Origin of the sequence: Oceanospirillum linum (assembly GCF_001995095.2) — a bacterium.
Classification (GTDB): domain Bacteria; phylum Pseudomonadota; class Gammaproteobacteria; order Pseudomonadales; family Halomonadaceae; genus Oceanospirillum; species Oceanospirillum linum.
Genome location: NZ_MTSD02000003.1, coordinates 173014 through 230684 on the forward strand (window position 1 = coordinate 173014; position 57671 = coordinate 230684).

Annotated in this window: 51 protein-coding genes and 1 pseudogene (1 of these 52 running past the window's edge); 21 read left to right on the forward strand and 31 right to left on the reverse strand. The window is 50.0% G+C overall.

The genetic code is table 11. The features are described from left to right. A protein-coding gene (locus BTA35_RS08780; RefSeq protein ID WP_078319442.1) for a pseudouridine synthase crosses the window boundary here: on the forward strand, positions 1-217 show its end. 719 nt of this gene lie to the left of the window's left edge; 217 of the gene's 936 nt are visible here — the last part of the coding sequence; its start codon lies beyond the left edge, outside the window; it ends in the stop codon at positions 215-217. Between the two features lie 73 nt (positions 218-290). Further along, on the forward strand, positions 291-602 hold the full coding sequence (locus BTA35_RS08785) for a YqfO family protein (RefSeq protein WP_078319443.1): 312 nt from the start codon (positions 291-293) through the stop codon (positions 600-602). A gap of 39 nt (positions 603-641) precedes the next feature. Here the strand turns inward: BTA35_RS08785 and BTA35_RS08790 are convergent, their stop codons facing one another. Next, positions 642-1220: an NUDIX hydrolase gene (locus tag BTA35_RS08790; protein ID WP_078319444.1), complete on the reverse strand. Its 579-nt coding sequence runs from the start codon at positions 1218-1220 to the stop codon at positions 642-644. Between the two features lie 204 nt (positions 1221-1424). Between BTA35_RS08790 and BTA35_RS08795 the strand changes: the two genes are divergently transcribed. From BTA35_RS08795 to BTA35_RS08820, 6 genes are all read left to right on the forward strand, one after another. Then, a complete protein-coding gene (locus tag BTA35_RS08795) occupies positions 1425-2129 on the forward strand; it encodes a CoA pyrophosphatase (RefSeq protein ID WP_078319445.1) in 705 nt (234 codons plus the stop codon). Between the two features lie 51 nt (positions 2130-2180). Next, on the forward strand, positions 2181-2711 hold the full coding sequence (locus BTA35_RS08800) for a gamma carbonic anhydrase family protein (protein ID WP_078319446.1): 531 nt from the start codon (positions 2181-2183) through the stop codon (positions 2709-2711). Positions 2712-2829: 118 nt separating this feature from the next. Further along, entirely contained in the window at positions 2830-3066 is a 237-nt protein-coding gene (locus BTA35_RS08805) for a DUF1289 domain-containing protein (RefSeq protein WP_238377543.1), read from the forward strand. Between the two features lie 176 nt (positions 3067-3242). Then, entirely contained in the window at positions 3243-4442 is a 1200-nt protein-coding gene (purT, locus tag BTA35_RS08810; protein ID WP_078319447.1) for a formate-dependent phosphoribosylglycinamide formyltransferase, read from the forward strand. Positions 4443-4542: 100 nt separating this feature from the next. After that, positions 4543-5511 (forward strand): Abi family protein, encoded by a 969-nt coding sequence (locus BTA35_RS08815; RefSeq protein WP_078319448.1) that lies wholly within the window; start codon positions 4543-4545, stop codon positions 5509-5511. Positions 5512-5752: 241 nt separating this feature from the next. Then, positions 5753-6766 (forward strand): tryptophan--tRNA ligase, encoded by a 1014-nt coding sequence (locus BTA35_RS08820; RefSeq protein ID WP_078319449.1) that lies wholly within the window; start codon positions 5753-5755, stop codon positions 6764-6766. A gap of 119 nt (positions 6767-6885) precedes the next feature. Here the strand turns inward: BTA35_RS08820 and BTA35_RS08825 are convergent, their stop codons facing one another. The 11 genes from BTA35_RS08825 to BTA35_RS08875 form a co-directional block, all read right to left on the reverse strand. Next, positions 6886-7830: a GGDEF domain-containing protein gene (locus BTA35_RS08825; RefSeq protein WP_078319450.1), complete on the reverse strand. Its 945-nt coding sequence runs from the start codon at positions 7828-7830 to the stop codon at positions 6886-6888. A gap of 26 nt (positions 7831-7856) precedes the next feature. Beyond that, positions 7857-8465 (reverse strand): chemotaxis protein CheC, encoded by a 609-nt coding sequence (locus BTA35_RS08830; protein ID WP_078319451.1) that lies wholly within the window; start codon positions 8463-8465, stop codon positions 7857-7859. Further along, positions 8458-8829, reverse strand: a complete 372-nt coding sequence (locus BTA35_RS08835; protein ID WP_078319452.1) for a response regulator — start codon at positions 8827-8829, stop codon at positions 8458-8460. The genes BTA35_RS08830 and BTA35_RS08835 overlap by 8 nt, the downstream gene beginning before the upstream one ends. Before the next feature lie 282 nt (positions 8830-9111). Next, positions 9112-12177: an efflux RND transporter permease subunit gene (locus BTA35_RS08840; protein WP_078319453.1), complete on the reverse strand. Its 3066-nt coding sequence runs from the start codon at positions 12175-12177 to the stop codon at positions 9112-9114. A 38-nt stretch (positions 12178-12215) separates the two neighbouring features. Further along, positions 12216-13289, reverse strand: a complete 1074-nt coding sequence (locus BTA35_RS08845) for an efflux RND transporter periplasmic adaptor subunit (RefSeq protein ID WP_160054960.1) — start codon at positions 13287-13289, stop codon at positions 12216-12218. A 349-nt stretch (positions 13290-13638) separates the two neighbouring features. Further along, the gene (locus BTA35_RS08850) at positions 13639-14361 is read right to left on the reverse strand and encodes a ZIP family metal transporter (RefSeq protein ID WP_078319455.1); all 723 of its coding nucleotides are present in this window, start codon (positions 14359-14361) and stop codon (positions 13639-13641) included. Between the two features lie 99 nt (positions 14362-14460). Then, positions 14461-15231, reverse strand: a complete 771-nt coding sequence (locus BTA35_RS08855; RefSeq protein WP_238377544.1) for a sulfite exporter TauE/SafE family protein — start codon at positions 15229-15231, stop codon at positions 14461-14463. A gap of 153 nt (positions 15232-15384) precedes the next feature. Next, a complete protein-coding gene (locus BTA35_RS08860) occupies positions 15385-16065 on the reverse strand; it encodes a YitT family protein (RefSeq protein ID WP_160054963.1) in 681 nt (226 codons plus the stop codon). Between the two features lie 528 nt (positions 16066-16593). Beyond that, positions 16594-17682 carry a lipopolysaccharide heptosyltransferase II gene (waaF, locus tag BTA35_RS08865; RefSeq protein ID WP_078319457.1) on the reverse strand — a complete coding sequence of 363 codons (1089 nt, stop codon included), beginning with the start codon at positions 17680-17682 and terminating at the stop codon, positions 16594-16596. Positions 17683-17790: 108 nt separating this feature from the next. Beyond that, positions 17791-19710: a polyprenyl synthetase family protein gene (locus BTA35_RS08870; protein ID WP_078319458.1), complete on the reverse strand. Its 1920-nt coding sequence runs from the start codon at positions 19708-19710 to the stop codon at positions 17791-17793. Then, complete coding sequence (locus BTA35_RS08875) at positions 19707-20096, reverse strand: hypothetical protein (RefSeq protein ID WP_078319459.1); 390 nt, start codon at positions 20094-20096, stop codon at positions 19707-19709. The genes BTA35_RS08870 and BTA35_RS08875 overlap by 4 nt, the downstream gene beginning before the upstream one ends. A gap of 195 nt (positions 20097-20291) precedes the next feature. Here BTA35_RS08875 and BTA35_RS08880 point away from each other — a divergent pair, with 195 nt between their 5' ends. After that, entirely contained in the window at positions 20292-20873 is a 582-nt protein-coding gene (locus BTA35_RS08880; protein ID WP_078319460.1) for a YqaA family protein, read from the forward strand. Between the two features lie 133 nt (positions 20874-21006). Here BTA35_RS08880 and glnE read toward each other — a convergent pair whose 3' ends face one another. After that, positions 21007-23940, reverse strand: a complete 2934-nt coding sequence (gene glnE / locus BTA35_RS08885) for a bifunctional [glutamate--ammonia ligase]-adenylyl-L-tyrosine phosphorylase/[glutamate--ammonia-ligase] adenylyltransferase (protein ID WP_078319461.1) — start codon at positions 23938-23940, stop codon at positions 21007-21009. Positions 23941-24277: 337 nt separating this feature from the next. On the opposite strand from glnE, the gene nhaB reads away from it, so the two are divergent. The 4 genes from nhaB (at position 24278) to BTA35_RS08905 (ending at position 29962) form a co-directional block, all read left to right on the forward strand. Then, on the forward strand, positions 24278-25792 hold the full coding sequence (nhaB, locus tag BTA35_RS08890; RefSeq protein ID WP_078319462.1) for a sodium/proton antiporter NhaB: 1515 nt from the start codon (positions 24278-24280) through the stop codon (positions 25790-25792). A 303-nt stretch (positions 25793-26095) separates the two neighbouring features. Beyond that, entirely contained in the window at positions 26096-27571 is a 1476-nt protein-coding gene (locus BTA35_RS08895; RefSeq protein WP_078319463.1) for a methyl-accepting chemotaxis protein, read from the forward strand. A gap of 112 nt (positions 27572-27683) precedes the next feature. Continuing rightward, positions 27684-29366 (forward strand): S8 family serine peptidase, encoded by a 1683-nt coding sequence (locus BTA35_RS08900; RefSeq protein ID WP_078319464.1) that lies wholly within the window; start codon positions 27684-27686, stop codon positions 29364-29366. 44 nt (positions 29367-29410) lie between these two features. Continuing rightward, on the forward strand, positions 29411-29962 hold the full coding sequence (locus BTA35_RS08905; RefSeq protein WP_078319465.1) for a hypothetical protein: 552 nt from the start codon (positions 29411-29413) through the stop codon (positions 29960-29962). A 21-nt stretch (positions 29963-29983) separates the two neighbouring features. Here BTA35_RS08905 and BTA35_RS08910 read toward each other — a convergent pair whose 3' ends face one another. After that, the gene (locus tag BTA35_RS08910; protein WP_238377545.1) at positions 29984-30715 is read right to left on the reverse strand and encodes a FadR/GntR family transcriptional regulator; all 732 of its coding nucleotides are present in this window, start codon (positions 30713-30715) and stop codon (positions 29984-29986) included. Positions 30716-30930: 215 nt separating this feature from the next. Between BTA35_RS08910 and acuI the strand changes: the two genes are divergently transcribed. Then, positions 30931-31914: an acrylyl-CoA reductase (NADPH) gene (gene acuI, locus BTA35_RS08915; RefSeq protein WP_078319466.1), complete on the forward strand. Its 984-nt coding sequence runs from the start codon at positions 30931-30933 to the stop codon at positions 31912-31914. A gap of 136 nt (positions 31915-32050) precedes the next feature. Here acuI and BTA35_RS18700 read toward each other — a convergent pair whose 3' ends face one another. The 6 genes from BTA35_RS18700 to trxA form a co-directional block, all read right to left on the reverse strand. Beyond that, positions 32051-32179 (reverse strand): hypothetical protein, encoded by a 129-nt coding sequence (locus BTA35_RS18700; protein WP_274378421.1) that lies wholly within the window; start codon positions 32177-32179, stop codon positions 32051-32053. Positions 32180-32408: 229 nt separating this feature from the next. Next, a complete protein-coding gene (gene folM / locus BTA35_RS08920) occupies positions 32409-33164 on the reverse strand; it encodes a dihydromonapterin reductase (protein WP_238377546.1) in 756 nt (251 codons plus the stop codon). A gap of 24 nt (positions 33165-33188) precedes the next feature. Continuing rightward, positions 33189-34214, reverse strand: a complete 1026-nt coding sequence (locus BTA35_RS08925) for a 2Fe-2S iron-sulfur cluster-binding protein (protein WP_078319467.1) — start codon at positions 34212-34214, stop codon at positions 33189-33191. Between the two features lie 92 nt (positions 34215-34306). Further along, positions 34307-35788 carry a 4-hydroxy-3-polyprenylbenzoate decarboxylase gene (gene ubiD / locus BTA35_RS08930; protein ID WP_078319468.1) on the reverse strand — a complete coding sequence of 494 codons (1482 nt, stop codon included), beginning with the start codon at positions 35786-35788 and terminating at the stop codon, positions 34307-34309. A gap of 193 nt (positions 35789-35981) precedes the next feature. Beyond that, positions 35982-37241: a transcription termination factor Rho gene (gene rho / locus BTA35_RS08935; RefSeq protein ID WP_078319469.1), complete on the reverse strand. Its 1260-nt coding sequence runs from the start codon at positions 37239-37241 to the stop codon at positions 35982-35984. A 222-nt stretch (positions 37242-37463) separates the two neighbouring features. Next, positions 37464-37790 (reverse strand): thioredoxin TrxA, encoded by a 327-nt coding sequence (trxA, locus tag BTA35_RS08940; protein WP_078319470.1) that lies wholly within the window; start codon positions 37788-37790, stop codon positions 37464-37466. A 434-nt stretch (positions 37791-38224) separates the two neighbouring features. On the opposite strand from trxA, the gene ppx reads away from it, so the two are divergent. Beyond that, positions 38225-39757, forward strand: a complete 1533-nt coding sequence (ppx, locus tag BTA35_RS08945; protein ID WP_078319471.1) for an exopolyphosphatase — start codon at positions 38225-38227, stop codon at positions 39755-39757. Between the two features lie 55 nt (positions 39758-39812). Here ppx and pssA read toward each other — a convergent pair whose 3' ends face one another. Both pssA and ilvC read right to left on the reverse strand, forming a co-directional pair. Continuing rightward, positions 39813-40679, reverse strand: a complete 867-nt coding sequence (gene pssA / locus BTA35_RS08950; protein WP_078319472.1) for a CDP-diacylglycerol--serine O-phosphatidyltransferase — start codon at positions 40677-40679, stop codon at positions 39813-39815. A 241-nt stretch (positions 40680-40920) separates the two neighbouring features. Then, positions 40921-41937, reverse strand: a complete 1017-nt coding sequence (gene ilvC, locus BTA35_RS08955; RefSeq protein WP_078319473.1) for a ketol-acid reductoisomerase — start codon at positions 41935-41937, stop codon at positions 40921-40923. A 316-nt stretch (positions 41938-42253) separates the two neighbouring features. Here ilvC and ilvY point away from each other — a divergent pair, with 316 nt between their 5' ends. Then, positions 42254-43132: an HTH-type transcriptional activator IlvY gene (ilvY, locus tag BTA35_RS08960; protein WP_078319474.1), complete on the forward strand. Its 879-nt coding sequence runs from the start codon at positions 42254-42256 to the stop codon at positions 43130-43132. 135 nt (positions 43133-43267) lie between these two features. Here ilvY and ilvN read toward each other — a convergent pair whose 3' ends face one another. Continuing rightward, positions 43268-43759, reverse strand: coding sequence for an acetolactate synthase small subunit (gene ilvN / locus BTA35_RS08965; protein ID WP_078319475.1), 492 nt, complete (start codon positions 43757-43759; stop codon positions 43268-43270). A gap of 2 nt (positions 43760-43761) precedes the next feature. Beyond that, on the reverse strand, positions 43762-45483 hold the full coding sequence (locus BTA35_RS08970) for an acetolactate synthase 3 large subunit (protein WP_078319476.1): 1722 nt from the start codon (positions 45481-45483) through the stop codon (positions 43762-43764). Between the two features lie 735 nt (positions 45484-46218). Between BTA35_RS08970 and BTA35_RS08975 the strand changes: the two genes are divergently transcribed. Together BTA35_RS08975 and BTA35_RS08980 are read left to right on the forward strand one after the other, a co-directional pair. Beyond that, on the forward strand, positions 46219-47367 hold the full coding sequence (locus tag BTA35_RS08975; RefSeq protein WP_078319477.1) for a hypothetical protein: 1149 nt from the start codon (positions 46219-46221) through the stop codon (positions 47365-47367). A gap of 57 nt (positions 47368-47424) precedes the next feature. Then, a pseudogene (locus tag BTA35_RS08980) lies at positions 47425-48042 on the forward strand (DUF4143 domain-containing protein); the annotation flags it as partial. 95 nt (positions 48043-48137) lie between these two features. Here BTA35_RS08980 and BTA35_RS08985 read toward each other — a convergent pair. Further along, on the reverse strand, positions 48138-48515 hold the full coding sequence (locus BTA35_RS08985; protein WP_139363641.1) for a hypothetical protein: 378 nt from the start codon (positions 48513-48515) through the stop codon (positions 48138-48140). A 267-nt stretch (positions 48516-48782) separates the two neighbouring features. Here BTA35_RS08985 and BTA35_RS08990 point away from each other — a divergent pair, with 267 nt between their 5' ends. Beyond that, a complete protein-coding gene (locus BTA35_RS08990; RefSeq protein WP_078319479.1) occupies positions 48783-50105 on the forward strand; it encodes an ATP-binding protein in 1323 nt (440 codons plus the stop codon). Between the two features lie 11 nt (positions 50106-50116). On the opposite strand, the gene BTA35_RS08995 is transcribed toward BTA35_RS08990, so the two are convergent. The 6 genes from BTA35_RS08995 to rluD all read right to left on the reverse strand — a co-directional run bounded on the left by BTA35_RS08995 (position 50117) and on the right by rluD (position 56127). Next, positions 50117-50404: a type II toxin-antitoxin system RelE family toxin gene (locus BTA35_RS08995; RefSeq protein ID WP_078319480.1), complete on the reverse strand. Its 288-nt coding sequence runs from the start codon at positions 50402-50404 to the stop codon at positions 50117-50119. Then, positions 50394-50645: a type II toxin-antitoxin system Phd/YefM family antitoxin gene (locus BTA35_RS09000; protein ID WP_078319481.1), complete on the reverse strand. Its 252-nt coding sequence runs from the start codon at positions 50643-50645 to the stop codon at positions 50394-50396. Before BTA35_RS09000 ends, BTA35_RS08995 begins: the two co-directional genes overlap by 11 nt. A 256-nt stretch (positions 50646-50901) precedes the next feature. Further along, complete coding sequence (locus tag BTA35_RS09005) at positions 50902-51315, reverse strand: hypothetical protein (protein WP_139363642.1); 414 nt, start codon at positions 51313-51315, stop codon at positions 50902-50904. 147 nt (positions 51316-51462) lie between these two features. Further along, positions 51463-54036 carry an ATP-dependent chaperone ClpB gene (clpB, locus tag BTA35_RS09010; protein WP_078319483.1) on the reverse strand — a complete coding sequence of 858 codons (2574 nt, stop codon included), beginning with the start codon at positions 54034-54036 and terminating at the stop codon, positions 51463-51465. A 393-nt stretch (positions 54037-54429) separates the two neighbouring features. Then, a complete protein-coding gene (pgeF, locus tag BTA35_RS09015) occupies positions 54430-55101 on the reverse strand; it encodes a peptidoglycan editing factor PgeF (protein WP_338013006.1) in 672 nt (223 codons plus the stop codon). Positions 55102-55173: 72 nt separating this feature from the next. After that, positions 55174-56127: a 23S rRNA pseudouridine(1911/1915/1917) synthase RluD gene (gene rluD / locus BTA35_RS09020; protein ID WP_078319773.1), complete on the reverse strand. Its 954-nt coding sequence runs from the start codon at positions 56125-56127 to the stop codon at positions 55174-55176. Positions 56128-56314: 187 nt separating this feature from the next. On the opposite strand from rluD, the gene BTA35_RS09025 reads away from it, so the two are divergent. Then, positions 56315-57232, forward strand: a complete 918-nt coding sequence (locus tag BTA35_RS09025; protein ID WP_078319484.1) for an outer membrane protein assembly factor BamD — start codon at positions 56315-56317, stop codon at positions 57230-57232. Positions 57233-57310: 78 nt separating this feature from the next. Then, on the forward strand, positions 57311-57580 hold the full coding sequence (locus BTA35_RS09030; protein ID WP_078319485.1) for a PP0621 family protein: 270 nt from the start codon (positions 57311-57313) through the stop codon (positions 57578-57580). Positions 57581-57671: the final 91 nt, after the last annotated feature.

A 57671-nucleotide genomic window follows, 5' to 3' on the forward strand; every position in this document is an offset into this window, starting at 1 on the left:
ACGCCAGCACCAACTGAGGTTACACCTATCCGCAATGGGTATCGGTATAGAGAACGACCCCTGGTATCCCAACGTTCAGCCGGAAGCAGATCACGATGATTACAATACACCACTTCAGTTGCTCGCTTATACATTGGAGTTTACCGACCCAGTTACCGGCGAAGATCGCTTTTTTAAAAGCAACCGGCAACTGACGATTCCACATCCGGCAACCTGATTCATCGGTTTTGAATCAGTGGGATAAATCCCCCTATACTGTAAAAATGCCTGACTAAAGCAAGGAGAGTCTCATGTACAAGCTCGCTTTTTTCGTTCCGGAATCCCATCTTGAACCAGTTAAGAGTGCGGTTTTTGATACGGGTGCCGGCCGTATCGGCCACTATGAACATTGCTGCTGGCAAATTAAAGGGCAAGGGCAGTTCCGGCCCCTGGCGGGCAGCCACCCTCACATCGGAGCACAGGGTAAACTGGAAATGGTGGAAGAGTATCGGGTAGAACTAGTGTGTGAGGACAGTCTGATCCGGCAGGCAGTTGCCGCGATGAAGCTGGCTCATCCATATGAAGAACCAGCCTATGACGTCATTCGACTGGAAGCGCTATAAAGCCATTCAGAGGGCAACCTAAGAAAATAAAAACCCTCATCAACAGGCTTTTTCGGCTTCTATCGCAGCATAAAAGCGATCACGATCTTCCTGATTAACATCACACTGATGCATCGGAAAGCTGCCTTTTCTGCGATCTTCAAAATAGAGGCGCAACGTCTTTTCGATGGTTGGGAATGCTAACTCCCCCCAGGGGATATCTTCTTCCGCAAAGAGCTCAACCTCAAGACTTTCCGGCCCGGCAGCGTACTCAGGTTTTGGCATATCCGCCAGAAACATCATATAAACCTGGCTGATCACCGTCGTGTCGATTAACACATAAAGATGACTGATATCCACCTTCGCCTGAGCTTCTTCCCAAGTCTCACGAGCAGCCGCTTCAACCGTAGTTTCTTCGTTTTCCATAAAGCCCGCGGGAAGCGTCCAATAGCCTATACGCGGCTCAATGGCACGCTTACAGAGCAAAACTTTATCACCATAAACCGGAACAGTACCCGCTACAATCTTAGGGTTGTGATAATGAATCGTATGGCAGGCATCGCAGATGTGGCGGGGACGGTTATCATCATCCGGTATGCCGATCCGAACTTTCTCACCGCATTCACTACAAAAATTCATCCTAAAAACGGTCCTTTATCCGGGGGCTCCCGCTCTTTAACGAGGCCTCAATTATCAGACTGATATCATCAGAGGGCATTGGCCTCTGCCGTATGAATTCACAGAATACGGCAGAAATTACAAATTGACTAGCGTCAAACTTTTCCCTGTGGCGGGTTTCTCCTTTACTATAAACAGTCTCCTAGATAACAGGGATAAAGCGTTGTGACTGCTGAACGACCCAACGATCCGATCCATCAAGAAACAAAGATATCAGCCGGGCAACCGACTGATTATCTGGCACGACTCCGTGAGAAACTCACTCACTTTACGCCCTCCCGTATCAAGGGGCCTCATCCTGATGCTGCAGTACTTATCGCCCTGACCGATGATCCCTTTGACCCGGAGATTATTCTTACCCGGAGAGCTTCCCACCTGTCCAGCCACTCAGGCCAGGTCGCCTTTCCCGGTGGTATGCGTGATAAAACAGACCGGAACCTGAAGCATACAGCATTGCGCGAAAGTGAAGAAGAAGTCGCCATGCCACCTGAACATGTAGAGATCATCGGCAAGTTAAATCAGGTGGTATCCCATATGGGAGTCCGTGTTACGCCTTGGGTTGGTATTGTCCCTGCAAATATAGAGCTGACCGCCAATGAAGATGAGCTAGACGCTATTTTCCGTGTCCCTCTGAGCTTCTTTCTAAGGGATGAGCGCCACCATACCGACGTGATTCCTGTAGAAAAGCGCGCTATCTACGTTCCCTGTTATCATTTTGATGAATTTGTTATCTGGGGACTTTCTGCCATGATGCTGGTGGATCTTCTGGATACCGGTATCGGGGCTGATATATCCCTGACTAAAGCACCGGAGCCCGGCAGTCCACTACGCCACCTTGAGCCCAGCAAGCATCGACGGGTGAGCGAGTAAACAGCCAAAAGAACAAAAAATAAAAAACACAAAAATAAAAAGGAGCCAATCGTGATTTATGACCTTGGAGATAAACGCACCGAATTCGCCTCTGCAGAGCACTTTGTCGCCCCCAGTGCTGATCTGATCGGTGATATCAGAATAGAACACCAGGCCAGTGTGTGGTTTAACGTCACTATTAGAGCAGATAACGACCGAATTACCATCGGTGAACAATCTAACGTACAGGACGGGTCAGTACTGCATGTTGATAACAATATGCCACTAACACTGGGCAAAGGGGTTACAATTGGCCATAAGGTAATGTTGCATGGTTGCGACATTGGTGATTACAGTCTGGTGGGTATGAATGCGGTCGTTTTAAATGGTGCGAAAGTTGGTAAATACTGCATAATTGGCGCAGGTGCTGTCGTCAAAGAAGGCATGGAGATCCCGGATGGATCTCTGGTCGTTGGAGCCCCGGCGGTGATTAAACGTCAGATTACAGAGTCACAATACGCTATGCTGGAGGCCAGTGCTCAACACTATGTGGATAATGCCGCACTTTATCGGGAACAGCTTAAGCCCAGATCGGACTATTAGGCCGGTATAAGCCGGGCTTCATAAACAGCCCTAAAAGCAGTTTGCTTTTGCTATAGCGGCGCTTGCCAGAGGTCTCTTCGGCCTGGCAGACAACAGATGATTTCTATTGGAGTTTTTTGTGAATCATAAAGAATCTCTGTCTCAGGCCATACAACCTAAGGCAAATGAAACCAGAGCCACGCCATCACCTTGCGTCAGCCTTTGTGCGCTCAATGATGAAGGTTTTTGCATAGGTTGTTATCGTGATGGTAATGAAATTCGCCTTTGGAATACCTACAGTGATAACCAGAAGCGCCAGGTATTAAATAGCTGTCAGCGCCGGGCCAGTCTCGACCAGGCATTTATCACCTTGTAAGCGACATTCAGCTCTACCCGGTTGTGAAGAATCGTGCCTACGCCACTAAAAATAATTATCTTCACATCCGGTTTTCGGCACGACCTATCAGCCCCGATCTCTCATTTCGTATTTTCTCTTTTGTTGTCACCGGGAGCCTCTTCCGGTTTGGCAGAATCACCTAAAGGATCTGATTTATGACCCGTATCGGCACTTCACCTTCTATTGGAACCCCGCTCAGCCCTACCGCCACCCGTGTTCTGATGTGCGGCTCAGGTGAACTGGGTAAAGAAGTCGTCATTGAACTTCAACGCCTTGGCTGCGAAGTGATCGCCGTTGATCGCTACAAGAATGCACCAGCCATGCAGGTTGCCCACCGCAGCCATGTGGTTTCTATGCTGGATGGTGACGCCCTACGCCAAGTGATTGAGCAGGAGCAGCCACATCTGATCGTACCGGAAATTGAAGCGATCGCCACCGATACGCTGGCGGAGCTGGAAAAAGAAGGTTTCAACGTGGTGCCGACTGCCCGTGCCACCCAGCTGACCATGAACCGTGAAGGCATCCGCCGTCTGGCGGCAGAAGAACTGGGGCTTTCCACCTCGCCTTACAAGTTCGCTGCGACCAAAGAGGAGTATCTGGCGGCGATTAAAGAAGTGGGCATCCCCTGCGTGGTGAAGCCGATCATGTCCAGCTCCGGTAAAGGCCAGAGCCTGGTGCGCTCTGATGCAGATCTGGATCACGCCTGGGATTACGCTCAGGAAGGTGGTCGTGCCGGTGCCGGTAAAGTGATCGTGGAGGGTTTTGTCGATTTTGATTACGAGATCACTCTGCTGACCGTTCGTCATGAAGGTGGCACTTCCTTCTGTGCACCAATCGGTCATCGCCAGGAGAGAGGCGACTACCGCGAGTCCTGGCAACCCCAGGCGATGTCCGACAAAGCACTGGCGGAGTCCCAACGCATCGGTAAAGCGATCACCGATGCTCTGGGCGGTCGCGGCCTGTTTGGTGTTGAGCTGTTTGTTAAAGGTGATAACGTTTACTTCAGCGAGGTATCCCCACGTCCCCACGATACCGGTATGGTAACCCTGATCTCCCAGGATCTTTCCGAGTTTGCCCTCCACGCCCGCGCTATTCTGGGTCTGCCGATCCCCTCAATCCGCCAGTTTGGTCCGGCCGCCTCTGCGGTGATTCTGGTGGAAGGTCACTCAGAGCAGGCAAGCTTTGGCAATCTGGGTGCCGCATTAGCCGAGCCAGACACCCAGCTGCGCCTGTTCGGTAAGCCAGAGGTGAAAGGTGAGCGCCGTATGGGCGTTGCTCTGGCACTGGAAAACAGCATCGACGCCGCCGTAGAAAAAGCCAAGCGTGCCGCTGCAGCGGTTACCGTTGAGCTGTAAGTGTTGATCTGCAAAGCTTAGATCCAGACAATCAGAAGCTTTCAGCGTCACTCTCAGCAAAATTCAGGAGTGGCGCTGGGTCGAAACAGATGGAGCTGTGATGACAAATAAACTGAAACCCTGGAAGTCCCTCGATGAACAACTAGCTCTACTAGTAAACCGTGGCATGCAGGTTGATAACCCCGCTGCTGCCAAAAGCTATCTCGAACGCCTTGGCTACTACCGACTAAGCGGTTACTGGTATCCATTTAGGGCAATTAACTCTACGTACTCTCCTAATACACCAGAACCACAGCGCACCGACCTCTTTATCGAAGGCAGTCACTTTGCCGATGTCGTAATGCTTTATGTGTTCGATAAAAAACTGCGTTTATTGGCGATGGACGCTCTGGAGCGTATCGAAATGGCTGTTCGTGTCGATATCTCACACTTACTTGGCAAAACTGACCCCTATGCCCATGAAAACCCTAAGTGCCTGCACGGTCATTTCAGTAAAAAGATTCAAAAACGCGGGCCGGCAAAAGGTCGTACAGAACACGAGCTATGGCTTGAAAAGTATCGCAGTCATCTTTGGCGTTCACGCCGTGAGCCTTTTGTTGAGCATTACCAGAGTATCTACAAAAGATTGCCAATATGGGTTGCCGTGGAGGTTTGGGATTTCGGCATGATGTCAAAACTTTACGCTGGAATGAAAATTGCCGACAAGGATATCATTGCACAAAAATATGGAGCACCGGACGGCAATACTTTTACATCATGGTTACGCAGCCTGAACTTCATCAGGAATATATCCGCACATCACAGTCGGCTGTGGAATATCAACGTCTTGGAACGCTCGCCCACCCCTTCAGGCGCCGATTACTGGCAAGAGCTAAACAATGCCCGGCCTTTCTTTTATTTTTGTTTGATGCAACGCATGTTGCAAGTCATCTGTCCAGGTTCCAGCTGGTATCAACGATTAGCGGATCTTATAACAGAGTTTCCCTCACCAAATACAAATGCTATCAGCATCGAAGATTTTGGGGTTAGACAAGGATGGCAGGCATGGAGTTTATGCCCCCAGAAATGAGAACCGACGCGTACACAACAGGGTTGTGAAGAGGCGCCGGGCATATTGACGATAAGTATTAAGCAACAAGTTAAAACTGTCAAATACTTTGCCCACGCTTTACCGCATGCTCGCAAAAGAAGAATACAACCTCAATCGACGACAGCATGCTGAAGCATTAGAATAGAACGTATCATTTTGATGGCCCTCAGTTTTTACAGAGGTCATCACCCATTACACTGAATCAGAAGACAGATCCGATATGGAAAAACGTAGAGTTTTAACCGGCATCACCACCACAGGTACCCCTCACTTGGGTAACTATGTAGGTGCGATCCGCCCCGCTATCGAAGCGAGCCGTGATCCGAATAATGAATCTTTCTACTTCCTGGCTGACCTGCACGCCTTGATCAAATGCCACGATCCGAAACGGGTACAGGAATCCCGTCGTGAGATCGCCGCTACCTGGCTGGCCTTGGGTCTGGATACCGATAACTCTGTCTTCTACCGGCAGTCTGACATCCCTGAAATCACCGAACTGACCTGGCTGCTGACTTGCGTTTGTGCCAAGGGCCTGATGAATCGTGCCCACGCTTATAAAGCCGCAGTACAGGATAACGAAGCCGAGGGCGGAGCCGATCCGGATAAGGGTATTACCATGGGGCTGTTCAGCTATCCGGTACTGATGGCGGCAGATATTCTGATGTTTAACGCCACCGATGTACCGGTAGGCCGTGATCAGATTCAGCATATCGAAATGGCCCGTGACGTTGCCGGTCGTTTCAACCACATCTATAAAGGCCAGTACTTTAAGCTGCCGGAAGCCCGCATCGAAGAGAGTGTTGCGGTTCTGAACGGCCTGGATGGCCGAAAGATGAGCAAGAGCTACAACAACACGATTCCGCTATTTGTTTCTGAGAAGAAGCTACTCAAACTGATCCGCAAGATCAAAACCAACTCACTGGAGCCGGGCGAACCAAAGAACACCGAGGATTGTACTCTGTTCCAGATCTGGCAAGCCTTTGCTAACGAAAGCCAAATTGCCGATATGCGCCAGCAGTACGAAAACGGCATCGGCTGGGGCGATATGAAAAACGCTCTGTTCGAACTGGTAAACGATCACCTGAAAGAGCCTCGCAGCAAGTACGAAGAGCTGATGAATGATATGGGCTATGTCGAAGAGGTGATGCATAAAGGTGCAGAAAAAGCTCGCGCTGAAGCCGGTACCCGTATCGACCTACTGCGTAAAACCGTTGGTTTTGGGTCTTTTGTTTAGGCTCACTTCTTATATTTAGGCTGGGCTCTTAAGCTGCATGCCCTGAACACGAAAGCAAAAATCCCCGATTATGATCGGGGATTTTTTTGCATTCGCCTCTACCGCTCAGAGCAGATAGGTCAGGGCGATTCCTTATCCTGACGCTCAGCCACAACGACCTGATTACGACCTGCCAGTTTAGCGCGATAAAGGGCATTATCCGCCCGAAGAATCAGACCGGTCTGGGTCTCAGGCTGTTTATCGCTTTTCGACGCCACACCAAAGCTTGCAGTCACTACAGGGGCTACGTTACTGCTGGGGTGTTTCAGCTGCAATTCTTCAATCTCTTTCCGGCAGCGCTCAGCAAGATGTTCTGCTACATCTACGGCTTGTCCGGGAAGAATGATACAAAACTCCTCACCACCGTATCGGGCAACCTGATAACCATAGCTTTGCAGCTGAGTTCTCAGGTAATCGGATACAGCAACCAGGCACTTATCTCCAGCCTGATGCCCCAGATGATCATTATATTGCTTGAAAAAATCGATATCAAAAAACACCAGACTCAAGGGCGTTCCCTGGAGCTCTGAGCGGCGCAACTCTCTCTCCAGCATCATATTAAAGTGACGGCGATTAGCAATACCGGTCAGCTCATCGGTCAGTGCCATCTGATTCAGTTTTTCAGCTTGCTTGTTCAGCAAGGCTTCACGTCGCACCATAGAACTGACGTCCTGCACCTCAATCAAACAGAAGCGCTTACCATCTGACAGCATAGGCTGCACACGAATAGATTGGGAAAAACGCTCACGACGTGCGCCTTGCCCCCGAAACAATGGCAACGGAGACCGGTTAAGGCCCGGGGATAAAAGTGACGGCAGACCTGATTTTAACGCCTGCATGACGGCTTGGTGAATGCGAAAATCCACAAGCTCAGGATAATGCTCAAATAGCACCTTACCCTGCAGGTCTTCCGAAGTATCAAAGGCTTTATTGAGCCAATGGTTAATAAAATGAACCCGGTATTCTTCATCCAGAATCATGACGCCAGACTGAAGTACTGACAACGCCCGTTCAAAAAGCTGCATATGTGTTTTAAAGTCCTTAGAACGATCTACTGAACGCCTTCCAGAAAGCCTCTCAGTGCCTGCTGCAAATTTGCTTCAGACCCACTGCCCATAATAAAGGCCAGGTAACCCTCCAGATTCTGACTCTCAAGAGCCAGTTGGATTTGAATAAAGAGTACAGTCTGCTCACTCTCTGGTTTTTGTAAAATTTCATCCACAGAGGCAACAGTTAATTCAGGCAGATCACAGGAAAAAGTATCCTGCAGCATATCCGCAATCGTTGAGAAACAAGCGTTAAGAATAATATTCCCAATCTCATTCAAAGCATCCTGTTCAATCTCACTGAGCTGCTCAATCGGGACCTGACTACCCAGCATCAGGCGAACAATCTCCAGACTGGAGTTCTCCGGAAACATCAGCATCGCTTCACCGGAAAAACTGCCATTAAACATCTGACTGACACAGGTCAGACGCTCGGCACCAATGCCCGGGGACAGGAGTTCAATAACCCGGTGGATGGGCATAACATGCACCACAGGAACGCTCATAGTGACAGGCTCCTGAGTCAGTTCACTGAGAGCAGAAGCCGAACGCCCCACACTGATATTAAAGATTTCAGCCAGTGCATCTAACTCCAGTACAGTCAGATCATTCATTTTCCCGGCTCCAGATCGCCAGTGCCTTTTCAGCTACCGCCGGAGTAATCGGCTTGGCAATAAAGTGAACCCCAAGCTCTTCTGCCCGGGCCTGACTGGAGGACTGAATATTGGCAGACAAAAGAATCATGGTCGTATCCGGTAGTTGAGGACGCAAAACTTCAACAGCCTCAAAACCATCCATCACCGGCATATTAATATCCATAACAATCAGATCCGGCGTGTCAGCGGTGGCCTTTTCAACGGCCTGCTGGCCATCTTCTGCCTCAACTATCAGCCAGTCGCTGGCGACCATATTGATCATTTTACTTAGCATCATGCGGGAAACACGACTGTCGTCCACCACCAAAACCGTTTTGCTCATAAATCTACCTTAAAATTAAAATCTGAAAACAGAGCTGCTGTCTGAAATTGTGTTTAACAGCTCAGAAGCTTTATGGGGCGATTAAATAAGCTGTTCTTAGGCTAATCTATCGTATATTCGCTTAAAAAGCAGTATCCAGCCGGATTGTTTATTGCGACACAGCATAGAAAAATTACAAGAAGTTACACCTTTAATTTATAACCAACTGATATAAAAGAAAAAAACCGATTGGATATTCCAATCGGTTTTTTCAGTAGATACGAGACTAAACAGTACTGATGACTATTCGTAATCTGGCTCAGGCATATGTGGCAGCTTCTGCACAATGTAAGTGTAAACCGTTGGTACCACATAAAGTGTTAGTAACGTACCAAAAGTCAGACCGCCTACAATCACCCAACCAATAGCCTGGCGACTTTCTGCACCGGCACCGGTAGCCAGGGCCAACGGCAGGTTACCCAGCACCATTGCACCGGTCGTCATCAGAATCGGACGCAGACGCAGAACACTCGCTTCGACAATCGCTTCAAACTTCTCTTTGCCCTCTTCCCTGAGCTGGTTGGCAAATTCCGTCATCAGAATACCGTGCTTGGTGATCAGACCAATCAGTGTAATCAGGCCGATCTGACTATATACATTCAAGGTACCACCGGTCATCTTCATGGTGAGCAGCGCCCCCAAAATAGCCAATGGAACCGTCAGCATAATCACCATTGGAGAGCGGAAGCTCTCAAACTGTGCTGCCAGAACCAGATAGATGAAGCCCAGCGCCAAAATAAAGGTAATCATCAGAGAGTCGCCAGATTCCACATATTCCCGGGCCTGGCCACTGTAATCAAACTGGATTCCCTGAATACCCATCTCTTCCGCTGTTTGCTCAATCGTATCCCGTAGCCAAACCAGAGCATCCCCCTGAGTCAGCCCCGGAGTCAGACTGGCTTTAATGGTTGCTGCGCGCAGTTTATTGAAGTGGTTTAGTTCCTTAGGTGCAACCGTCTCAACCAAGGTTACCAGGTTTGATAACTGGATCATCTGGCCCGAAGAAGAACGCACATAAATAGACGACAATGAAGATGGTGTAGCGCGATCCACATCCGCTACTTTAGCAATAACATCATATTGCTCATTACCATCTTTATAGCGGGTAATCGTCCGACCACCCAGCAGAGTTTCCAACGTGCTGGTCACATCGGAAATAGAAACCCCTATCGCTGCAGCCTTATCACGATTAATCTTCAGGTTGATCTGCGGTTTGTTCAGTTTCAGATCAACATCCGGGTTAACCAGCTTTCCACTGGCGTAAACCTTGCCCATAACCGCGCCAATCAGCTTCTGCAAATCTTCGAAGTTGGCCGTGGACTGAACAACCATTTCAACCGGGCGGGCAGTCGGGCTTTGTCCCAGGGATGCCGGTGTAATCGGGAATGACATGATACCCGGAATACCGGCATACATAGGGCCACCCAGAGTTCCTGCAATTTCCTGAGCACTCCGTTCGCGCTCTTCCCAATCTTTAAGACCGGCAAAAGAAATCACATTACTTTCCGTTGGGAACAGACCGGTAATCACGAAATAGCGCTCAATCTCCGGTACACCAGAGAATACACCTTCAATCTGACGGCTGTACTTGTCCAGAAATTCTGTAGTAGATCCTTCAGGGCCGATACCAAAGCCGATAATCGTTCCCCGGTCTTCAACCGGTGACAATTCGCTGTTCAGACTGCTAAAGGTAATATACAAACCACCCAAACAGGCCACACCAACCAACAGCACAACCGGACGAGCTTTCATGGTCCATTTCAGAGAGCGACGATAAAGGTCACCCAGGCCGTTCAGAACTTTCTCACCCCAAAGGTAGAACTTACCATGATTCTCATGCTTAAGAATGCGGGAACACATCATGGGTGATAAGGTTAAAGCAACAAAGCCCGATACAAGTACAGCTCCGGCCAGTGTCAGTGCAAATTCTGCAAACAGCTTACCTGTCCGTCCTTCGGTAAAGGCCAAAGGCGTAAACACCGCCGCCAGAGTAATGGTCATAGCGATAACCGCAAAACCGATCTCTTTGGAGCCTTTAAATGCCGCCTGAACCGGGTGCATCCCCTCTTCAATGTGACGATAGATATTCTCCAGCATCACAATAGCATCATCCACCACCAGACCAATGGCCATCACCATCGCCAACAGCGTCAGAGTGTTGATGGAGTAGCCCAATATGTACATAAAGACAAAGGCACCAATCAGAGAAACCGGAATGGTGACCAGAGGAATTAAAGTCGCACGCAGGGAGCGCAGGAAGATAAAGATCACCAGAATAACCAGGATCACAGCTTCTGCGATGGTGGAATACACTGCTTTAATAGAGCGATCAATAAAAATAGAGGAATCGTAAGCGACATTCACTTTCATTCCTTCCGGCAGAATCGCTTCAATTTCCGGAATCATCTCACGCACACTACTGGAAACATCCAGCGGGTTAGCCACCGACTGTTTGACAACCCCCATAGCAACAGCCGTCTTACCTTTAAAACGTACCGTGCCCCGATCATTTTCAGCATCAATACGAACACGGGCAACATCTTTTACCCGAACAAGATAACCGTCGTTGTCACGGAGGATCACCTGCTCGAACTCTTCCGGGGTCTGCAGATCCGTTTGAGCTAACAGGGTAAATTCACGATTCTCAGACTTGATTGTACCCGATGGGACCTCAAGGTTCTGACTACGTATCGCATTGGATATATCGGTAGTTGTGACACCAAAGGCCGCCATACGCGCCTTATCCAGCCAAATGCGCATAGCATATCGGCGCTCACCAAAGATACGGACTTCAGCCACACCTGGCGCAGTCTGCAGACGGTCTTTCACCAGTCGATCGGCAAAATCGGTCATCTCTAACGGCGTATGGTTCGGGCTGGAAAAGGCCAGATACATAATAGGCTGAGCATTTGCCTCTACCTTCGCAACGATCGGCTCATCAATATCATCCGGCAAGCGACCCCGTACACGGCCCACACGGTCACGCACATCAGAAGCTGCGTTGTCGGCATTACGCTCCAACTTAAAGTTAATAGTGATCTGACTCTCTCCGGTACTGGAAGAAGAGGTCATATAATCGATACCTTCAATACCAGAGAGTGAATCTTCCAGTACATTCGTTACCTGAGATTCGATAATACTGGCGTTAGCACCAGTATACGTGGTGACAACAGAAACCGTCGGCACATCAATATTCGGGTACTCCCGAACCGAAAGACGGTCGTAGGCGATCACGCCCACCAGCATCAGCAACAGACTCATCACTGTTGCAAATACCGGTCGTTTAATGGAAATTTCTGACAATACCATGCCGAAGATGCTCCTTAATTAGCCATTAGCAGATGGGCTTACTGGCTTTGTTCAGCCTGAGGTTTTGCGGATTGCAGATTTACCGGCATGGCTGCTGCACCAGGACGGAGTTTCATTTGTCCTGCTGTAACAACAATATCACCTGCTTTAACCCCCTGAAGAACCTGTACACGGCCACGTTCCCGAATACCTGTCACCACAGGGCGAATAGCAACTTTACCTTCTTCCAGCACATAGACCAGTTGAACATTCCCCTGGGGAACTAACGCCTCTTCCTGCAGAAGCAGTGCATCTTCAATCGTTTCCAGATTCAGGTTAACACGGGCAAACAGACCCGGACGCAACTTACCACTATCATTAGGCAAGCTGGCGACCACCTTCACACTTCGGCCATTCACATCCACTTCCGGAGACACGGCGAATACGGTGCCTTTAAACTGCTCACCTGGAATCGCATCTATAGAAACAGCAACACTTTGCCCCACCGCAAGGCCTGTCAGATAAACCTCAGGAACACGGAATTCAATACGCAGCGGGTTAACAGATACCAGACTGACCAACGACTGCCCTGGTGTCACATACTCACCAACACTGACCTCACGCAAACCCACCAGGCCATCAAAAGGTGCGTTCAGCGTCATTTTGCCCAATCGCTCTTTAGCCAGTGCAACACCTGCCTGGTCAATACGCAGTTTTGCCAAAGCACTATCCCGGGTATTAACACTACCTGCGTTAGAGCTTACCAATTGATTAGCACGCTTATATTCAACCTCGCTAAGTCCCCGACTGGCTTCAGCCTGTTTCAGTTCAGCGCTCGGAATAGAGTCATCCAGCTTAATCAGAGGCATACCTGCCTTAACCATCTGGCCTTCACGGAATAAAATTTTTGCAACCCGGCCCGCCACTTCAGGACTGATGACAACAGACTCATCCGCTGAAAGGGAACCAACCACCTCCACCGTGCGTTCAAGAGTTTCTGCCTGTACAACCTGTGCCTCCACCGGCATCGGAGGCATTTCTGCTGCATTGGCCTTAATGGCGCTGAAAGTAAGGGCACTGATGAAAGGTAACAAAGCACCGAATGTCAGTGTCCGGGAAAGGGAGTGTTTCATGTAATTGAGCCTCTGCTTATCCTTGAGCATGTTGTGTTGCTGAGCTGCTTGCTTTATACAGTCTTGTTGAACAACGTATGCTGCCGTTGTCGGCGACATGTAGCGTTCGTACTCGAACTATCAGCGAGTCATACACGAGCTACGTCGCACAGGACAAATGGATTGATATGTAAAATAACGGACTATGATACTCAGCTTTAAGGCGCATCATAGAGGAACAATTAATCGTCAATCATCCTGTGAGTAATAACCCGGAGAATCGAGTATCTCAGATATTTTTTCAATGAGAAATCCAAATGATTTTACCTGAAACCGGCCACGCTCTGTACCGCACCCGGAAAGCTGCATCTCAGCCATGAACCAGTATTTGCTGCCCCAAAAGCCCGGTAAGAAAACCTGCAACCGCCGCCATTGGTGGCCACCAGTCCTTATCAAGACGAACCTGGGGTGCAATATCCTGGAACGTCAGATAAAGAATGCCGCCAGTCGCCCAAAGCATAATGAAGCCGAGCGCCATTTCCATTTCTGAAAGCCAGACAAAACCTACCCAGGCAGAGAACGGGCCAATAGGTACCAGCAGAATAAAGAAGATCAGGATTTTCCGACACTGCCCCGGACGAACAGCGATCATTTCACGGTACGCATTAAAGCCTTCCGGCAGATTCTGCAGCGCCATCAGTAGCGCCAACAGCAAACCACTCTCACTCCCCAGGGCCAGAGAAGCGCCCAGGGCCATCGCCTCTGGCATAAAATCCAGCAACATCGCCAGTAACTGGGCCGTTGAACCGCCCTGACGACTCAGAATGATATCCGCAACCATGAACATCAGGCCGCCACTTAGCACCGCAACTGCAACCCATACCGTTGATAGTGATTTCTGGCCTTCCGGCACCAGAACCAGCGCAACGGCGGCCAACAGGACACCCGCTCCATAGGCAATCACCGAGTGCTTCAGCTCCTGCTCAAGCCACTGATTCTGAAAGCGCTCAATTCGGGCCAGAAAACCGCCCAAAGGTATGGTTATCGCTGCAAGCGTCGAATAAAGCAACGCCAGCTTCAGGGCTTCAGACATGATGCATCCCTTCTTATATATTCTGATCAGAAAAAAGCTCGTTAAAGCATTCAGAAGGCTACAGTAAAGCCCTTGTGACTGCACTTTTATCCTACTGAATCAGGCTATAAAACTCTGCCAGAGAAGGCGCAAAGCCAGTAGCGTGACAATCAGTGCAAAACCCCGACGAAACAGATGCCCCGGAATCCGGTTCAGCAGCTTAAGTCCCAACCAGGTCCCGAAAGCACCGGCAGCAATCATTAATACAATCGGTACCAACCATGCAGAAAAGTGGAAGCCCAATGCCCCAAAGACAACCGCCTTGGTCACATGCTGAAATGACATACATGCAGAGAAGGTTGCGGTTGTGGATAATTTATCCTGACCCAACCGGTGCACAAAGGCCGCCACTAAAGGACCTGTCGCCCCAACGAACATAGAGATCAGGGTTGTCAGTCCTCCGGCAAAAACGGTTTTAGCACCACTTACAGCCAGTTTTTTCGGCTTTGGCCCCCAAACCATATAGAGAATAAAAAACGCTACAGCCCCCTGAATCCAGTCAACCGGTAGCTGAACAAGCACCTGAGACGCGATCAAAGCTCCCAGCATAGCGCCCAGAGTAAACCTCAACACCATTGGCCAGTGAATATGTCGGCGGGTCATCAGTGCCCGATTCGCATTGGAACCAAACTGTACTAAACCATGCACCGGGATCAGAGCCAGAGGAGGCAGCAGCGTTGCCATCACCGCCAGCAGCAGTACACCTCCGCCAATGCCCATGGCTGCGGTGATAAAAGAGGTCACTCCGCTGGTAAGCACCAGCCAAAAGAGATGAAGATTAGAAAGCCCTTCCGCTAAAGGCATTATCCAAAACGCCTGCAGATCCGTCATATTGCCTACCACCTATTCAGATAAAACCCGATTAAAAGCCGCTCAGAAAAGCTGATACCCGATGACATGACAAATGCTGGGCACCCAGCTCTTAAGGATCACGTTATATCACGAAGTGCTCTGTTTTTACCTATCTGAACGACTCATCAGAAATCAGCTTTGCGCAGGCTGCACAACGGCTGAGACCTGATCCGATGACCCGGACGCATCCTTCTCTGGTTTTTTCTCTGACTTAACGCCATTCTGAAGCTTAGGTTGAGTATTCTGTTGACGGTATCGACCAATAATCGAGCCCATCACCACAGTGACAAGCAGTGAAGCAAACCACAACTCCGCGCCAAACAGCCACAAGCCGATACCTATGGTAATCGCATCAATTACTAACAGTGCCCAGCCACGATTTACTCCCCAGGCCCGCTCCATATAAAGCGCCAGCACAGTAAATCCGCCGGTTGAAGCATTGTGCTGAAACAGCGTCACAATACCGAAAGCCATCAGAGCGCCCGCCGCCAAAGCTCCCAAAACGGCAGAGCCAAGATCCAGTACCACATACTGTCCAATCAGGTCGGTCAAGACACCAGTCAATGTCACCGCCAGGGCTGTACGCAAGGTAAATGCCCAGCCTTTTTCGTAGTAAGCCAACAGATAAAATGGCAGATTGATCACCAGAAAAACCTGACCAAAAGAGAGATCAGCCAATAAGCGATCACCGATCAGACCGACACCTGTAATGCCTCCGACAGCAACCTGACTAGACTGCAAAAACAGAATACCCAGCGCCATCAGAAAACTACCTTCAAGAATACCTAACCCGTTATGTGCATGACGTTTCATAACGCTCTCACTTTTCATATTACGCATTTTATTGCAGAAATAGTGAAACGCTCGGCTTTCCCGGACAGCATATGCTCATCAGGAAAAACAGCGTTCATGGAACGGAGATCAAACTCCGCAAAGCGAAAAAGGAGCGTTAGCTCTGGAAAACACGCTGCTGCAGCTGAGCTTCAGAGAAAAGAAATTCGTTCGGTTTACTTTTGGCGGTTTTGATCGCCCGAACCGGTGACAAACGCAGCATAGAGCAACAGCCGCTTAATACAGACGCGTAGGAACACTGGCGTGCCATGCACCAGTTCAGACACATCAGTAAATTAATGGAAGCTCTTGTGATCAATGCTGACTTTGTCCTGCTAAGAGGTAGGTAAATACAGCGCGTATTGTACGAGGTTTAATAACAGGCGCAAGAGGTGTCCCACTGAAACGTTATCATCGCTCGGCAAAGTGATTTTACAGCTGGCAAGCCACAGTTACAGTCGCGATATTGTACCTGCGCATTCAAAATCAAAGGCATCAACTGACAGAGAGTCAATCTACCGCCTGCATCGGCACCATGCTCAACAAAGCTGACCGAACCCGCTCAACACTCAGGTCATGAATACAGGGGTCAGTAGCTTTGTTTTTATGCTGACGACACACCAGATCATGACAGGGCTGGCAGGTTCGGTCGCTGCTGACCGTTTTCACCTGAGCTCGCTGGGGTGTGGATTGATTGCCCTGCAGGTCATGATCTTCCGGAATAACAACATCCAGCTCACCGCTACCTCTTAACATGACCAGAGGGTGATTCAGAGCCCGGCATAGCTGGCTGTACAGTGTCTCCTGAGCCAGAACCGCACGGCTTTGCGCCAGAAGATCCAGTTTATCATCCCAGGCCAGCCGCCCACTCAGATTACTGACATCCATCTGACGTTCATGATCTAAACCTGCACAGATCTGTTCACAGAAAGCCCGTTCGGTTCTTGGAGCGATCAACCAAACCTGCCAGCCCTGATCGATCAGCTGTTCTGCCAGTTTGGTCCAGCGCTCGATCGGCCAGCGTTGCCCGGATCTCAGATCACCACCGGGGCAAAACACCATCGCCGGACGCTCCGGGTCCAGATGGTGTTCTTTACTCAGCGCCCAGGCGTTATCCCGGTCAGAAAACAGCTCAGGCTCCAGCGGCTCATCACTCATCTCCCCATGATCATCCGCTAACGCCAGATAGCGGCTGCGACGGGTTGGAAATTTTCCCACGGGCATCCAGCGGGCATCGTTAATCAGCATAAACCGGAATCGCCCTAACGTGCCGCTGCGACGGTCAATACCAGCCATCCAGGGAACCAGAGATGGTTTCCATCGAGAGGTAAAAACCAGCGCCTGATCAAAGGGTTCAAACGCCTTCTGCCACTCTTCCAGCTGACGACCAGCGATCCAAAATAACTTTCCGGCAGCCTTGGTATCAGGCAAGGTCAGTAAATCATCCAACCCAACCAGACGACGGGCCAGCGAGTGCAGATGGGCAGGTGCCATCAAGCTGATACGACACTCCCTGTGCTTACGGATCAGGCGCTGAATAACGCACTGTACATCCAGCAAAGCATCTGGGGTTTCATCGGCAATCAACAAAATTTTCATGGCAGGCTCGTTCGCTACAGGTCTGAGAGAATCACAGCATATTACTGCCCAAGGCAGCTTTTACAAGGGGAGCAGCGGTGATTGCAGGGTAAAGCTATGACAGGGCCATTAACTCCGCCGTTCAAGCAACCAGGTTGCCATCTGGGTTAATGCCTGTGAGTTATCGATGTCGCTGATCGCTTCAATCGCCCGATAGTAGTGCCGATACAGATGTTCAGTCGCACCCTGGCGCCCCAGGCAACGGACAAAGGTGGAAGCCTGATTCCGTGCATCCAGTTGCGCGGGCTTACCCAGTGTCGCCTCATCGGACTCCACATCCAGCAGATCATCTTTAATCTGAAATGCGATACCCAGATGGTATGCATACTGCTGTAAACACGCGATATGCTGCTCCGGCTGTCCGGTGAGAAGCGCGGGCAACACCAGTGCACTCTCTATAGCGTAAGCGGTTTTCTTCAGACTGATCTCTTCCAGTGCCTCAATGGTTAAACTTTTGCCCTGGGCTTCCAGGTCCAACCATTGGCCGTGGCAGATCTTTTGGCTGAGCTGGCTGGCGTACTCCAGAGATTTCAGCAGATGCTCTGCCTTAAATCGTCCCATACCGGCATGGGTTTCCACCGCCTTCAGGATCAGGTTCACTGCAGAGATCTCAGCCTTAGCTTCACTCTTCAGATGTTGATGCAGGGTTGGCTTACCCCGGCGCAGATCAGAGTTATCCTGACTGGGCTTATCATCCAGAATCAGTGACGCGGTGTGCATATATTCGATAAACCGCACCACAGGTGCGATCTCATCAAATGTCAGGTTCAGGCAATCCTGGCCGTAGAGAACACACAGCACGCCCCGAAAGTATTTACCACCGGCTGACAGCGAGTAGTTCGCAGCCTCTTCCAGAGGGTTACCGGCACTCAGTGGCAGCTGTTTTCTGATCTCTGCCTGAATCGCTTTAATGCGCTGCGTCAGTGCACCTGCATCTTTCTGCTCGCTCTGTTTTTCCTGAAGCTGCTGTTGCAGCTGTGTACTGAAAAGCTTATCCAACCAGCCCATTTCCAGCGGCAGATCAAGGGCTGACAATACCGCCTGCTGAATCGGCTGTAGTTCGGGACAACCCTGAGTTAACCGCCCCATTCGCTCAGAAAAACCCGCCTTACCCAGTGTTTCCAGCAGGGATTTATGACTGTTAATACAGCGCTTTATCAGGAGACTTTTGGTCTGAGGTTCATTGCGATAACAGCGATAAATCAGATGGTGCAGTAATGCCCAGTACAGACGATAAGGGTGAACCCCATCATAAAGGCTGTTCTGATGGATCAGGGCAACAAAAGGAGTGATATTGCCCTCCGGATAATCCAGATCTACATCTTTCAGGTCATCATGCAGCTGGTTAAACAGCCCAAAGTACTGATAGTTACCTAAGGTAACCCGATTGGAGACCAGTGCATCCGCCAGAATTCTGGAACGGCTCGACTTGTTAATCATCCCCAGCCATACCGGACCAGCATCCGCCTGCTGGGATTTCAGAAAGATATAGGCCTGATCCAGAAATGCCTCAAAGTGGCCTGATTGCTGCTGCTGAATAAAGCTGAAAGCCTCTGCCAACTCATCAAAAACATAGTTTAACCACCGGGTTTGTATGCCAGCACTGCACGGATCGGGTGCCAAATCCGTTTTTTCCAAAGCCGGTCTGTGAACGACCCCCTGCAGAATGGAGTGTTCAAGGGCCAGATTAAAACATCTTTGCTGATCCGCTGTGAGTAGCTGGGAATCCTGCAGATCATCAATCAGCGGATAGGTCAGCCCATAGTAGTACCCCAGCCGGATCGACTGTTCAAAGTCAGCAAGCGCACCTTTGCTTTGCCACTCGTTCATCAAAACACCGGCGATAACTTTCAGTAGCTTACGCATCCCCTGGTGGGCCGCCAGTGCTTCCGGCAGCTCCTGCTTTAAACGATAGATTTTGGCCGACAGCCAGATAAAAGCACGCTCAGCCTGATGCTTTTTTGCCCAGCGCAAGCCTTGCAGCATCATATCAGGGTGTCCATCGAGATATTATCTGCCGTAGCGTCAGTAAGCCTCTTTGCCAGGTCATCAGCCAGATCATTGATACTATCCGCGACATCGGCCTGGTTCAGATCCAAATCAAGATCCCGGACATACAGATAGGCAAGGGATTCCCGCAGATAACGCTTTAGTTTTTTCTCACTGGCCAGTTTTTTAATAAAAGCCGGGCTGTTAAAAAAACTCAGTTTGTGCGCCAATGAAACTTTGGGTGCACTCTGGCTCCATTGGTGGATATCTTCTGCAAGGCTGGGGAAGGTGCCGGGATTCTGACTCTCAGCCAACAGGGTGTCCAGAAAGCATTGCGCCTGTTCCTGAGCATGGGCAAAGCCCTGTATCCTACGTGGATTTGTCATGTTACTGGCTCAGAGTCCTGTTCGCTGGCGTTGGGGTGATGATATTGATTAAGGTTATGGTTCATTATGCGGATCACAGTAATGACATCAATGTAGAATAGCAACTTATATGCAGGAGGCTGCGAACATGAAGCCAGAGGCTGGTCGGGACTCGATATTCATTCAGCAGAAACTGCCTGAGACTCCGGTAAAAAAATGAAAAAACACCTCATTAACTACTTTAACGGCATTGCCGATCAGAAATGGCTCTACCCGGCGCTGTTTGTCTTTTCCTTTCTGGAATCCATCATTATTCCGATTCCCCTGGAGCTTGTACTGGTGCCGTTAATGCTGCAAGCCTCATCCCGACGGATCTGGTTGCTGGCCGGTATCGCTCTGCTCGGCTTTCTGGCCGGAGCCACGCTTGGCTATTTCAGTGCCATACATCTTCTTGACCAGCTGGAGCCAAGGTTGCTGCAGTCTCAGGAGAGCCAGCAGTATTATCAGGCCGCACTAACCGAAATGCAGGAAAACGGCTTCTGGTATCTGCTGACCGTTGGTATTACACCCTTGCCCACACAGATCGCCATGCTGGCTGCCGGTAGCACTGCATTTCCGTTCGGCCTGTTTCTGCTGGCAATGCTGGTGACACGCTCAATTCGCTACTTTTCCATCGCCTGGGTGATGAGCTTATGGGGGAAACCGGGTTATCGCTGGCTGAAAAGCCATAAATCGAGAGCCAAGAAACTAGCAGTGCTGTTGCTTGTTATTTTAGCTCTGTATGAGCTGGCGTTCTGAAAACAGCACCTCTGTTCCCTGAGAGTCGTCTGAGAACAGCGCTAAAAACACATAAAAATACCCGCTGAGTCACCGCAGCGGGTATCGTTTTTTGGGCACGTTAACATGGTTTAAACGTTACAGACGCCAGAAACTATCGGCTTTCCAGTAAGCTCTGCCAAATGCGGGTCACATTCGCTCTGTGCTCGGTAAACTGGTCGGCAGGCACGACACTCGGCACCATCTGCATAGAAGCATCATGGGCTGCCTGCCGGTATACCAGATAAGCCTCACTCAGCTGTGCCACCTGATCAGGCGTTAACAGCCCTACCTGTTCAACCGTCTCCAGAATACGCATATTATCGGTCCACTGCAGCAGCTCTGGGTGCTGATCACCAAAGCGCAGCACGCAGTACTGAGCGATAAACTCGATATCCACCATACCACCGGCATCCTGCTTCAGGTGAAAGCTGGTGTGCTCACCGGTCGCATCGGGCTTGGAGCCCAGGTTATCCCGCATCTTAATCCGCATGGAGACAACATCATCCCTCAGTTGATTCAGGTCGCGCCGCTCCGTCAGGATTTCGGCCCTTACCTGGGCGAACTTTTCTGCTACTTCAGGGCTGCCCGCTACAACCCGTGCCCGCACCAGGGCCTGTTTCTCCCAGGTCCAGGCCTCCTTCAGCTGGTAGTCCCGAAAAGCTTTCACCGAACTGACCAGTAAGCCTGAGTTGCCCGACGGGCGTAAGCGCATATCCACTTCATACAGCTGACCGGATGGCGTCAGGGTATTCAGAATATGGATAATTCTCTGCCCTAAACGGGTGAAGAAAACACCATTGTCGATGCTCTTTTTACCTTTGCTGTCGCCGTCGGTAACGCCCTGGGGAGCCGCATCATGCAGGAACACCAGATCCAGGTCAGAGCCATAACCCAGCTCAATGCCTCCCATTTTGCCATAGCCGACAATAACAAAAGCAGGATCGCACAAGACACCATCTGCTTTTGCCGGAACACCGTATTTATCCGTCAGGGTTTTCCAGGCCATCTGCAACACATATTCCAAAACGGCTTCGGCGATAAACGTGAGGTAATCACTCACCTTCATCAGGTGACGGGTCTGATTGATATCTGAGGCCGCAACCCGCAACACATGGGCACGCTTAAAGTAGCGCAGGGCTTCCATCTGGGCTTCTTCATCCTCTTCCGGCAGGCGCAGCATCTGCTGACGAAGATCGTCCCTCAGCAGTTCAATATCCGCAGGCGTATAAAGCGTGGCCGGGTTGAGCAGTTCGTCCAGCAGAATCGGTGTTTTCGCCAGGTGTTCGGCAATCCAGGGGCTGGCGGAACACAGCTTTACCAGCTGCCTCAACGCACTTGGATTCTCCATTAACAGTACAAAGTAAGCGCTTCTTCGCAGTACCGCTTCGACCAATAGTAACGTTCGTTCCAGGGTTTGTGACGGCGCATGACTCTCCGTCACGGCCTGCAGTAGCATCGGCATAAAGGCTTCCAGGCGCTCACGGCCTTCCCGCTGTAAGCCCTGAACCACACGGCTGCAACGCAGGCTGTCCAGGCGGCGATAGGTAGACTCCGAATCTTCGAAGCCCTGCTCCTGCAGCAGACGAGCCCCGCCTTCAGGATCATACTCCCCCTTCCAGAGTGCACCCAGCTCTGCGCTTTGGCTGTCATCCTGCTCCTCTTCATCTTCCGGAGCCGCAATAACATTTGCGAAGTGCTTACTGACTTTCGCCCTTTCCAGCTCAAGACGGGCTTCAAAATCCTGCCAGTTGTCAAAATTCATGATATAGGCCATACGCAGGCGCGGGAAATCATCTTCCGGCAGTGTCTGGGTCTGCTGATCGGCAACACCCTGAAGAGCATGCTCGGCATTGCGTAGGAAGAGATAGCCTTCCAGCAGCTCATCGGTCACCCCCTGAGGAATCAAACCAAGATCACTGATGATCGGCAGCACTTTACGGATTGAACGCTCCTGTAGCTCAGTATCACGGCCACCACGAATCAGCTGGAACACCTGTGTAATAAACTCCACCTCGCGAATACCACCTGGGCCGAGTTTCACATTAGTGAATAATCCCTTACGTCGAACCTCACGGTTTATCATGCTTTTCATATCCCGCAGGGATTCAATGGCACTAAAATCCACATACTTGCGGTAAACAAAGGAGTTAAGTTCTTCCAGCAGCGCGTTACCACCGTCAAGATCACCGGCAATAATACGGGCCTTAATCATGGCGTAACGCTCCCATTCACGCCCCTGGTCGTGGTAATACTCCACCATGGCATTGTGACTGAGAGCCAGTGAGCCGCTCTGGCCGTATGGACGCAGGCGCATATCCACACGGAAGACAAAGCCATCAACGGTGTTAACATCCAGCGCGGCAATCAGTTTCTGACCCAGGCGGATAAAAAAGTCCTGATTATCCAGTGAACGACTGCCGCCCTGTGTCTGGCCGTGTTTCGGGAAACAGAACATCAGATCGATATCAGAGGAGAGATTCAGTTCGCAGGCACCCAGTTTCCCCATGCCGATAACCGACATACGCTGCGGTTGTGGTGCGCTGCCCTCTTCCTCTTTGGAGTACGGTGTGCCCCACTTGGGAGTGTAAAAATCGTACAGCCAGTTCAGGGCCTCATCAACACAGATATCGGCCAGATCACTTAGCTCTGCTGTGGTCTGCCACATATTGGCGGTGAAGGAGAAATCGCGCCAGATAATACGCATCATCATCTGACGGCGGAACTGACGCAAAGCACGGTGCAGGTCATTTTCAGTGCTGCAGCCTGCCAGCTTAGCCTGCAGGATCGCCCGCATCCGGGCAGCATTTAGCGGGGCAGTGAACCACTCCTGTTCCAGCATCTCCGCCAGCAAATAGGGAAAGCGCAGCATACTATCGACAACATATTCACTGCAGACGATAATTTTTTCCGCATGGGGCAGTGCTTTCAGCCCTTCAAAAAGCTCAGCGTCCAACCCTTCCTGCAGTTTCTGCCACTGCTGATCCGATGTTGTTTGCAGGTTTTCCGGCAGCTGTTGGGCAGGTTGTTGCAGGATTGATGACGACATGATGCTTCCTTATCTATTCTAATCTTCTGGTAACAATACGATGCCAGCGATAAAAACCACAATAATTGCAGCAGAATATCGGTCAGTACAAACCTGACAGAAGAGATAACCTGATACAGATCCCTGGCAGCACAACCAAAGCAAGCTTATCCAAAAGACACGGCCAATGCGAAATTTTATACCCAAAGCCCATGAGAACAGGGACTGGCGCTCATTTCATACCTCCGTTTTGCCCTGCACAATGTATAATGCCAACGCTCCTAAAGGGATTCGGGTGCAATAAAAAGCATAAAAAACCAAAAAATAACATATCACTCCAATTGCAAAGGACCATCCCATGGCCCAAACCATCCCCCAAGGCTTTTTGCGTAATTTTCTTGGCAACTCTCCTGTGTGGTACAAGCAAGTTATTCTCGCCTTTCTGATTATCAACCCTATTCTCTATATGACTCCCGGACTCGGCCCTTTCGTGACAGGCTGGCTTCTGATTGTCGAATTCATATTCACTCTGGCAATGGCCCTCAAATGCTATCCGCTGCAACCTGGCGGTTTGTTGGCAATTGAGGCGATTGTCATTGGACTGGCATCCCCTGAAACAGTGATGCATGAGATTGAAGGAAACCTTGAGGTTATTCTCTTGCTGGTCTTTATGGTGGCAGGCATTTACTTTATGAAGCAGCTGCTGCTCTTTGCCTTCACTAAGATCCTGCTGGGAGTACGCTCAAAACCCATACTTTCTTTGCTCTTCAGTATCACCGCAGCGCTCCTGTCGGCATTCCTCGATGCACTGACCGTGACCGCGGTCGTTATCAGCATTGGCGTTGGCTTCTACTCTGTTTATCACAAGGTTGCCTCAGGTAAACAGTTTCAGCATGACAGCCATGACCACGGCAATGATGGTTCTCTGGCAGAACAACACCATAATGATCTTGAGCAGTTCCGGGCTTTCCTGCGCAGCCTGCTGATGCATGCCGCCGTTGGTACCGCACTCGGCGGTGTTTGCACTCTGGTGGGTGAGCCACAAAACCTGTTGATCGCTAAGGTAGCAGGTTGGAACTTTGTCGAATTTTTTATCCGAATGGCCCCGGTTACCATGCCTGTTCTGGTTGTTGGTCTGGTCACTTGCCTGCTTCTGGAGAAGACTAAGGCTTTTGGTTATGGCGAACTACTCCCTGAGTCCGTACGTCAGATTCTGGAGAATTTTGATAAGCACCAAACTGAAAAGCGCACAGGCAAGGATAAGGCCGCTCTGATTGTTCAGGCCATTACCGCCGTATTTCTGATATTGGCTCTGGCATTTCATATTGCAGAGGTGGGCCTGATAGGCCTGGCTATTATCGTGCTGCAAACAGCGCTTAATGGCATCACCGAAGAGCACCAGATCGGCCATGCTTTTGAGGAAGCTCTGCCATTCACCGCATTATTAGTGGTCTTTTTCTCTGTGGTGGCTGTAATCCATGAGCAGCACCTTTTCCAGCCATTTATCCATATGGTTTTAAGCTTGGAAACCAGCCAGCAACCCGCAATGCTTTTTATTGCTAACGGTGTGCTATCCGCCATCAGTGATAACGTGTTTGTCGCAACGGTTTATATCTCTGAGATTAAAGCCGCACTGGATGCCGGAGAGATTACCCGTGAGCACTTCGATACGCTGGCTGTTGCCGTTAATACAGGTACAAACCTGCCCAGTGTCGCAACACCAAATGGCCAGGCAGCTTTCCTTTTTCTGTTAACGTCTGCCATTGCGCCTCTGGTCCGGCTATCCTACGGCCGAATGGTGATAATGGCGCTGCCTTACACCATTGTTATGTCTGCCACGGGCCTGTATGCCGTAATCTACTGGGTGCACTAACCCGGAGCTACGCCTTACTTCTCCATGGGGCGCTATAAAAGAAGCCGCTGTAATTTATTTTTCAGGCTCCTCATAAAACTGCCGTGCTTTATGTAAACGCGGCAGTTTCTTTTTTCTGCTTATAAATCAAAGCACACCACCTTATCTTCTTCGAAAACGATGTTACCGGCATAAAAGCTGTTTACATTTCTCCTCCAGCACCATCCTTGCTTCATTCAAACGTATGTTTTAAATTCGATCACCTTTGACTCGGGTCAAAAGCAATCATCCAATAAAGAAAACAAAAATAAAATCGGAGCCGCTATGACACTTTCGCAACTTACAGAGAGTTTTATACCAGACAGCCTTCGGCAGGATCAGGACCGGCTTATCCATGCCCGAACTGTTGTCACCGTTGCCCTTCTGGCTGGCGTCATCGCACCTGTCTTTGCAGTCAGCTACTTCAAGAACCAGCATCCCGCCATGGGCTGGGGGATTCTGCTGGGTAGTGCAGGACTTCTGATCGGGCCTGTCCTGTTGCGCATTACCGCGCAGGAGCGCTGGGTAGCCGAAGGTGTGATCAGTTGTATGTATGCGATGATCGTTTGGATGCTTTATGTTAATGGAGGCATCATGTCGAGCAGTGCACTCTGGATGGCATCCATTCCTTTTGCTGCTATTTTTATCGCCGGGCGGGGCTCAGGCTATTTCTGGTCATTGGTAAGTCTGTGCACCATTGCTACGTTTCTCTATATTGATCAAAACAACATTCCTCTACCGGAGTCCCCGATTCCGGAAAGCATGATTCCCTCTCAGCAAGCAAAATCCCTGATCGGGATGAGCCTGATTGTTATGGTTCTGGCTTTGGCCTTTGATAAAGCCAAGTCCAAGGGTTTTGAGCAACTGGAAACAGCCCGTAAAGCCAGTGAACAGAATGAGCAACGTATTGCTGAAATTCTGGCTAAAGTCACCTCCTCAGTGCATCAGGCAGAAAACGTCAGCCGGGATGTCACCTCCAGTGCTCAGCGCATCACCCAAACCATGCAACAGCAAAACCAGGCTCTGGGAAGTATGGTTGAAGAGGCCGATAAGATCGTCATGGACGTTTGCCAGCAAGCCTGTGATGCCGACCTTGCGGTGACTACCGCCAAGAAAGCCGGCTCGGAAGCCAATGAGGGCGGAACGGTCATGAATAATGCAGTAAATAAGCTTAACCGGGCCACAGAGGTCATTATGAATGCAGCAGAGCGGCTGGAAACCCTGGAGCAAAGCAGTCATGAGGTGAACTCTATCGTGGTCATGATTCACGATATTGCGGAGCAAACCAACCTGCTGGCGCTAAACGCAGCCATTGAAGCAGCCCGGGCCGGGGAGCAAGGCCGGGGCTTCGCTGTCGTTGCCGATGAAGTTCGGGGGCTGGCAGAGCGCACCCGTAACGCCACCCAGGATATCAGCGATAAGATCCGCCTGATTGTTGATGGTACAGAGTCTGCTGTTGCAGCCATGCAGGAAGGCAGTCAGGAGGTTCAGCTGGGGCAGAGTCATGCCCAGGCTGCCCAGGAACAGATTCAGGCAATTATCCAGGATACCTGCCAACTGGGTCAGCAAATGGAGCAACTCTCCACCACGGGACAACAGCAACAAACAACCTTTACCCACTATGCGGAAGAGATCCGCAATATTGGCCAGCAAGTTGTACAGTTAGCGGACGAGACGCAGCAAATTCAAAGCAATATTGAGCAACTGGATCAAATTATGGGAGAGCTGAGCCGATCGGTAAGAGCATTCGAGAGAGCCTAAATATTTTGCAGGCCATTTTCTCGCCAAGGAAGGCAAAATATAGCACTATTACCCGCATGCGATGATCGTTGACCTCCCGTGACCAGCTGACTCCCAAGAGGTAATCTCCACCATGCAAAAACTGGCTACTCTCACCTGCCTGTTAGCACTTTATGCTTGCGGTGAAGGCTCCGGTGAAATAAACACCTCCAGCAACAGTGGTTCAGGTAATGCGTCGACATGCAGTGGCATTCATTATTCAACTCAAGCGGCTAACACCTCTGGCTTAGATCCTCTGCTGACCTCCCAATGGCACCTTCTTAATAACAGAAACAATCCAGGGACAGCCGGTCAGGATATCAATCTTCCACAGACATTGTGGAGCGAAGCCACCGGAGCCGGAGTCAAAATCGCAGTAATTGATGGCAGCATCGACTACAACCACCCGGACCTGCAGCCCAACCTTGACCTGGATAACTCTTGTCAGTTTGGCACCTCTCTATCCGGCGGGCATGCAACATCCGTCACAGGCCTTATCAGCGCGGTCAGAAATAATGCATTAGGTGGTTCAGGGGTTGCCCCCGAAAGCAAAATCCAGGGTTTTAATACACTTGATGCAGACCCCACCGTAACCGTTTGGGAAACATCACTATCGGCAACCAGTGAACGTAATCGCGATGTTGATATTTTCAATATGAGCCTGGGCTATGGCATTGAAACAACGCCCATTGATTACGATACTAATATTGCGTCCATGGTTAAGTCCGGTACAGAGTCCGGCCGTAACGGTCTGGGTGCACTTTATTTTAAAGCGGCAGGTAATAACTTCAGCGACCCGGTCTGCTCAACTAAGAACTACCACTCAGAATTTCTGCCCTGCCAGGGATCAGCCTTAGATCCGGATAATAATATCCCCTATCTGATGGTGGTATCGTCCCTGAATGCAAACGGCACTAAAGCCAGTTATTCCTCCTCAGGCGCGAATATACTCTTTTCATCTCCCGGAGGTGACAGCGGGACGGGGCTTGTCACCACAAATGATATCAGTCTGGCAACCGACCTTACTGATATCAGAGGAGTGAAAGGCTATACCAGCGCTTTTTCAGGAACATCTGCAGCAACACCACTGGTATCAGGGGTGGCCGCCTTAGTTCTTGAAGCAAACCCGAATTTAGGCTGGCGGGATGTACGGGATATTCTGATCAGAACTGCGGATAAAGTTGATACAGGTGACAACTCAGGCGAGGATAACTACATCGTCATCGGTAATGATGGCTCGATATTAAAAACCCGCACACCATCCAGCAACCTGATTATTGAGCATACCTGGCAAACAAACGCAGCAGGGCTTTCGTATCATAACCACTATGGCTTTGGGCGAATTAATGCGGTTAGTGCGGTAGATAGGGCCAAATCCTATAGCACTAACTTACCTGAGCTTATAAGTGTCAGCACGGAAGATGGAAGCGGCGGAGCTATACCCAATAGCAGCAATAATCCCTTATCATCCTCGCTCTCCATTTCAGGCGAACTGAGCACTGTAGAGTCTGTCCAGCTAAAGCTCGAGCTAAGTCATCCCTACGCTTCCGATCTGATGGTTAAACTGATTGCACCGTCCGGTACAGAGAGTATCGTGATGACACCCAGAAATGCACTTAATGCTGAGATTAACCGTTATGAGTTCACGTTACTGAGTCAAATGTTCTATGGAGAAACAGCCTCAGGTTCCTGGCAACTTAAGGTGTACGATACACAGGCAGACACTTTGGGCACAGGCACCCTTCACAGCTGGTCATTGACCATTTTAGGACACTAAGCAAATATAAGCCGACCAGCTTTAACAAACACAGGATAATAAAAATGCGTTTATTGACCCTGATATTCTCTGGTTTACTGACACTGCTACCGCTATCAGCCTGTGCTTATGATGGTAAAAAACCGATGGTGGCCCAGGATCAGCTTCCTGCACACCTGAAAACCGGTAAACAGATCCGTATCGAAAACAGTCACTACCTGATTCTCGACCAGGTCAGAGCCTATAATACTGAAAGCCAAACGAGTCAGAGAGCCCTGCAAAGCAGTGACACTGAAATTGGCCGGAAAGGGAGCTATAGCATCAGGGCAAAAGCCGCCGCCAATGATGACGGACGCCCGGTGATCTGGAATCAAACCACTCAACGTTATGCTGTTTTACTGGATGAACTGGGCCTTGTTCTCACGGAAAACGGTGAGGCTGAAGCGATTGCCCAACAATACGGGATGTCCCTGTCCGTTCAAATCAAGCGCCTGAACAGAGCCTACTTCCAAATTGATGCGAACAAAATTCCAGACCTGATGCGCCAGCTACAACAGGATAGTCGGGTCAAATCCATCATCCCGAGTCTACTGGAAAACCCTCGTCAGCCTATGTAGCCCTGAAAGCGACAGAAATCCTCAGGACTGAGAGGCTTTCCAGTCCTGAGCGGCCCGAAAGCGCGCCTTCAGATAAACCATTAGCTCATCAAGAGCTGACTCAGCCGCTGACGCATCACTTTGCTCAATAGCCTGATACAGGCGCTGGTGAACAGCGACAACATCCACACGATCCCGAAAACGATACACCACCATATTGGTAACCGGCTGCATCGCCTCAATAACCGCGTACATCAGAAACTGCAGCATCGAGTTCTGACAAGCATCCACCAAAGCACGATGAAAGCGTACATCAGAAGCGCAAAACTCCTCATCCGACAGAGACTCAGACTGTTGCTGCTCTAGCTCCTGCTGCAGCTGCTTCAGTACTGATTTATCAGGGTTCAGTGCAGCCAGACGGACACAGGTTCTCTCCAGCTCGTGACGGGCATCAGCGATCTCAGTCAGACTGAACTGATCCATACTTGCCAAGAGAGTAGCCGAAGCGGTCAGGCTCTGGCTGGCATCCTCCAGGGACGGACGGTTAACAAATGTGCCACCTGTAGGACCACGGCGGGAGCGGATCAGGTTCTGCGCGGCCAGCCGCTTCAGAGCTTCACGAATGGTCGGACGAGACACCTGATAACGGGCAGCCAACTCATCCTCCGTTGGCAGACGATCATCGGCCTTTAGCTCGCCAGACATAATGGCATCACGCAGTTGCTCAGAGATCTGCTTGGCCAGACTTTGAGTCATCAGGGGTTGGATTTTCACAACAAACCTCGGGATAGAAACAGACCGGATGTCCGAACAACCAGTATTAAAAAAGCCGTGCAATTCGGGGTTAATAATACCAAAACTTATTATACCTTGCACCAATCTTCTATTTGTTTGACAAATAGAAGAATAACCCATTAACCTTAGCAAAAAGCGATCCCGGAAATGAGAAAAGAAGCGATTCATTCCGATAACTAACAAGGTATAGCAACATGAATAAAGCATTGGTACTGGAACAAGAAGACAAGAAAACCCTAGCAGGTGTTCGCAATCTGGATACGGCAGAGCTGCCAGAGGGCGATATTCTGGTCAATATCGATTATAGCTCTATGAACTATAAAGATGCCCTTGCGGTGACCGGCACCGGAAAAATTGTTCATCAGTTCCCTATGGTTCCGGGTATCGATCTGGCCGGAACCGTTGCTGAATCCGACAACCCCAATTACAAAGCCGGTGATACTGTTGTTCTGACCGGCTGGAGTGTTGGAGAGAAATACTGGGGAGGCTATGCTCAGCAGATGCGCCTGCAATCCAAGTGGCTGGTACCTCTTGCTGAAGGACTGACAGCCAAGCAAGCGATGACAATCGGTACAGCGGGTCTGACCTCTATGCTCTGCGTTATGCGCCTGCAGGAAAGCGGCCTGAAACCGGAAGACGGCCCTGTGCTGGTCACCGGTGCAACCGGCGGTGTAGGAAGTCTCGCGGTCGCCCTACTGGCTAAAAATGGCTTTGATGTTGTCGCCGTCAGCGGTAAAACGGACAGCACGGATTACCTGAAAAAATTGGGTGCCTCAGACGTGCTGCCACGGAGTGAGTTTGAGGACAAAGCCCGGCCACTGGATAAATCCCGCTGGGCCGGAGCCGTGGATACCGTCGGTGGAGACATTCTGGCTAAGGTATTATCCCAGATGAACTATGATGGCCGCGTGGCAACCGTTGGCCTTGCATCCAGTTTCGCCCTGAACACTACCGTTATGCCGTTTATTCTTCGCGGCGTAGATCTGTTGGGCGTTGATAGCGTCATGATCCCTTACGAACGTCGCGTTCAGGCCTGGACCCGCTTAGCAAAAGAGTTACCACAGGAAATTATAGATCAGGTGTCAGAAGAGATTTCTCTGGAGCAGCTACCGGAGCAGGCTCAAAAAATGGTCGAAGGAAAAGTAAAAGGCCGTGTACTGGTAAACCCTAACCTTTAGTGTCAGGCCGATTTTTTTCTTAACAGGCAGACAATAAAAAGGCCGCCCGACCCCGGGTTACCGGAGTTGTAGCGGCCTTTTTGGCGAATCCCTCCGCAGCTGAACAGGTTCAGCTTACAGCGATAATCCCCCGGAATTAGCCCAGGAAATAGCGCGACCAGAAAATAGTCGCCGGCAGACAGTTCATACCGATAAGTATCGCCAGGCCTGGAATAAAGTAGATTAAACCAGCTTCGTCACGGAATTCTTCGTCATGATGGGACATTTCAGATCCTCACAGATTGATTTAAAGGGTGCTGAGACTTGTTTCTTATGAGTCGTTCTTATAGATAAAAGCTTTTGACTTAAATCAAATTATGACGGGCATTTTACGGAGATATGACAAGCTGTCCAGTCCGACTTTAGACCTTATTCAGCTCCGATGCTGCAAGAAAGAGTATGGGAGGTACGAAGTGGTGTGGGTCGGGAAATGGTAAGGCCTGCACAAAATCGCATTAAATAACAGAACGCCCGCCTTCTACAGGCAAGACCACCCCGGTCAGATAGGGGTTATTAAGAATATAATGAATCGTCTGGGTAATAACATCGGCACCGGGCTCGATCTGCAAGGCTGATTTTTTCAACGCTTTCTTCCGGTACTCAGCATCATCATCCGGCTGAAACATAATCAGGGCAGGTGCGATAGCATTCACTTTAATATCCGGCGCAAAGCCAGCAGCAAAGGATTGCGTCAAGCTTTCTAATCCGGCTTTGGTCGCAACATAAGCACCATGTTTTTTCGACCCCTTACACACCACCGCATCGCTCAAGTGAACGATATCCCTGGGGCCATTATGGGCAAGTAGTAGAGGCTGACACGCCTGATTGATCAGAAACGGTGCCAACATATGAACACTGAACAGATGGTGAAAATTATCGGCAGCCTGACTAAGACTGGCGTTATCCACACCCTTTTGATCCGGCAACCAATCGGAGGCGTTGTGGATAATAGCCCTGAGGCAGGAGGTTTCTCTTTTCAGGCAAGCAATAAAGTCGAGAATACCTGCCTGATCACTGAAGTCTGCCTTTAACGTTGTAACTCCCTTCGCTCTGAGCTGCTCCAGATCAGAGCGCTCAGTGCGATACGTAATAATCACAGACTGCCCCTGATCTGCCAGAGCTTCTGCTGCGTGACGACCCAGACGCCGGCCTCCACCGGTAATCAAAACCGGTGCTCTCATATCCGCACTGTTTTTAACGTCGGCATTCATCAGCCTGATACCTCAATCAGAACATTACTTACGCGGAGCGTAAGCAAAAACATCGGAAAAAACACACTCGTCCGATAAGCCATACTGGATCAGGGTATCTGTTACGGAGTAGACCATATTGGGCGAGCCACTGGCATAAACCGTCGCATCATCAAATTTACCATGATCCTGAATCATCGCATCATGCAGCATCCCGACATGGCCGTCCCACTCCTGGTCCGGCAACAGATCGCCCACAACAGGTACAAAATGGAAGTTTTCATATTCCCGCTGCCACTTCTCTGGCAGCTCTGCCATGTAGAGGTCCTGTGGTCGGCGCGCACCCCAGTATAGATAAAGCTGCTGATCAGCCCCTTGCTCAAACGCTTCTTCCAGTAGTGCTTTCATCTGGGTGAAACCCGTACCTGCAGCGACAAAAAACGCTTTATCGGTTCCTGTTTGCTTCAGTGTACATTCACCTTTTGGCAGCTCAACCTGAATGCTCTTGCCTTCCTGTAAGGCCTGCAGTAACAGGCGAGAGTTATCGCGATCCGGTAAGTGTTGAATATGCAGTTCTAACCGACGGCCATCAGGACGATTCGCTATAGAGAATGCGTTGCGCTCACCATTAGGCAAAATCACCTCAAGATATTGCCCTGCAACATAGTCCGGCACATTGCCAGCAGGCGTTTGCAGCACAACCCGATAAACATCGGTATTGTCCAGTAGTTCGATACTTTCAATCTGACAAGCCATAGCCTTCACTATAAATTCTCCTGGTGCCAGTACCCGGCGAAGCAGAATCTCCGCCGGGCCCTGTGCAAATGCAGTACAAAATAAAAAAGATTCTCCCGGTGCGGCTTTTCTGATACCTGTGGAGGCCCGATAGAAGACAGCCCCATGAATTAAAGTGCTTTCACACACTTCACAGACACCATTTTTACACCCTCTCAGCAGACGGAACCCCTGCTGTTTTGCAGCCTCTAAAAAATTCTCATCACAGGCCGTATTAAAGCTTGCGGCCTTGTTACGACACTCGATTCTGAAGGGGCGTTTATTCTTTATCGTCATCCCGATTTACCGCCCCTGGCTTCAATCGTTTTTTTATTCGCCGCCATCAGGAAGTTCTGCTGGAATACAGGACACATATCCTGAACATCATCTCAGGATGAAGCTTTATCAAAAATACCCAGTTCGTCCCAGAGATCATCCACACGCTGCTTAACAGCTGCATCCATCTCTATAGGCTCTCCCCACTCACGGTCAGTCTCACCCGGCATCTTATTAGTCGCATCCATCCCCATTTTAGAACCCAGGCGAGGAATCGGTGAGGCAAAATCCAGATAATCGATCGGTGTATTTTCGATCATAGTCGTATCCCTTGCCGGGTCCATACGGGTAGTGATTGCCCAGATCACATCCTTCCAGTCCCGCACATTAATATCATCGTCGGTGACGATAACAAATTTGGTGTACATAAACTGGCGCAGGAATGACCAAACCCCCATCATCACCCGCTTGGCGTGGCCGGGATACTGCTTCTTCATACTGACCACCGCCATGCGATAAGAGCAGCCTTCCGGTGGCAGATAGAAATCAACGATCTCCGGAAATTGCTTCTGCAGAATCGGTACAAATACCTCATTCAGTGCAACACCTAACACAGCAGGCTCATCCGGTGGCCGACCTGTATAGGTGCTGTGATAGATGGGATCTTTACGATGAGTGATTCGCTCCACCGTAAACACGGGGAAGCTTTCCACTTCGTTGTAATATCCGGTGTGATCGCCAAAGGGACCTTCCGGGGCCAGCTCACCGGGATAGATATGACCTTCCAGAATAATCTCGGCATTAGCCGGAACCTGCAGATCATTGCCGATACACTTGCCCAGCTCGGTTTTAGAACCCCGTAGTAAACCGGCAAAAGCATACTCAGACAGCGTATCCGGCACCGGTGTAACCGCACCTAAAATGGTGGCGGGGTCAGCACCCAGAGCGACCGAAATCGGGAAAGGTTTGCCGGGATGTACCTGCTGCCACTCGCGAAAATCCAGTGCCCCTCCCCGATGGGAAAGCCAACGCATAATAAGTTTATTTTTACCGATCAGCTGCTGACGATAGATACCCAGATTCTGACGCTCTTTGTGTGGGCCTTTGGTAATCACCAGGGGCCAGGTCACCAGAGGCCCCGCATCACCGGGCCAGCAGGTCTGAACGGGAATGCTATAGAGGTCAACAGCATCACCTTCGATCACGACTTCCTGGCAGGCCGGGTTACGCACCTTTTTTGGCCCCATACTGAGCACTTTCTTAAAAACAGGCAGCTTTTCAATGGCATCTTTAAAGCCTTTCGGTGGCTCAGGCTCTTTCAGATAAGCCAGTAGTTTGCCGACATCCCGCAGAGCCGTAACGTTATCTTCACCCATCCCCAGAGCCACACGACGAGGAGTACCAAACAGGTTACCCAGAACCGGCATATCGTGACCGACAGGGTTTTCAAACAGTAAAGCAGGGCCTTCAGCCCGAAGTGTCCGATCGCAGATTTCGGTCATTTCAAGATAGAGATCGACGGGTTTCGAGATGCGCTTTAACTCGCCCATCGCTTCTAACTGATCAATAAATTCACGCAGGTCTTTATAACGCATAGATATTCCTGATCTTCCTCTGACAACCGCTGCCAACGGATTTAGACGATATAAGTCATATAGCTCAACGAAAGCTCACACGAGAATACAGGTCGCGCAAGTTGCTTTCGCCAGATGCGAAAAAGGGTAAGCGTTGCTTACCCTCTTATTCAGGCTTTCAAAAATATTAAACCGCTCTCTGAGCTTAAAGCACTTACTTACGCTTCATGGCTTCAAAGAATTCATCATTGGTTTTCGTATCTTTCAAGCGATCAATCATAAACTCTATAGCACCGGTATCTTCCATTGGATTGAGCAGTTTACGCAAAATCCACACACGCTGCAGGCCATCTTCAGTGGTCAGAAGATCCTCGCGACGGGTGCCGGAGCGGCGGATATTGATTGCCGGATAAACACGTTTCTCAGCTATTTTGCGATCCAGGTGCAGCTCCATATTACCGGTACCTTTAAACTCCTCGAAGATCACTTCGTCCATTTTGGAGCCAGTGTCAACAAGAGCGGTCGCGATAATCGTCAGACTGCCACCATGCTCAATATTACGGGCAGCACCAAAGAAGCGCTTTGGCTTTTCCAGGGCATGAGCATCAACACCACCGGTCAGAACTTTACCGGAGGATGGAATAACGGTGTTGTAAGCACGAGCCAGACGGGTAATCGAGTCCAACAGAATCACAACATCTTTTTTGTGTTCTACGAGACGTTTAGCCCGCTCGATCACCATTTCTGCAACCTGAACGTGACGGGCAGGCGGCTCATCAAATGTCGAAGCGACAACTTCACCCCGAACAGAACGGGTCATCTCAGTAACTTCCTCAGGGCGCTCATCGATCAACAAAACGATCATATGGCACTCAGGGTTATTACGGGTGATGGAAGAAGCGATGTTCTGCAACATCAGGGTTTTACCGGCCTTAGGAGGCGATACAATCAGACCACGCTGACCTTTACCCACCGGGGCCACCAGGTCGATAACCCGGGCCGTAAGATCTTCAGTGGAGCCGTTACCGATCTCCATAATCAGACGTTCATCCGGGAACAGAGGTGTCAGGTTTTCAAACAGGATTTTGTGTTTGGAGTTTTCCGGCTTGTCAAAGTTAATCTCATTAACTTTCAGCAGGGCGAAATAGCGTTCGCCATCCTTTGGAGGGCGAATTTTACCCGCAATGTGGTCGCCCTTGCGCATATTGAAGCGACGAATCTGGCTTGGCGAGACATAGATATCATCCGGGCCGGCCAGGTAAGAGCTATCCGCTGAACGCAGGAAACCAAAGCCGTCCTGAAGGATTTCCAGAACACCATCGCCATAGATATCTTCACCGCTCTTAGCGTGTCTTTTCAGGATGGCAAAAATAATATCTTGCTTGCGTGAGCGAGCAACGTTGTCAATACCCATCTGCTGGGCAAGGTCGATCAATTCTGGGACAGATTTTTGCTTTAATTCGGTAAGATTCATGGGTCGTTAGGAGCTTTGGTTTAGGGGCTAGGTTTACGAAAATTCTGGCGAATGGTTTCGTTCAGACTGGGGCTGACCAGCGACTTAATGCCGGTAGCATTATAAGGAGAAGGCATGCGGAACGCATACAACGAAAAGAAACATACCACTAATAGAGCCAGTATGCCAGTCTTTACTGGCATATATTGCGCAGACCCATGAGCCTGCGCAATATCTGATCACTTAAAGGTTGCCGTCAAGGAAGGCAGCCAGTTGTGATTTAGACAGGGCACCTACTTTTGTCGCTTCAACGTTACCGTTCTTAAAAAGCATCAGTGTAGGGATACCGCGAATACCAAATTTAGGCGGTACATCTGTGTTTTCATCGATATTCAGCTTGCAAACCTTAACCTTGCCTGCATATTCCTGAGCAATTTCTTCCAGAACAGGGGCGATCATTTTGCAAGGACCACACCACTCAGCCCAGTAATCAACCAGTACAGGAAGATCTGCTTTCAGAACATCATCGTCAAAAGACGTATCACTAACATTTACAATATTTTCGCTCATTTAAATGCCTCCGGGGCAATTTTAGTCGGCTCGAAAGATCCCTGCATAGTGTTAAAACTGCATCAACAGCTTATCCAAAAACAAGAACGAGCCTAAGACGGTATAGAGTACAGAAGCCAATCTATCCCTGAGACAGAAACAGTAATGGCATCGGTATCTGAATGAATAGCACTATAATAGCACCGGAATGCCTGACGGTAAAAGTTGGAATTAAGCATAAGCTAATAAATAACAGGTCTTGCTAATACACAAACAGAGAGACAATGTCCCCTTGTTTGCAGGTAGCTACAAAGCAATCAGAAGAGCCGTTCCAACAGCTGAATCCGCGACGAAACCCTCCGTAAAACAACAGAATGTCATAGATTCGTCATGTGACACTTTTATGATCGTGCCATAATAAGAGAACTTTCAGCGTGACAGTAAGGCTAGGAATAATGAGCGATACGGATAAGCCAGCAACAGCTTCTTCAGACACCAGCTACGATAACGATCTGCTTGCCGCTATCGATCTTGGCTCCAATAGCTTCCATCTGATGGTTGCCCGCTCCGTTCAGGAAGAGATACGGACGCTTGAACGCCTCGGCGAAAAAGTCCAGCTGGCAGCAGGCCTTGATCAGGAGAACAACCTGACCGAGGAAGCACAGCAAAGAGCTCTCAGCTGCCTGAAGCGGTTTGCCCCTTTTCTCACAGGTATTCATCCAGATAACATTCGTATTGTTGGTACAAATGCTCTTCGCGCCGCACGGAATACACCCTGTTTTCTCAACCGGGCGCAGAAAGTACTGGGGCACCCTCTGGAGATCATCAGTGGCCGGGAAGAAGCCCGCCTGATTTACATGGGCGCCGCACACTCTCTGGCAACCCCTCAGGGCAGGCGCCTGGTAGCGGATATTGGTGGTGGTAGTACCGAGTTTATTATTGGCGAAGGCTTTGAACCCAAAGCACTGGAAAGCCTGCACATGGGCTGCGTTGCCTACAGCAAACGGTTCTTCCCGGATGGGCAGATAACCACTAAACGGTACCAACAAGCGGTACTGGCGGCCAAAAATGAGCTTTTGAATATCGTCAAGCCATTCAAAAAGCTCAGCTGGCAACAAACTGTTGGCACCTCCGGCACGATCAAAGCCTGTGCGGCAGTGTTACAGCAAAATGGCTGGAGCGAAGGCCCGATTACCCGGGAAGCATTAACGAAACTTAGCAGAGCCTTACTCAAGTTCAAAGATCTTGATAGCGTTCAGCTAACCGGGCTCCGGTCTGACCGGGCAAGAGTCTTTCCAGCCGGGATTGCTATTCTGCAAGCGATTTTCGAGCTTCTGGACATCCAGGAGATGACGTTCACAGATGGCGCTCTGAGGGAAGGGATCCTGTTTGATCTTCTTGGCCGCTTTTCTGACCATGATATCCGTGAAAAAACCGTAACCGCCCTGAGCGAGCGCTACCATTCAGACCTGTCTCAGGCAGATGCCGTCACAAAAACAGCACTTCACCTTTTTGATCAGGTAAAAAATAACTGGAAGCTACAACATGACGAGCTGAGACAGGTACTGCGTTGGGCAGCCCAACTGCATGAGATCGGTCTGGGCATCTCCCATAGTCAGTTCCACAAACATGGTGCTTACCTGTTGCATCACTCTGATTTGCCGGGCTTCTCGCACCAACACCAGTCAATGCTTGCTGTCCTGGTGCGTAGCCATCGCCGTAAATTCCCCATGGCCGAGTTCCGGTCTCAGCCGGACATTCTGGTACAACCTCTCATCTGCCTGGCCATACTTCTGCGCCTTGCCGTCCACCTGAACCATAGCCGTCCGGATGAAGCAAACCTCAGTGCAGACGTTAAGGTAGATGGCAAACAGATCTGGCTTAGTTTTCCGAATGGCTGGTTTGAGAGCAATCCTCTCACTCTGGCAGACTTAGAGACAGAGCAGGCTTATCTGCAGGCTTACGGCTATAAGCTAACCTTCGAGTAGCCTACATCTGATCAGGAGCCGCCCCCAAGGGTAACGGCTCTTATATCTGCTTTGATCACGATACCTTGTTTTTATCCTGATCCTTGCTTCTCAATACGGCGCGCAGTGGGCCGGAACAGCCATAACCCAAAAAAGCCACTAACAAGACAGTAGCCGGGTCATAGGCAACCACCACAAAGGCAAGGGCAATCACAAACATAGTCAGAAATGGCACCCGACCTTTCAGATCGATCTCTTTAAAACTGCTATAGCGCACATTACTGACCATCAAGACACCAACCGCAGCCACAATAAAGGCTAATGCGTACTTATAGGATGTATCGATTAAGTTCAGATCACTGAAAGTCCAGACGATCCCGGCAATAATCGCCGCCGCAGCGGGGCTTGGTAAGCCGATAAACCAGCGCTTATCCACTGAGCCAATCTGCGTATTAAAGCGTGCCAGGCGTAGTGCCGCACCTGCGACATAAATAAAAGCAGCAAACCAACCAATTTTACCGATATCCCCCAACATCCAGCTAAAAGACACCAGTGCCGGAGCAACACCAAAAGAGACCATATCCGCAAGGCTGTCATACTCTGCGCCAAACTCACTCTGAGTATTGGTCATACGGGCAACACGGCCATCAAGACCATCGAGAATCATGGAAACAAAAATTGCAATTGCGGCATTATCAAATACGCCATTCATTGCAGAAACGACAGCATAAAAACCGGAAAAAAGAGCACCAGTGGTAAACAGGTTTGGCAACAGGTAGATCCCTTTACGGCGAACCTTTTTGCCTTCCTCTACGGTCTCTTCTTCTATCTCATCCTCGCCCATCGACAACATGCGGGTCTCTTCCACAAAATCGTCATCGTGAGCTGATTTACTCTCAGCTTGAGCATTATCGGGCTGAGATTGCTTCTCTTGATCAGTCATTGAAAAACCTATCACTAAAGATTGAAGCAGACATTCTACACCCTGAGTGCCCTCTGTCTCTATCGCTGTCAGGTGTTAAATAGTTACCAAAAGCGCTGAAAACACCGCTTTCACGATAAAACCTGTTTTAACGCAAAAAGAGCAGTGAACTCCCCCCTTACCAGAGCAATCAGCGTCACAGAAACAACAGGCACAAAAAAGGGCCAGCATAAGCCGGCCCTTTTCAGATCAGAAAAGAAACTTAGTTCTTTTCTTTGTCTACGATCTTGCTTGCTGCAATCCAAGGCATCATAGCGCGCAGTTTCTCACCAGTTTGCTCGATTGGGTGTGCAGCATTGTTACGACGACGAGCGGTCATTGAAGGGTAGTTCGTCTGACCTTCAGCGATAAACATTTTCGCATATTCGCCATCCTGAATGCGTTTCAGTGCGTTGCGCATCGCTTCACGGGACTGCTCGTTGATCACCTCTGGGCCGGTTACGTATTCACCGTACTCAGCGTTGTTAGAGATGGAGTAGTTCATGTTAGCGATGCCGCCTTCATACATCAGGTCAACAATCAGTTTCAGCTCGTGCAGACACTCGAAGTATGCCATTTCAGGAGCGTAACCCGCTTCTGTCAGGGTTTCGAAGCCCATTTTAACCAGCTCAACCGCACCGCCACACAGTACAGCCTGCTCACCAAACAGATCCGTTTCAGTCTCATCTTTAAAGGTTGTTTCGATGATACCGGAACGACCACCACCAACGCCCATAGCGTAAGACAGTGCCAGCTCTTTAGCAGAACCGGATGCATCACGGTAGATAGCGATCAGATCAGGAATACCACCGCCTTTAACGAATTCAGAACGAACCGTGTGACCTGGCGCTTTAGGTGCAACCATGATGACATCCAGATCAGCACGCGGCTCAACCTGGTTGTAATGGATGGAGAAGCCGTGAGCAAAAGCCAGAGTAGCACCCTGTTTGATGTTAGGAGCGATCTCTTCTTTGTACAGCTGACCCTGGAACTCGTCAGGAGTCAGAATCATAACCACATCAGCAGATGCTACAGCATCAGCAACGTCAGCTACTTTCAGACCATGAGCTTCCGCTTTAGCACGGGAAGAAGAACCCGCACGCAGACCAACGGTTACATCAACGCCAGAATCTTTCAGGTTGCACGCATGGGCATGGCCCTGAGAACCGTAACCGATGATGGAAACCTTCTTGCCCTGGATGATGGACAGATCACAATCTTTATCGTAGTAAACTTGCATGTTGGCACGTCCTATAAATTGGGTGTCTCAGTGCTATATGCCCTGAGATGCAGTTCTTGGTATCTGTTACTGAGATCTGCAGGCCGGGTAAGCCGTCAGATTCTTCATGTTTGTTAGGGTCAGCAGTAAAGTTCTGTCAGCTCTTGCGCTGTTCTTTATCTGGGGCGTTAACCTCTTTGGGTTGTTTATCGCCCTGCCTGTTCCTGTTGAAGCTAAGATAAACCAGCGCAATCATTGCGTAAAATGATATATATGCAACAATATATCCCGATTTATGCAACACAAGATTATCACCTGCTTCCTGAGGAGATTGCCGTTGGATACCCGACTGCTGAAACACTTTCTGGCCCTGTCTGAAACACTGCACTTTGGCCGCGCCAGCGAGGCTTGCCATATCAGCTCTTCAGCCCTGAGCCGTAGCATCAAACAACTGGAAGATTCCTTGGGCGTCAGCCTGTTTGAACGGGACAACCGCACCGTGAGCCTGACTCAGCAGGGCTTGAAGTTCCAGGTTTATGCTCGGGAAGCACTCAGCCAGTGGGATATGATCCGTAATGCACTACTGGAGGATGCGCAGGAGTTGCAGGGTGAGCTCAGCATGTACTGCTCCGTGACCGCCAGTTACAGTTTTCTGCACGATATTTTACGGCGCTTCCGAAGCCGCTACCCCAGGATTGAGATCAAATTGCATACCGGAGCCCCTGAACCTGCCGTTCATCGGGTATTAAATGGTGATGAAGATATCGCTATTGCCGCCCGACCCGATAACCTCTCCGGTGCCCTCGCATTTAAATCCACCGGCTTATCCCCACTTCTGTTTATCGCGCCTACAGATGATGCTGTTATCGCGCCCCAGTTTGCCGGTGATATTGAGCACGTAAACTGGTCCGACGTACCGATGATTCTCTCAGAACAAGGCTTAGCCCGTACACGGGTTGACCGTTGGTTCAGCAATAAAGCCCTGAAACCCAATATTTACGCCCAGGTTGCCGGTAATGAAGCGATTGTCAGCATGGTAAGCCTGGGGTTCGGTGTTGGTGTCGTGCCCAAAATCGTGCTGGAAAACAGCCCGTTGGCCAATACTGTTCAGGTCCTGCCTGTAACGCCAACGCTACCTGCTTTTGACGTAGGTGTCTGCGTGTTGAAAAAGAAACTGAAGAATCCTCTGATCGAAGCATTTTGGGCCCAGCTGTAGCCAGGCCATGACAACGGCAGCAAGGAAATAAAAAGACAGAAGCAAAAAAACCGCCGAGCCCTCACTTCAGAGTCAGCGGTTTTTCTTGTGGCGTAACCTGCATACGCTCCGGCAGCAGGTTAAATTTCCGGTAACTTAAAGACTAAGCACTTTCTCACCACGGGAGATACCGGATACACCGGTACGCACTACTTCCAGAACCGTATTCAGCCCCAGAGCCTGAATAAAGGCATCCAGCTTATCACCTTCACCGGTCATCTGGATCGTGTAGGTCGTACTGGTCATATCTACGATCTGACCCCGGAAGACATCCGTTGTGCGTTTAATTTCTGCACGCTGGGCACCCACGGCCTTCACTTTAATCAGCATCAGCTCACGCTCAATATGCTGACCTTCGGTCAGGTCAACCAGCTTCACCACATCAAGCAATTTGTTCAGCTGCTTGGTGATCTGCTCAATCACCTGATCTGAACCAACAGTAGTCAGAGTCAGGCGAGACAGCGTCGGGTCTTCCGTTGGTGCCACGTTCAGCGATTCAATGTTGAAATTACGCTGAGAGAACAGGCCCACAACACGGGACAGCGCACCAGCCTCGTTTTCCATTAAGATGGAGATAATGTGTCTCATGATCAGGTACGCTCCGTCTTACTCAGCAACATGTCACGCATTGATCCTTGCGGGATCTGCATTGGGTAAACGTGCTCTTTCGGATCGACCATTACGTTTACAAACACCAGCTCATCTTTCATAGCAAAGGCTTTTTCAAGCGTTGGCTCAAGGTCTTCAATACGATTAACCGTCATGGCAACGTGACCATAAGCTTCAATCAGCTTCTCAAAGTCCGGCAGGGATTCCATATAAGAGTGTGAGTGACGCTCTTTATAGTTCAGATCCTGCCACTGGCGCACCATACCCAACGACTGGTTGTTCAGGTTGATGATCTTCACCGGAATGTTGTACTGCTTACAGGTCGACAGTTCCTGCAGCATCATCTGGAAACTACCCTCACCTGTGACCAGTGCCACGTCGTTATCCGGATAGTTCAGTTTGATGCCCATCGCCGCCGGGAAACCAAAGCCCATGGTGCCAAGACCGCCGGAAGTGATCCAACGATTAGGCTTATCGAACTTATAGTACTGAGCCGCAAACATCTGGTGCTGACCAACATCGGTCACCACATAAGCATCACCCTTGGTCACACGCCATAACGCTTCGACCGCCTGCTGAGGCTTGATCGGACGATCTTCCTCCGCCTGATACAGTTCGGTATGCGCCGCACGCCACTCATTGATCTGCTTCCACCACTCCGCCAGAGCATCAGCATCAGGAGAGGTCTTCGACTGATCCAGTAGAGCCAACATCTCATTCAGAACCGAATCAACCGGGCCAACAATCGGTACATCGGCACGAACAGTCTTGGAGATAGAGGTTGGATCGATATCCACATGAACAATTTTTGCCGTTGGGCAAAACTTACTGACATTATTGGTTGCACGATCATCGAAACGAGCACCAATGCAAACAATCAGGTCAGAACTGTGCATCGCCATGCTAGCCTCATAGCTACCATGCATCCCCAGCCAGCCGACACTTTGCTCATCAGTTTGAGGAAAAGAGCCAATCCCCATCAGAGATGTTGTAACCGGGAAACCCAGCTTCTTCGCCAATTCAGTGAACTGCGCAGACGATTTACCCAGGATAACACCGCCACCGCCATAGATAATCGGGCGCTTGGCTTTCTGCATCAGCTCAACCGCTTTCTTGATCTGGCCGGTGTGACCGCGGGTCACAGGGTTATAGGAGCGAAGCTTCACTTTTTTCGGATATTCGTATTCAAAGCGATCCGTCGGGGCGGTCATATCCTTAGGGATATCTACAACCACAGGGCCCGGACGACCGGTTGAAGCGATATAGAAAGCTTTCTTGATGATCTCAGGAATTTCCGATGCGTGCTTCACGCTGAAACTGTGCTTTACCACAGGGCGGGAAACACCAATTATATCGGTCTCCTGGAAGGCGTCTTCGCCTATCAGATGACTCATTACCTGACCACAGATAACAACCATAGGAATCGAATCCATATACGCGGTTGCAATACCCGTTACTGTGTTGGTCGCGCCGGGACCCGAGGTAACAAGAACCACACCTGGCTTACCCGCTGCACGGGCGTAACCGTCGGCCATGTGGGTAGCACCCTGCTCATGACGTACCAGAATGTGTTTAACCTTATCTTGGCGGAATATGGCATCGTAAATGTGAAGTGCCGATCCGCCGGGATAACCGTAGATATACTCAACGCCCTCATCCTGAAGAGAACGAACGAGCATGTCGGCGCCAGAAAGTAATTCCACCGTAGTGAACCCCCAAATTTGAGTTCCCCGTCATCTTTGGACTGTCGGGAACATCGAGCTAAAAGAATGCTTTCCAATAGGTGCGGACTATGTGACTGATAGATTAAGGGCAGCCACGCGCGCGCTCCTGATCATGCAGGCTCATGACTAGGCTGCCTTACCTGGCACATAGAACCGGATAGGTTCTGCACTCTTCTTCGCACGGGTAGATGCGGATCGGGGCGTCAGCCAGGCCTGGCGGGTAAACCTGGGCCTGCTATTCCTTCGGTGGGTAAATAAAGCCTGTTTACCCTTTCGCGTAGACGGTCGGGGTTCGCCCTGTATCTACGCCCGGAAAATAAGGACAATTAGGTTCTAACAGCAGGTTAAAGATGTCAATAGAACAATAGGGCGAGTTAGGGGGTTAAGACTGCTTTTTGGTGCAATGCAAAATAAAAACCGGCTTTTTTAGTAAAATCATTCCACTAGCCGCACTGAATCCACAAATTTTACATGGGATTTTCAGAGAACTGTTCCCTCAACGTCAACCTTTAGATAAGTGAAAAGCGCCCCCTCTTAGGCTGTTTTTTTCCAGGTGTTCTCTGCTCGAGAAACGGAGCTTTAACGTCAAAAGATGCAATTGAATTATTGTAGAAGCTGGGGGCTCTGGTCGTTACAATCTTTGGTAATTCTGTTCGCTGCTAAGGGTTTACTAAAAAGTCGGAGCACACAGAACCAGACTAAGGAAAGTTCATTATGAGCTTTGCAAATAAAAATGGAATACAGGGATTAATTGTGAATAACCGAAAGCTTTTAAAAATTACAGCCTTAAGCCTAATCATGACAGGCTGTGCGTCCTCAAAGCCGGTAGAGGATACAACACCTCTAGCAGAAACCAGCATTCTGGAGGCAAAGTACTCTATTGGGGGCTTCATACTACCTGATAGCAAGGGAAGCGTGACTATTTATACGCAACCTGAACGCCGGGCAATCAAGGATACGGTTAAATATGACTCTTGGTTTGCCCGTCAGATGATAGGCAATGCTGATAAAACAATGATTGCGCGTGTTGATAAAAATCTGCAATGGCACCTTGATCACGATGAAAAAGCTTTTTACGAGTGCCCTCTGTCTGGCTGTAGTGACACAAGTATTTGGGATCAGCTTGAGAAGCAGCAAGATAACGAAGAAGAGAATGACTACTATGACCCATCCGGCGGGGACTCCTGCAAGCTGACTTCGTCAGACTTTAAATTTAACATCACCCCTAAGGATAAACAGCGCACAGTGAACGGCTTTAAGGCTGATCAGTATGTGGCCCAGTGGACCATGACCACCCAGGATGAACAAGGGCTGGAAGATAAGCATGTGGTAAAAATGGACTTCTGGATGACCAAGCCTGACGAAACAACTAAAGAGGTGTGGGACATTAATGGTCAGTACAACAGAAACTACTTAAGCAAAGTTTCAGATCAGACAAACCCATTATCTAACTTCTTTAATAATCAGGTTTTTGGTGCAATTTCTATGATCTCGGGTGATATCGAGAAAAAAGAGATGGACAACGATTCTGAAGTGGTTAAAAAGCTGAAAGCAATACCGGGCTACCCTGTATCCATTAAACTTGAGTGGTTCGCTGACAGTCAGGCCTGCCAGCAAGTAACGAAAAAAGCAGAGAAAAAAGAAACTGCGTTCAGTATAAAAGACCCCCTGGGCTCTTTGACAAAGATGGCCGAAGATATTGCAGAAAAACGAGTTAATAAAGAAGTTGAAAAACGCACAACTCGTGATACCAGCAAACCTATGCTGTCTTATATCTACGATGTCACTAACGTTAAGGTACAACAGGAGCGTGGCAGCCGCTTTGACGTCCCCAAAGGATACAAACTAACAGATCGTCAGTAACGCCTGCACCTCGGCCTGGCTATAAGCTGGGCTGAGGTTTATGTCCTACTTGATGCTTTGATTGAGTCCGTGTTTAACAGTATTCCGGCGCAACTGTCACTGGTAATGGATGAATCGGTAAAACGCTTTAAGTTTAAAAACGTGCATGAGCGTAAATCCCGCTACAACGATTTTGAGAACGCCATTCACTGGCTGCAGAACTGCCGTCTTGCCTTAGCCAACTACCCGATTGAAGGCACGCCCAAGTCGCCGCTGGCGGCTTACAAAAAGGACAACAAGGTAAAGCTGTTCCTGTTTGATACCGGCCTGCTCAATCATATGCTGGGCAGCGGCTATCGGGAGATCAAACAACAGAGCTACGAGTACAAAGGCTATATCGCGGAGAACTTTGTTCAACAGGAGCTGGCGGCTATCGGTGTTGATCCTACGTTTTCATGGAACGATGCTAGGGCGGAGATTGAGTTTATTGTCAGTAATGACGAAGGCAAGATTATCCCGATAGAAGTGAAAAGCGGCAAAAGGACACGGGCAAAATCCCTGCAGTCCTATATTCAGAAATGCTCACCGGAGAAAACCATCAAACTCACCGGAACACAGGGTTCCCCTATTACCGGGCAGACGCATATCGTGATGCCGCTTTATTATGCGCAGTTTCTGCCGGAGCGGTGGGGGTGAATTATGGGTGTCCCGGCTTTACGGCCCATAAGCGCAGGTTCAGCTTGGCCTGATCCGGCCCTGCAGTGTAGGCAAAGAAGTCCTTATCATTGCTGTTATCCAGATTCCCCCTGAATCACGGCATTAGTTGATAACGGCGTACGTTGTTCAAACCTATCATTGGCTTCCTGACTGTCAATCTGGGTATAACCTTGCCAACCAAAAACAACCGGGTCTGCCGAGGCTCCTTGTGTCGCTTGCGCGACCAGTACGTAGGCTCCCGGCTGCACCTTAGCAAAGGTTTTTTCTACGGCTGCATTAGCCTGAAAAGACGCATCCAGTTGTGTTAGGCCGTTCTCGTCATGCTTGAAGAGGAACAGATCATAATTAACCTCTGCTGGAATATTCAGCAGCAGACCTTTAATTTTGGTTTCTGTTTCGACAAGGGTACTGACGCAGGCAAACTGCCCCTGAGCCGAAAACGTCAAAGACAAGCCGCTGCCAAAATCAAGATTGGGGCAACCGGTCTGCTCAGCAACGCTGCTACCTGTTGCGGCAAGTGTCTGGGATAAATTATGGGTGCCCCGGTTTCTTTCATTAAGAGCACATCTCGCCTACCACACTTTTAGGCGCATAAAAGTGTGAATTTCCGCATTTTTATGCGCATAAAAATGTAAAAAAATTCACTTTTCAGCGCGTAAAAGTGTAAGACTTGCTACAATGGGCTCTGTGAACCCTTTGATTTGCAGGAGCAAACCCGTATGCAGCGCGCCCTACTTGATGCTTTGATCGCATGGAAAAACCAAGCCAGCCGTAAACCTCTGCTGATTGATGGCGCCCGCCAGACCGGTAAGACCTTTCTGCTGCAGGAGCTATTTGGCAAAACCTTTGCCAATACCCTGCGTATCGACTTTCTGGAAACGCCCGCCTACAAAGAGGCCTTTGAGAGTTCGCTGAGCCCGGATGATATTTTATTCAATCTGGAGCTGATCAGTGGTCAGAGCTTTAACCCGCAAACCGATCTGCTGATTCTGGATGAGATCGGCGAGTGCGAGCGGGCCGTCACCTCCCTCAAGTATTTTGCCGAGAAAGCCGCCACATATTTTGTGGCTGCCAGTGGTTCCAATATCGGCCTTCTGAACACCTTTCCGGTGGGCAAGGTGCAGCAATACAACCTGCGACCGCTGAGCTTCGGTGAGTTTCTGCAGGCCGCTGATGAACCGGCCTTGCTGAAAGCTTTTAATCAACAGATGAGTTCACCTGCTGTACACAGCAAACTGATGGATAAACTTACCGATTACTTCTTTACCGGCGGTATGCCGGAAGCAGTGTCGGTTTGGTTTCAACATAAAGAGCTGGGCATTTTAGAACGGGTTGAACGGGTTAATCAGATCCACGCTGATCTGGTGGCGGGTTATCAAAGGGATTTCGGTAAGTACGCCGGAAAAGTCGATGCTACTCTGATTGAGTCGGTGTTTAACAGCATTCCGGCACAGCTGTCGCTGGTAATGGATGAATCGGTAAAACGCTTTAAGTTTAAAAACGTGCATGAGCGTAAATCCCGTTACAACGATTTTGAGAACGCCATTCACTGGCTGCAGAACTGCCGCCTTGCCTTAGCCAACTACCCGATTGAAGGCACGCCCAAGTTGCCGCTGGCGGCTTACAAAAAGGACAACAAGGTAAAGCTGTTTCTGTTTGATACCGGCCTGCTCAATCATATGCTGGGCAGCGGCTATCGGGAGATCAAACAACAGAGCTACGAGTACAAGGGCTATATCGCGGAGAACTTTGTTCAACAGGAGCTGGCGGCTATCGGTGTTGATCCTACGTTTTCATGGAACGATGCACGGGCGGAGATTGAGTTTATTGTCAGTAATGACGAAGGCAAGATTATCCCGATAGAAGTGAAAAGCGGCAAAAGGACACGGGCAAAATCCCTGCAGTCCTATATTCAGAAATGCTCACCGGAGAAAACCATCAAACTCACCGGAACACAGGGTTCCCCTATTACCGGGCAGACGCATATCGTCATGCCGCTTTATTATGCGCAGTTTCTGCCGGAGAGATGGGGAGATTTCTGAAGCGTATCGGGTTAAGGGACTCTGGATGCCAGCTTTTTATACACCGCATCTTTATCACGTTTTCCGATTGCCAGAACGTAGACAACGATCTCATCATCAATAACTTCATACGCCAAACGGTATCCTGCCGTACGCAGCTTAATTTTGTAAACCGCATCAAAGCCCCATAATTTGGCTGAGGGTACATGAGGGTTCGTCAGCCGCTCTTTCAGCTTCTTTTTAAACTGACTCTGAATCGGCGGTGCAAGCTTATCCCACTCCTTTTTAGCAGCCGGAAGAAACTTAAGCCTATAGGTCATCGATATTGACGTCCACCGCCTCAGATAAATCACCACGGCGGCTTTCAACCAGCTTGGTCAGTTCATAATCATCCAGCTGCTCCATAAGAAGCTCATACATATCTGCAGGCACCAGATAAGCGGTTGGCTTGTTGTGGTTTAAAATAGCGATGGCCGCGCCGTCTGCTTCGTTAAGCAACGCGGTCGGGTTTTTCTTCAGCTCAGAGATACTTGCCGAGCAATTCGCCAAAACCTGTCTCATAACACACCTCAAAAAGCATCAAATTAAGTGCTTATTATAGGTCTATTTTTTCGATTTGCGATAAAAGTGAAAAGCGGCAAAAGGACGCGGGCGAAATCCCTGTAGTCCTATATTCAGAAATGCACACCGGAGAAAACCATCAAACTCACCGGAACACAGAGTTCTCCCATCACCGAGCAGACGCATATCGTGATGCCGCTTTACTATGCGCAGTTTTTGCCGGAGCGGTGGGGGGTGAATTATGGGTGCCCCGGTTTTACGGCCCATTGCGAAGTGCCAAAATAGCCACGATTAGGCTACCAACCGAAACAATAGCTGCTGCCAGAGCCAAAGCCCCAGGATTGCGATTAAGAGCATCGAGGAACCGCTGGCATTTGCTAGCCGATACGGCTTCATAGCCCTCTTTTGTGAAATGAAATTTAAGGCCGTTTTCGGCGAAACGAAGAAGACCTTTGGCTTCAAGCTCCTTCGCATATTCAAGAACGTGCGACCTAGCCATACCGTTGTTTATTTCGTAAAACTCTTCTGGCAGGTTTTCGACGCTGTAGGTGGTGTAAAAATCACATTTATCAATATTTCGGACACCGTACCCGAACCGCCGGGTATAGTCTTTATGCAACCAAAGCAAAAACTGCTTTTCGACACTAGGCTCGATCATAGATTTACTCACAAAAAAATCCGGGACACCCATGATTATATCTGGGAAAAATCGCTGCTAAGTTTTATCAACAAACCGGCAGTCCTTTCAAAAATCCCCGCTGTTCACTTTTGCAAACAGCGGGGATATTCAGGTTTTAATATTTAGCTGACAGGCTGATCAAACAAACACCAGTTCGCCATCCTGCACTTCCACTTTGATAGTGTGTCCCGGTGCGAATTTGCCGGAGAGAATCTCCTGCGCCAGTGGGTTTTCGATCCAGCGTTGCAGGGCGCGTTTCAGCGGGCGGGCACCGTAAACGGGGTCGAAGCCGACTTCCACTAGCTGTTCCAGCGCCTCTTCCGACAGTTCGATGGTCAGTTCACGCTCATCCAGTCGCTGCTGTAAACGCTGCAGTTGAATCCGCGCGATGCCTTTCACCGCTTCACGGGCGAGGCTATGGAACACGACAACTTCATCAATACGGTTGATCAACTCAGGGCGGAAGTGGTTGCCTACCACCTCCATCACTTTGTTTTTCATCTCATCGTACTGCTCGTCTTTACCGCCATAGGCCTGAATCACATCGGAGCCCAGGTTAGAGGTCATCACGATAACCGTGTTGCGGAAGTCCACGGTACGACCCTGACCATCGGTCAGGCGGCCATCTTCCAGCACCTGCAGCAGAATGTTGAACACGTCCGGGTGGGCTTTTTCCACCTCATCCAGCAGCACAACAGAGTACGGCTTGCGACGTACGGTTTCGGTCAGATAACCACCCTCTTCATAACCGACATAACCCGGAGGTGCACCGATCAGGCGGGCTACGGAGTGTTTCTCCATAAACTCAGACATATCGATCCGCACCATCGCCTCTTCGGTATCGAACAGGAACTTCGCCAGTGATTTACACAGCTCGGTTTTACCGACACCGGTAGGGCCTAAGAAGAGGAAGGAACCGTTAGGACGGTTCGGATCTGCCAGACCCGCACGGGAGCGACGCACCGCATTGGAAACCGCTTCTACGGCTTCTTCCTGTCCGATCACACGCTCATGCAGCGCACCTTCCATCTTGAGCAGTTTGTCCCGCTCGGATTCCAGCATCTTGCTGACCGGAATACCGGTCCATTTAGAGATCACTTCGGCAATCTCTTCCTCGGTCACGCGATTACGCAGCAACTGATGATCGGTTTCCTCCACCTGGGAGGCCATCTCCATACTGCGTTCCAGATCCGGGATAATGCCATACTGAATCTCAGACATACGTGCCAGATCACCGTTACGGCGGGCGGACTCCATATCCAGACGGGCCTGTTCCAACTGCTCTTTCAGTTGCTGCGCACCCTGTACCGCCGATTTCTCGCTACGCCAGATCTCATCCAGATCAGCGTACTCCCGCTCCAGATCTTTAATCACACCTTCCAGATGTGCCAGACGTTTACGGGAGGCATCGTCATTCTCTTTTTTCAGCGCTTCCCGTTCGATCTTTAACTGAATCAGACGGCGATCCATACGGTCCATCTCTTCCGGTTTGGAGTCCATCTCCATACGGATACGGGAACCCGCTTCATCAATCAGGTCGATCGCTTTGTCCGGCAGCTGGCGATCAGTGATATACCGCTGGGATAACTTGGCAGCGGCAATCAGGGCACTATCGGTAATATCCACACCGTGGTGCAGTTCATAGCGCTCCTTCAGGCCACGGAGAATAGCGATAGTGTCTTCTTCTGTAGGTTCATCCACCTGTACTTTCTGGAAGCGGCGCTCAAGGGCGGCATCTTTTTCGATGTACTGGCGGTATTCATCAAGTGTGGTTGCGCCCACGCAATGCAGTTCACCACGGGCCAGAGCAGGCTTGAGCATATTACCGGCATCCATAGCGCCTTCGCCTTTACCTGCGCCAACCATGGTGTGCAGCTCATCAATAAAGAGAATAACCTGACCTTCCTGCTTAGCCAGCTCATTCAGCACGGCTTTCAGGCGCTCTTCAAATTCACCGCGATATTTTGCGCCGGCAATCAGGGCACCCATATCCAGTGAAAGCACCTGCTTATTTTTCAATCCTTCAGGCACTTCACCATTGATAATGCGCTGAGCCAGACCTTCCACGATGGCGGTTTTACCCACACCCGGCTCACCAATCAATACCGGGTTATTCTTGGTTCGACGCTGCAGAACCTGAATGGTGCGACGGATCTCATCATCACGGCCGATCACAGGATCAAGCTTGCCATCCAGTGCACGTTGGGTCAGGTCGACGGTAAAGCGATCCAGTGACTGGCGCAGCTCTTCGCTATTCGGGTCATCCACACTTTCGCCGCCCCGAACCTGATCGATCGCCTTACTTAAAGACTCTTTACTCAGGCCGCAACCGCGGATCAGTTTGCCGGTATCGCCCTTATCCTGCGCGGCGGCTAATAGCACCAATTCACTGGAAATATAGGAGTCTTTACGCTGCTGAGATTCTTTATCCGCCAGATTAAGCATGCCCCCTAACTCCGGCGACATCATAATCTGGCCATCACTGTTACTGATAACAGGCAGGGACTCAAACTGTTCACGCAGCTCATTACGCAGCTTATTAAAATCACCGCCAGCCTGACTGATCAGAGGGCGGATAGAACCGTCACGCTGCTCCAGCATTGACAGAATCAGGTGAACCGGCTGCAGTAGATTATGATCATGGCCTACAGCCATGGATTGGGCATCAGCAAGCGCTTGCTGAAGTTTTCCGGTTAAACGGTCAACACGCATTTCGTATTCCTCGGTAGACCTGTGTAACCCCGTGATGTGTCGTTGGGCTTTATTCAGCCGAAGTAGTGTCGGGGTTTCCGACAGGTGGGTTATTGCTTATACCGGAAAGATAGGGGCAAAAAGTACAAGTTCAAGGCTGACGGGGGTTTTATGGCATCAAAGAGGTTGATATAGATCAGAATTGAGAGGCTTATTTGCTATTCAGGACATAGCTTGGATAAGCCAAAGGTGCCATCCGACATCATCGGGAACGAAGCAGGGAGATGACGGGCAAACACCGCCTTTTAAAATATCGGAAGGCGCGCCCACGGCGCTTTTCCGTCCTACAGTTACTTGCCGGATATCGCTTAAAGTCGTAGGTTGGATAAGCCGCAGGCACCATCCGACAGCAGGTTACTCCGCCAACCAGATAATACTGGCCATGCGGCCGGTCTGTCCGTCACGCCGGTAGGAGTAGAAGCGTTTACGTTCTGCGTAGGTACAGAAAGCCCCACCGTAAACCTGATCAACACCCCGCTCCGCCAGTTTCAGTCGCGCCAGCTGATACAGGTCGGCCATATAATGATTCAGGCGGAAGGGGCTTGGCTCAAAGCAGTCAAAACTTTGCGGCAGCTGTTCAACAAAACGCTGACGGACTTCGTCACCCACTTCAAAGTGTTTGCTGCTGATGGCGGGACCTAACCAAACCAGGGTTTTCTCCGGCTCAATATTCAGCTTATCCAACGTCGCCTCCAGTACCCCATCAGCCAGCCCGCGCCAACCGGCATGAGCCACGCCCACTTTGTCGCCCTCTTCTGAACAGAAGAATACCGGCAGGCAATCAGCGGTCATCACAACACAGGCATAGTCAGAGTTAAAAGCTACAGCGGCATCCGCTTCAATATCAGGGGTAAAGCTGTCAGCAACACAGGTACTGTGAGTTTGATTCAGCCAGAGCAGAGGCTGATCTTTACCCACAAAGTTTTGCAGATCTTCCCGGGCCATCGCAACGTTAGCGGGATTATCACCAACGTGCTCTGCCATATTGAAATGATCAAAGGGTGGTTTGCTACCCCCCCCGCTCACGGGAGGTAACCAGCGCCTTCACATTTTTCGGTGCAGGCCAGTGGGGGGCCATAAAGGCAAAGGCGTTACGCATTAATCTTCCAGATCCGTTTCCAGAGCATCCAGCAGCTTGAGGAAGTCACTGGGAAGATCAATTTCCCATTCCATAAGACCCCCTGTGGCAGGGTGCCAAAGCTCCAGCCGCTTCGCGTGCAGCGCCTGTCGGGTGAAATGGCGCAGAGCCTGCTTTAAGCCTTCACTGCTGCCTGCAGGCAAGCGCATACGGCCACCGTACACAGGGTCGCCCACCAAAGGATAATTAATATGAGACATATGCACACGGATCTGGTGCGTTCGACCAGTCTCCAGCTTACAACGAATATGAGTATGCCCCCGAAAGCGCTCAAGCACCCGGTAGTGTGTAACAGCGGGCTTACCGGTTTGTGTAACGGTCATTCGTTTTCGGTCTTTCTCATGTCGTCCAATAGGGGCGTCAACTTTACCGCCACCTGTCATCACGCCAACAGCCACAGCTTCATATTCACGTCCCATGGAACGATCCTGCAGCTGCTCAACTAAGGCATTCTGTGCCATCAGATTCTTAGCGACGACCATCAGACCTGTGGTGTCTTTATCCAGACGATGCACAATACCCGCACGGGGCAGATGCGCCATATCCGGGGCGTGGTGCAACAGTGCATTCAGCAAGGTGCCGTTCTGATGGCCTGCCGCCGGATGAACAACAAGACCCGCCGGTTTGTTGATCACAAGAATATCGTTATCTTCATAAACGATATCCAATGCGATGTCCTGGGCGACCCACTCGTCATTGTTCTCTTCAGTGGCTTCGATTTTCAGTGCTTCGCCGCCGTTCAGTTTCTCTTTCGGCTTGCGCTGCGCACCGTTGACGGTCAGTTCACCGGATTTAATCCAGCTTTGCAGGCGGGAGCGCGAGTAATCGGGAAAGAGCTCTGCGGCAATCTGATCCAGACGGGAACCGCTAAGTTCAAAAGGGACAGTTGCTTGCAGCGAGATTGATTCAGCCATGAATGAATAAAGGTCCGGGTAAGAGTTAATATCTGAACCTAAACGCCTTGAAGTATGAAACTCCGGCGGGCTCAGGGTGTCAAAGAAAGGCTCGCAACGGCCCAATGACAAATACGTATTTATCATCGGCCTGTGCTATAGTCATTCGCCGTTCATTCTACCATTGAAAACAGCTCTTTTGGTGATTATGCGTAAGCCAGTTTCTTTCCCTCATTATAAACGCTGCAGCCGCAATGCCCATTTGGGCAAGTCTGTCTGCTCCCGATTGTTATCCCGCCAGTCTTTACTGGCTGCTTTTGCAGGTCTGGCACTTATGCTGGCAGGTTGTGCCAGTGATCAGTCTGCAGCAGATTTAGCCAAAGCTGAACGTACGCTTTACCTGGAGGCCAGGAACGCTCTGGAAGGCAACAACTTTATTCGCAGTCTTGAGCTACTGGAAGCCCTAGAAACCAAGTACCCACTGGGCCGCTTTTCAGAACAGGCTTTGCTGGAACAGGTCTATGCCCAGTTTCGTAATCAGGATTACGAAACAGCCCGAGCAACAGCTGACCGCTTTATTCGCCTGCATCCACGGCATGCTCAGGTTGACTATGCCTATTATATGAAAGGGATGTCGTCGTATATGGCTGGCCGCTATATGCTGGAAGGCCTGGAGCTGATAGATATCTCAGAGCGTGACCTTGGTGCCACACGGGATGCTTTCTCTGACTTCGATAACTTTCTGCGCCGTTTCCCGGATAGCCGCTATGCTTTCGATGCCCGCCAGCGGATGCTTTATATCCGTAATGTACTGGCCCGTCGTGAGATCTTTATCGCACAGTTTTATATCCGCAAGAGCGGTTATGTTGCTGCAATCAAGCGCAGTCAGTTTGCACTGGAAAATTATCCGACAGCCGGAATTTCAGGTGATGCATTGGCGACATTATCAGAGGCATATCTGCATCTCGGCATGGAGGAAGAAGCCCGTGAAGCGCTTGACCTGCTGAAATCCCAGTACCCTGAGCATAAGCAGCTAACCTCAAACGGACAGCTGAAACTGCTTAAACCTTTGGGCGAAGGCAGCAAAGCCCCATGGGAAGCACTGATTCCGGACGTATTTAGTTAAGGTATGGATCAGTAATGAGGCAGATATTAATCAGGCTCTGCGCTCAAACAGAAACGCTATTCAGCTTAGGATGACATTATGGGTTTTATTATTTTCCGCTTAATCATCTTTATCGGTATTGTCTGGCTGGGCATTCGCCTGTTAAAAGCTTACAACCAGAGGAAGCTGCAATCCCAAAGCAACGGGACGGCATCTGAAAAGCGTGCAGCAGACTCACAACAGATGGTTCAGTGCAGATACTGCAACCTTCACCTGCCCCAGTCAGATGCAGTGAAGCATGAAAACCTTTGGTTTTGCTGCCATGAACATAAGCAGCACTTTCTGGATAGCGGCCCTGAGAAAAAATAGGCGGTACCGTTTCCTGTAAACGGGTCTCTGGAAAACAGAAAGGGTGTGGATAACCGGGAAAAGCCAGTTATCCACACCCTTTTTTATGGAT

What these genes read in the sequence shown, in the direction of transcription:
- BTA35_RS08815 (WP_078319448.1), top strand. Translation starts at nt 4,543, where the DNA reads ATGACAAATAAACTGAAACCCTGGAAGTCCCTCGATGAACAACTAGCT.
- ppx (WP_078319471.1), top strand. Translation starts at nt 38,225, where the DNA reads ATGAGCGATACGGATAAGCCAGCAACAGCTTCTTCAGACACCAGCTAC.
- BTA35_RS08835 (WP_078319452.1), bottom strand. Translation starts at nt 8,829, where the DNA reads ATGAGCAAAACGGTTTTGGTGGTGGACGACAGTCGTGTTTCCCGCATG.
- BTA35_RS09000 (WP_078319481.1), bottom strand. Translation starts at nt 50,645, where the DNA reads ATGAGACAGGTTTTGGCGAATTGCTCGGCAAGTATCTCTGAGCTGAAG.
- BTA35_RS08830 (WP_078319451.1), bottom strand. Translation starts at nt 8,465, where the DNA reads ATGAATGATCTGACTGTACTGGAGTTAGATGCACTGGCTGAAATCTTT.
- purT (WP_078319447.1), top strand. Translation starts at nt 3,243, where the DNA reads ATGACCCGTATCGGCACTTCACCTTCTATTGGAACCCCGCTCAGCCCT.
- BTA35_RS08880 (WP_078319460.1), top strand. Translation starts at nt 20,292, where the DNA reads ATGAAAAAACACCTCATTAACTACTTTAACGGCATTGCCGATCAGAAA.
- BTA35_RS08785 (WP_078319443.1), top strand. Translation starts at nt 291, where the DNA reads ATGTACAAGCTCGCTTTTTTCGTTCCGGAATCCCATCTTGAACCAGTT.
- BTA35_RS08855 (WP_238377544.1), bottom strand. Translation starts at nt 15,231, where the DNA reads ATGACGGATCTGCAGGCGTTTTGGATAATGCCTTTAGCGGAAGGGCTT.
- ilvC (WP_078319473.1), bottom strand. Translation starts at nt 41,937, where the DNA reads ATGCAAGTTTACTACGATAAAGATTGTGATCTGTCCATCATCCAGGGC.
- pssA (WP_078319472.1), bottom strand. Translation starts at nt 40,679, where the DNA reads ATGACTGATCAAGAGAAGCAATCTCAGCCCGATAATGCTCAAGCTGAG.
- folM (WP_238377546.1), bottom strand. Translation starts at nt 33,164, where the DNA reads ATGAATGCCGACGTTAAAAACAGTGCGGATATGAGAGCACCGGTTTTG.
- rluD (WP_078319773.1), bottom strand. Translation starts at nt 56,127, where the DNA reads ATGGCTGAATCAATCTCGCTGCAAGCAACTGTCCCTTTTGAACTTAGC.
- BTA35_RS08995 (WP_078319480.1), bottom strand. Translation starts at nt 50,404, where the DNA reads ATGACCTATAGGCTTAAGTTTCTTCCGGCTGCTAAAAAGGAGTGGGAT.
- clpB (WP_078319483.1), bottom strand. Translation starts at nt 54,036, where the DNA reads ATGCGTGTTGACCGTTTAACCGGAAAACTTCAGCAAGCGCTTGCTGAT.
- BTA35_RS08840 (WP_078319453.1), bottom strand. Translation starts at nt 12,177, where the DNA reads ATGGTATTGTCAGAAATTTCCATTAAACGACCGGTATTTGCAACAGTG.
- rho (WP_078319469.1), bottom strand. Translation starts at nt 37,241, where the DNA reads ATGAATCTTACCGAATTAAAGCAAAAATCTGTCCCAGAATTGATCGAC.
- BTA35_RS08845 (WP_160054960.1), bottom strand. Translation starts at nt 13,289, where the DNA reads ATGAAACACTCCCTTTCCCGGACACTGACATTCGGTGCTTTGTTACCT.
- BTA35_RS08895 (WP_078319463.1), top strand. Translation starts at nt 26,096, where the DNA reads ATGACACTTTCGCAACTTACAGAGAGTTTTATACCAGACAGCCTTCGG.
- BTA35_RS08870 (WP_078319458.1), bottom strand. Translation starts at nt 19,710, where the DNA reads ATGATGCTGCAAGGCTTGCGCTGGGCAAAAAAGCATCAGGCTGAGCGT.
- trxA (WP_078319470.1), bottom strand. Translation starts at nt 37,790, where the DNA reads ATGAGCGAAAATATTGTAAATGTTAGTGATACGTCTTTTGACGATGAT.
- BTA35_RS09025 (WP_078319484.1), top strand. Translation starts at nt 56,315, where the DNA reads ATGCGTAAGCCAGTTTCTTTCCCTCATTATAAACGCTGCAGCCGCAAT.
- BTA35_RS08825 (WP_078319450.1), bottom strand. Translation starts at nt 7,830, where the DNA reads ATGCAGCTTTTTGAACGGGCGTTGTCAGTACTTCAGTCTGGCGTCATG.
- BTA35_RS08790 (WP_078319444.1), bottom strand. Translation starts at nt 1,220, where the DNA reads ATGAATTTTTGTAGTGAATGCGGTGAGAAAGTTCGGATCGGCATACCG.
- BTA35_RS08990 (WP_078319479.1), top strand. Translation starts at nt 48,783, where the DNA reads ATGCAGCGCGCCCTACTTGATGCTTTGATCGCATGGAAAAACCAAGCC.
- BTA35_RS08925 (WP_078319467.1), bottom strand. Translation starts at nt 34,214, where the DNA reads ATGACGATAAAGAATAAACGCCCCTTCAGAATCGAGTGTCGTAACAAG.
- BTA35_RS09030 (WP_078319485.1), top strand. Translation starts at nt 57,311, where the DNA reads ATGGGTTTTATTATTTTCCGCTTAATCATCTTTATCGGTATTGTCTGG.
- BTA35_RS08900 (WP_078319464.1), top strand. Translation starts at nt 27,684, where the DNA reads ATGCAAAAACTGGCTACTCTCACCTGCCTGTTAGCACTTTATGCTTGC.
- BTA35_RS08905 (WP_078319465.1), top strand. Translation starts at nt 29,411, where the DNA reads ATGCGTTTATTGACCCTGATATTCTCTGGTTTACTGACACTGCTACCG.
- BTA35_RS08850 (WP_078319455.1), bottom strand. Translation starts at nt 14,361, where the DNA reads ATGTCTGAAGCCCTGAAGCTGGCGTTGCTTTATTCGACGCTTGCAGCG.
- BTA35_RS08860 (WP_160054963.1), bottom strand. Translation starts at nt 16,065, where the DNA reads ATGAAACGTCATGCACATAACGGGTTAGGTATTCTTGAAGGTAGTTTT.
- acuI (WP_078319466.1), top strand. Translation starts at nt 30,931, where the DNA reads ATGAATAAAGCATTGGTACTGGAACAAGAAGACAAGAAAACCCTAGCA.
- glnE (WP_078319461.1), bottom strand. Translation starts at nt 23,940, where the DNA reads ATGTCGTCATCAATCCTGCAACAACCTGCCCAACAGCTGCCGGAAAAC.
- ubiD (WP_078319468.1), bottom strand. Translation starts at nt 35,788, where the DNA reads ATGCGTTATAAAGACCTGCGTGAATTTATTGATCAGTTAGAAGCGATG.
- nhaB (WP_078319462.1), top strand. Translation starts at nt 24,278, where the DNA reads ATGGCCCAAACCATCCCCCAAGGCTTTTTGCGTAATTTTCTTGGCAAC.
- BTA35_RS08820 (WP_078319449.1), top strand. Translation starts at nt 5,753, where the DNA reads ATGGAAAAACGTAGAGTTTTAACCGGCATCACCACCACAGGTACCCCT.
- waaF (WP_078319457.1), bottom strand. Translation starts at nt 17,682, where the DNA reads ATGAAAATTTTGTTGATTGCCGATGAAACCCCAGATGCTTTGCTGGAT.
- BTA35_RS08875 (WP_078319459.1), bottom strand. Translation starts at nt 20,096, where the DNA reads ATGACAAATCCACGTAGGATACAGGGCTTTGCCCATGCTCAGGAACAG.
- ilvN (WP_078319475.1), bottom strand. Translation starts at nt 43,759, where the DNA reads ATGAGACACATTATCTCCATCTTAATGGAAAACGAGGCTGGTGCGCTG.
- BTA35_RS08975 (WP_078319477.1), top strand. Translation starts at nt 46,219, where the DNA reads ATGAGCTTTGCAAATAAAAATGGAATACAGGGATTAATTGTGAATAAC.
- BTA35_RS18700 (WP_274378421.1), bottom strand. Translation starts at nt 32,179, where the DNA reads ATGTCCCATCATGACGAAGAATTCCGTGACGAAGCTGGTTTAATCTAC.